Annotated in this window: 46 protein-coding genes and 1 tRNA gene (1 of these 47 running past the window's edge); 31 read left to right on the forward strand and 16 right to left on the reverse strand. The window is 64.7% G+C overall.

Translation table 11 applies throughout. The features are described 5' to 3' along the window. Positions 1 to 267 precede the first annotated feature (267 nt). The 5 genes from C1878_RS11400 to C1878_RS11420 all read left to right on the forward strand — a co-directional run bounded on the left by C1878_RS11400 (position 268) and on the right by C1878_RS11420 (position 4,258). The gene (locus C1878_RS11400) at positions 268 to 906 is read left to right on the forward strand and encodes an RNA polymerase sigma factor (RefSeq protein ID WP_241963715.1); all 639 of its coding nucleotides are present in this window, start codon (positions 268 to 270) and stop codon (positions 904 to 906) included. Then, positions 839 to 1,894 carry an anti-sigma factor gene (locus tag C1878_RS11405; RefSeq protein ID WP_147272936.1) on the forward strand — a complete coding sequence of 352 codons (1,056 nt, stop codon included), beginning with the start codon at positions 839 to 841 and terminating at the stop codon, positions 1,892 to 1,894. Before C1878_RS11400 ends, C1878_RS11405 begins: the two co-directional genes overlap by 68 nt. A 114-nt stretch (positions 1,895 to 2,008) precedes the next feature. Continuing rightward, positions 2,009 to 2,095 (forward strand) — tRNA-Leu (locus C1878_RS11410). A gap of 236 nt (positions 2,096 to 2,331) precedes the next feature. Beyond that, positions 2,332 to 2,679, forward strand: coding sequence for an Hpt domain-containing protein (locus C1878_RS11415; RefSeq protein WP_158539797.1), 348 nt, complete (start codon positions 2,332 to 2,334; stop codon positions 2,677 to 2,679). Between the two features lie 52 nt (positions 2,680 to 2,731). Then, positions 2,732 to 4,258, forward strand: a complete 1,527-nt coding sequence (locus tag C1878_RS11420; RefSeq protein WP_114601756.1) for an HD domain-containing phosphohydrolase — start codon at positions 2,732 to 2,734, stop codon at positions 4,256 to 4,258. Positions 4,259 to 4,367: 109 nt separating this feature from the next. Here C1878_RS11420 and C1878_RS11425 read toward each other — a convergent pair whose 3' ends face one another. Next, positions 4,368 to 4,763, reverse strand: coding sequence for a pyridoxamine 5'-phosphate oxidase family protein (locus tag C1878_RS11425; protein WP_114601757.1), 396 nt, complete (start codon positions 4,761 to 4,763; stop codon positions 4,368 to 4,370). A 318-nt stretch (positions 4,764 to 5,081) separates the two neighbouring features. Between C1878_RS11425 and C1878_RS11430 the strand changes: the two genes are divergently transcribed. After that, positions 5,082 to 6,359: a prealbumin-like fold domain-containing protein gene (locus tag C1878_RS11430; protein WP_114601758.1), complete on the forward strand. Its 1,278-nt coding sequence runs from the start codon at positions 5,082 to 5,084 to the stop codon at positions 6,357 to 6,359. 108 nt (positions 6,360 to 6,467) lie between these two features. Here C1878_RS11430 and C1878_RS11435 read toward each other — a convergent pair whose 3' ends face one another. Beyond that, entirely contained in the window at positions 6,468 to 6,698 is a 231-nt protein-coding gene (locus tag C1878_RS11435) for a LuxR C-terminal-related transcriptional regulator (protein WP_369833782.1), read from the reverse strand. Between the two features lie 669 nt (positions 6,699 to 7,367). Here C1878_RS11435 and C1878_RS11445 point away from each other — a divergent pair. Next, a complete protein-coding gene (locus C1878_RS11445; RefSeq protein ID WP_241963716.1) occupies positions 7,368 to 9,521 on the forward strand; it encodes a serine/threonine-protein kinase in 2,154 nt (717 codons plus the stop codon). 54 nt (positions 9,522 to 9,575) lie between these two features. Next, on the forward strand, positions 9,576 to 10,082 hold the full coding sequence (locus tag C1878_RS11450) for a GNAT family N-acetyltransferase (protein WP_114601759.1): 507 nt from the start codon (positions 9,576 to 9,578) through the stop codon (positions 10,080 to 10,082). A 65-nt stretch (positions 10,083 to 10,147) separates the two neighbouring features. Here the strand turns inward: C1878_RS11450 and C1878_RS11455 are convergent, their stop codons facing one another. Both C1878_RS11455 and C1878_RS11460 read right to left on the reverse strand, forming a co-directional pair. Continuing rightward, positions 10,148 to 11,023 (reverse strand): PfkB family carbohydrate kinase, encoded by an 876-nt coding sequence (locus C1878_RS11455; protein ID WP_114601760.1) that lies wholly within the window; start codon positions 11,021 to 11,023, stop codon positions 10,148 to 10,150. Positions 11,024 to 11,158: 135 nt separating this feature from the next. Beyond that, the gene (locus C1878_RS11460; protein WP_114601761.1) at positions 11,159 to 11,356 is read right to left on the reverse strand and encodes a DUF6724 family protein; all 198 of its coding nucleotides are present in this window, start codon (positions 11,354 to 11,356) and stop codon (positions 11,159 to 11,161) included. Between the two features lie 169 nt (positions 11,357 to 11,525). On the opposite strand from C1878_RS11460, the gene C1878_RS11465 reads away from it, so the two are divergent. From C1878_RS11465 to C1878_RS11540, 15 genes are all read left to right on the forward strand, one after another. Beyond that, complete coding sequence (locus C1878_RS11465) at positions 11,526 to 14,282, forward strand: ATP-binding protein (RefSeq protein ID WP_114601762.1); 2,757 nt, start codon at positions 11,526 to 11,528, stop codon at positions 14,280 to 14,282. Positions 14,283 to 14,520: 238 nt separating this feature from the next. Continuing rightward, positions 14,521 to 15,810 (forward strand): serine--tRNA ligase, encoded by a 1,290-nt coding sequence (gene serS / locus C1878_RS11470; RefSeq protein WP_114601763.1) that lies wholly within the window; start codon positions 14,521 to 14,523, stop codon positions 15,808 to 15,810. A gap of 538 nt (positions 15,811 to 16,348) precedes the next feature. Next, positions 16,349 to 17,095, forward strand: a complete 747-nt coding sequence (locus C1878_RS11475) for a hypothetical protein (RefSeq protein ID WP_147272937.1) — start codon at positions 16,349 to 16,351, stop codon at positions 17,093 to 17,095. Continuing rightward, the gene (locus C1878_RS11480) at positions 17,096 to 17,515 is read left to right on the forward strand and encodes a hypothetical protein (protein WP_114601765.1); all 420 of its coding nucleotides are present in this window, start codon (positions 17,096 to 17,098) and stop codon (positions 17,513 to 17,515) included. It abuts the gene before it with no gap. Beyond that, positions 17,512 to 18,777, forward strand: coding sequence for a PLP-dependent aminotransferase family protein (locus tag C1878_RS11485; protein WP_114601766.1), 1,266 nt, complete (start codon positions 17,512 to 17,514; stop codon positions 18,775 to 18,777). The genes C1878_RS11480 and C1878_RS11485 overlap by 4 nt, the downstream gene beginning before the upstream one ends. Positions 18,778 to 19,030: 253 nt before the next feature. Further along, the gene (locus C1878_RS11490) at positions 19,031 to 20,023 is read left to right on the forward strand and encodes a D-alanine--D-alanine ligase (protein WP_241963717.1); all 993 of its coding nucleotides are present in this window, start codon (positions 19,031 to 19,033) and stop codon (positions 20,021 to 20,023) included. A gap of 738 nt (positions 20,024 to 20,761) precedes the next feature. Next, positions 20,762 to 21,442 carry a PspA/IM30 family protein gene (locus C1878_RS11500; protein WP_114601768.1) on the forward strand — a complete coding sequence of 227 codons (681 nt, stop codon included), beginning with the start codon at positions 20,762 to 20,764 and terminating at the stop codon, positions 21,440 to 21,442. Between the two features lie 30 nt (positions 21,443 to 21,472). Continuing rightward, entirely contained in the window at positions 21,473 to 22,819 is a 1,347-nt protein-coding gene (locus tag C1878_RS11505; RefSeq protein ID WP_114601769.1) for a hypothetical protein, read from the forward strand. 64 nt (positions 22,820 to 22,883) lie between these two features. Beyond that, complete coding sequence (locus tag C1878_RS11510; RefSeq protein WP_114601770.1) at positions 22,884 to 23,564, forward strand: PspA/IM30 family protein; 681 nt, start codon at positions 22,884 to 22,886, stop codon at positions 23,562 to 23,564. A 151-nt stretch (positions 23,565 to 23,715) separates the two neighbouring features. Further along, complete coding sequence (locus tag C1878_RS11515; protein ID WP_114601771.1) at positions 23,716 to 24,366, forward strand: YtxH domain-containing protein; 651 nt, start codon at positions 23,716 to 23,718, stop codon at positions 24,364 to 24,366. Positions 24,367 to 24,525: 159 nt separating this feature from the next. Continuing rightward, the gene (locus C1878_RS11520) at positions 24,526 to 25,533 is read left to right on the forward strand and encodes a PRC-barrel domain-containing protein (protein WP_114601772.1); all 1,008 of its coding nucleotides are present in this window, start codon (positions 24,526 to 24,528) and stop codon (positions 25,531 to 25,533) included. 7 nt (positions 25,534 to 25,540) lie between these two features. Further along, positions 25,541 to 26,353, forward strand: coding sequence for a TVP38/TMEM64 family protein (locus C1878_RS11525; RefSeq protein ID WP_241963718.1), 813 nt, complete (start codon positions 25,541 to 25,543; stop codon positions 26,351 to 26,353). A gap of 191 nt (positions 26,354 to 26,544) precedes the next feature. After that, entirely contained in the window at positions 26,545 to 27,558 is a 1,014-nt protein-coding gene (locus tag C1878_RS11530; RefSeq protein ID WP_114601773.1) for a TM2 domain-containing protein, read from the forward strand. Between the two features lie 515 nt (positions 27,559 to 28,073). Then, complete coding sequence (locus C1878_RS11535) at positions 28,074 to 29,012, forward strand: aldolase (RefSeq protein ID WP_114601774.1); 939 nt, start codon at positions 28,074 to 28,076, stop codon at positions 29,010 to 29,012. Between the two features lie 354 nt (positions 29,013 to 29,366). Then, the gene (locus tag C1878_RS11540; protein ID WP_114601775.1) at positions 29,367 to 30,920 is read left to right on the forward strand and encodes a catalase; all 1,554 of its coding nucleotides are present in this window, start codon (positions 29,367 to 29,369) and stop codon (positions 30,918 to 30,920) included. 247 nt (positions 30,921 to 31,167) lie between these two features. On the opposite strand, the gene C1878_RS11545 is transcribed toward C1878_RS11540, so the two are convergent. After that, a complete protein-coding gene (locus C1878_RS11545; RefSeq protein ID WP_114601776.1) occupies positions 31,168 to 33,747 on the reverse strand; it encodes a peptidase M6 in 2,580 nt (859 codons plus the stop codon). A 342-nt stretch (positions 33,748 to 34,089) separates the two neighbouring features. Between C1878_RS11545 and C1878_RS11550 the strand changes: the two genes are divergently transcribed. The 3 genes from C1878_RS11550 (at position 34,090) to C1878_RS11565 (ending at position 38,731) form a co-directional block, all read left to right on the forward strand. Then, positions 34,090 to 36,861, forward strand: coding sequence for a hypothetical protein (locus C1878_RS11550; protein ID WP_114601777.1), 2,772 nt, complete (start codon positions 34,090 to 34,092; stop codon positions 36,859 to 36,861). A 291-nt stretch (positions 36,862 to 37,152) separates the two neighbouring features. Continuing rightward, positions 37,153 to 37,812: a DUF6323 family protein gene (locus C1878_RS11560; protein WP_147272938.1), complete on the forward strand. Its 660-nt coding sequence runs from the start codon at positions 37,153 to 37,155 to the stop codon at positions 37,810 to 37,812. Next, positions 37,805 to 38,731 (forward strand): DUF6179 domain-containing protein, encoded by a 927-nt coding sequence (locus C1878_RS11565; protein ID WP_114601779.1) that lies wholly within the window; start codon positions 37,805 to 37,807, stop codon positions 38,729 to 38,731. Before C1878_RS11560 ends, C1878_RS11565 begins: the two co-directional genes overlap by 8 nt. A 30-nt stretch (positions 38,732 to 38,761) precedes the next feature. Here C1878_RS11565 and C1878_RS11570 read toward each other — a convergent pair whose 3' ends face one another. The 4 genes from C1878_RS11570 to amaP all read right to left on the reverse strand — a co-directional run bounded on the left by C1878_RS11570 (position 38,762) and on the right by amaP (position 41,918). Then, on the reverse strand, positions 38,762 to 39,922 hold the full coding sequence (locus tag C1878_RS11570; protein WP_114601780.1) for an Mbeg1-like protein: 1,161 nt from the start codon (positions 39,920 to 39,922) through the stop codon (positions 38,762 to 38,764). 347 nt (positions 39,923 to 40,269) lie between these two features. Further along, positions 40,270 to 40,788: an Asp23/Gls24 family envelope stress response protein gene (locus C1878_RS11575; protein ID WP_114601781.1), complete on the reverse strand. Its 519-nt coding sequence runs from the start codon at positions 40,786 to 40,788 to the stop codon at positions 40,270 to 40,272. Between the two features lie 101 nt (positions 40,789 to 40,889). Next, entirely contained in the window at positions 40,890 to 41,282 is a 393-nt protein-coding gene (locus C1878_RS11580; protein ID WP_114601782.1) for a DUF2273 domain-containing protein, read from the reverse strand. A 12-nt stretch (positions 41,283 to 41,294) separates the two neighbouring features. Further along, positions 41,295 to 41,918, reverse strand: coding sequence for an alkaline shock response membrane anchor protein AmaP (gene amaP, locus C1878_RS11585; protein ID WP_114601783.1), 624 nt, complete (start codon positions 41,916 to 41,918; stop codon positions 41,295 to 41,297). A 331-nt stretch (positions 41,919 to 42,249) separates the two neighbouring features. Between amaP and C1878_RS11590 the strand changes: the two genes are divergently transcribed. Continuing rightward, positions 42,250 to 44,493 carry a lectin like domain-containing protein gene (locus C1878_RS11590; RefSeq protein ID WP_114601784.1) on the forward strand — a complete coding sequence of 748 codons (2,244 nt, stop codon included), beginning with the start codon at positions 42,250 to 42,252 and terminating at the stop codon, positions 44,491 to 44,493. 130 nt (positions 44,494 to 44,623) lie between these two features. Next, on the forward strand, positions 44,624 to 46,864 hold the full coding sequence (locus C1878_RS11595) for a lectin like domain-containing protein (RefSeq protein WP_114601785.1): 2,241 nt from the start codon (positions 44,624 to 44,626) through the stop codon (positions 46,862 to 46,864). A 40-nt stretch (positions 46,865 to 46,904) separates the two neighbouring features. Here the strand turns inward: C1878_RS11595 and C1878_RS11600 are convergent, their stop codons facing one another. From C1878_RS11600 to C1878_RS11620, 6 genes are all read right to left on the reverse strand, one after another. Continuing rightward, complete coding sequence (locus C1878_RS11600) at positions 46,905 to 47,846, reverse strand: hypothetical protein (RefSeq protein ID WP_114601786.1); 942 nt, start codon at positions 47,844 to 47,846, stop codon at positions 46,905 to 46,907. A gap of 340 nt (positions 47,847 to 48,186) precedes the next feature. Then, the gene (locus C1878_RS11605) at positions 48,187 to 49,017 is read right to left on the reverse strand and encodes a LytTR family transcriptional regulator DNA-binding domain-containing protein (protein WP_241963719.1); all 831 of its coding nucleotides are present in this window, start codon (positions 49,015 to 49,017) and stop codon (positions 48,187 to 48,189) included. A gap of 135 nt (positions 49,018 to 49,152) precedes the next feature. After that, positions 49,153 to 49,713: a molybdopterin-binding protein gene (locus tag C1878_RS16920; protein ID WP_241963720.1), complete on the reverse strand. Its 561-nt coding sequence runs from the start codon at positions 49,711 to 49,713 to the stop codon at positions 49,153 to 49,155. Beyond that, on the reverse strand, positions 49,596 to 50,378 hold the full coding sequence (locus C1878_RS16925) for a hypothetical protein (protein ID WP_241963721.1): 783 nt from the start codon (positions 50,376 to 50,378) through the stop codon (positions 49,596 to 49,598). Before C1878_RS16925 ends, C1878_RS16920 begins: the two co-directional genes overlap by 118 nt. A 328-nt stretch (positions 50,379 to 50,706) precedes the next feature. Continuing rightward, on the reverse strand, positions 50,707 to 51,102 hold the full coding sequence (locus C1878_RS11615; RefSeq protein ID WP_114601787.1) for a molybdenum cofactor biosynthesis protein MoaE: 396 nt from the start codon (positions 51,100 to 51,102) through the stop codon (positions 50,707 to 50,709). Positions 51,103 to 51,293: 191 nt separating this feature from the next. Then, positions 51,294 to 51,848, reverse strand: coding sequence for a TetR/AcrR family transcriptional regulator (locus C1878_RS11620; RefSeq protein WP_114601788.1), 555 nt, complete (start codon positions 51,846 to 51,848; stop codon positions 51,294 to 51,296). 290 nt (positions 51,849 to 52,138) lie between these two features. On the opposite strand from C1878_RS11620, the gene C1878_RS11625 reads away from it, so the two are divergent. Together C1878_RS11625 and C1878_RS11630 are read left to right on the forward strand one after the other, a co-directional pair. Next, a complete protein-coding gene (locus C1878_RS11625) occupies positions 52,139 to 54,226 on the forward strand; it encodes an RND family transporter (protein WP_114601789.1) in 2,088 nt (695 codons plus the stop codon). Positions 54,227 to 54,228: 2 nt separating this feature from the next. Further along, a complete protein-coding gene (locus tag C1878_RS11630) occupies positions 54,229 to 56,217 on the forward strand; it encodes a hypothetical protein (RefSeq protein ID WP_114601790.1) in 1,989 nt (662 codons plus the stop codon). Positions 56,218 to 56,429: 212 nt separating this feature from the next. Here C1878_RS11630 and C1878_RS16990 read toward each other — a convergent pair whose 3' ends face one another. Beyond that, on the reverse strand, positions 56,430 to 56,561 hold the full coding sequence (locus C1878_RS16990) for a hypothetical protein (protein WP_255417930.1): 132 nt from the start codon (positions 56,559 to 56,561) through the stop codon (positions 56,430 to 56,432). 307 nt (positions 56,562 to 56,868) lie between these two features. Here C1878_RS16990 and lysA point away from each other — a divergent pair, with 307 nt between their 5' ends. Continuing rightward, positions 56,869 to 57,671, forward strand: partial view of a diaminopimelate decarboxylase gene (lysA, locus tag C1878_RS11635; RefSeq protein ID WP_114601791.1) — the 5' portion only. The gene runs 553 nt beyond the window's last position; 803 of the gene's 1,356 nt are visible here — the first part of the coding sequence; its start codon is at positions 56,869 to 56,871; the stop codon falls past the right edge of the window.

Here is a 57,671-nt window from a genome sequence, read left to right on the forward strand (position 1 = left end):
CCCCGTCCTGAGAGTTGGCCGGCGCGCTCCGTCTCAATAGGCCCTATCGCAGGGCTCGCGTCAGCATGCCCTGCTTCTCTAGGAAAGCGTGAAAAGATGAGTTGACAAAACTATAGAAACACCCCCCCTGTCATCCTGAGCGAAGCGAACGCAGTGAGCGCAGCCGAAGGATCTCTGCCACCGGCAAGCGATGCCGCTCTTCAAGTTTCTGACATTCGCCGAGACATCCTCCTGCCCCGCAGCGTGTTAGGGGCAGGAGGTGAGAACGTGAGACGAAAAGAACGAAGCGCCGACAAGCGCCCAGAGACGCAACCGGGCGCACGCGCTGATGGACGCCCGGGCAAGAGCCTGCTGAGATCGGACGTCTTCATCCGGCAGGCCATGAACGCTTGGGGTGGGTCGGTCTGGCGGCTGTCTCTTGCGCAGACGGGTTCGAAGGAGGACGCCGAGGACGTCTATCAGGACGTGTTCGTGAGGCTCGCCCAAAGCACGGCGGCGTTTTCAAGCGACGAGCATCTGAAGGCCTGGCTGCTGCGGGTGGCCGTCAACCGGTGTCATGACGTGGCCCGCTTGCGCAGCCGCCGCCCGGCGGTGCCTCTCGACAGCATTCCCTTCGAGCCGTCCGATACGGGCCCGCTTGCGCCTGACGAAGTGCGCGCTCTTTGGGAGGCAGTGGAGGCTCTGCCCGAAAACGGGCGCGCCGTTATCCACCTTTATTATTACGAAGGCTATTCAGGAAAAGAGATCGCGGACTTGCTCGACCTTGAGCCGTCCACGGTGCGCACGCGCCTGCAACGGGCGCGCGTCCAGCTGAGAGCATCTTTGGGAGGTGTCGACCATGACCTATGTAAACCAGTACAAAGCGATGATGGACCAAGCGGAGCCGCCCGCTCATGTGCAGGATGATGTGATGGCGCGCCTCGACGCGTTGCGCGACCAGAGCGCGCCCGAGCCGCAGGCGTTTCAGGTTAAAAAGCGCCGCCGCGTGCCGTTGGCGGCGAAGATCGTGGCGGGCTCGCTGGCCGCGGTTTTGGTGGCGGGTGCCGTCATCGCCGTGCCCGCGTTGGTGCCCGGCGTGGGCACGGACCAGGGCGGATCGGAGGCGGATGCTCCAAAACTCTCGTTCGCCGACCAGTTCGGCCTCGCGCTCTACGCGGACGCGGACGAGGGCGGCCAGACGGTGAGCATTGCCACCACGGACGAGGGCATCGTACCGTTCGGCCAAGAGGGTGCGGCACCCCCGAGCGCGCTTTCCTATCAGCTGAATCTCGCGTGCGTGGGCGAGGGAATCGAGTCCGTTACCTATGCCATTGACGGCGAGGATGTGGCGTTCGAGCTTATCTCGATGAAAGACGCGGGTGACGGTTCGTTGATGCCCGACACTTATATGCCAGCGCAGGAGTTCACCCTCGATTACGACGATCAACAGCCGGAAGACCTCTACCGTCTGGTCAAAGTCGACTTGATGGACCCCGCATTGCGCGACCTGTACAATCGCATGGACGACGTTATGCGGAAAATGAGGGCTGCCGACGATCCTACCGAGCAAGAGGCTTTGAACGAAGAGCTCAGAGAACTGGATCGCCAGAAGAACGATCTTGTCGAAGCCGCATATGCGGAGCTCCCTTCGGACTTTGAAGCGCGAGTTGCCATTTTTGATGAATTTTACTTCAACGCCTCCTGCGAGGCCGCCCAGAAGATCGGCCAGGCCACACTCTCGGCCACCGCAACGTTCACCGACGGCACCACGCTTACCCGCCGCTACCGCATAGCGCCCGTCGAGAACTTCGAGCAGGTGTTCGCGGACCGCATGGCCGCCAACCGCGAGCAAGGCCGTCCCGACGACGACCCCCGCCTTACAGCGCCTCTCTTCGAGATAACCGAGGTGTCGTAGCGATGCTCCGTCGCTCGTTTTTTATTCGCGTCTAAAATCTTTCTTGCATCGGGAACGCAAGTCCTGTATCATTTTTCCTTGTCTCCGGCCGAGGTCGGGGATCGAAAAGCAAGTGCGGGTGTGGCGGAATTGGCAGACGCGTACGGTTCAGGTCCGTATGGGGGCAACCCCATGAAGGTTCAAGTCCTTTCACCCGCACCACTTGTTTATCTTTAAAACCCCGAGCCCCGGCTTGGGGTTTTCTGTTGTTTCATCCGGTTCGGGATTTGCGGGCTCCGGCTCGACGATTTTCGAGTCCGGCTCTCGACCCTTCGAAAAGAGGTTTGTTCGGGTGTTTCTAAACGAGTCCGTCTTTTGAAAGGGGACAAAAACAGCTACAATAAGATATGCGCAGGTGGGGATGCGTGTGAACAAGGCTGGAGGCATAGCATATGGGCATGTGCGAATTATACGATGCGATGGGGGTCGAATACGACGACGTGCTCGCGTTGTTGCGGAGGGAAGATCGCATCAAGCTGTATTTCACGCAGATGATGGAAGATCCGTCGTTTCGCGAACTTGATCGGGCGATGGCGGAACAGGAGTATTCCGCAGCCTTCAAGGCGGCCCATACGATCAAGGGCATGTGCGTGAACCTCATGATCGAGCCTCTTGCCAAGGCGTCTATCGCCCTGGTGGAGTGCCTTCGCTCCGAGCCGGTCGACGAGACCGAGGCCGCCTCGCTTTACGCACGGCTTCGCAACGAGCACGACCTGCTTCTATCTCGATGGAACGAGCTGGTATGAGGGGGATTTATCGAGTAGAGGGGTCGACGGCATTGATCGAAGGCGCGCAGTTATGGGCGTAGCCGCGCGACAGACCATCCTCGTCGCAGACGATACGAAGCTCAACCGCACGATGCTCTCCGATATCCTCTCGGACGACTACGATGTCATCGAAGCATGCGACGGCCGCGAGGCGGTGGAGCTGCTGCGCGACCGGGAGGGGACGATCTCGCTGCTCCTGCTCGACATCGTCATGCCGAACATGGACGGGTTCGAGGTTCTCGCCTACCTGCATCGCAGCCGATGGAACAACGACCTTCCGGTTATGATAATCTCCGCCGAAACGTCGCCGGCGTACATCCGCAAAGGGTTCGAACTCGGAGTGAGCGACTACATCAGCCGCCCGTTCGATCCCGAAGTCGTGCTGCAGCGCGTGCGCAACACCATCGCGCTGTACGCAAAGCAGAACAAGCTCAAGGACGTGATAGCCGAGCAGGTGATGGAGCGCGAGAAAACGAGCACGCTCATGGTGGACATCCTGAGCACCATCGTGGAATTCCGCAACGGCGAATCGGGTTTGCACGTCACGCGCATCCGCATCATCGCAGAGCTTCTGCTCGAGGCGATCAAGCGACGCTTTCCCGAATACGGGCTCACGGCTTCGAAGATCGCCCTCATATCGAATGCGGCGGCCCTGCACGACATTGGCAAAATCGCCGTGCCCGACGAGATACTCAACAAGCCGGGACGGCTCACGCCCGAGGAATTCGAGATCATGAAGACCCACGCGGCCGTGGGCGACGAAATGCTCGACGGTCTTCGCTTCGGCAAGGACGAAGAGCTCGTGAAGTACGCGCGCCAGATATGCCGCTGGCACCACGAACGCTGGGACGGCGGCGGATACCCCGACGGCCTCAAAGGAACGGAGATCCCCATCGCGGCGCAGGCGGTCTCGCTCGCCGACGTGTACGACGCCCTCGTGAGCGAGCGCGTGTACAAGGAGGCGTACTCGCACGAAACGGCCGTTTCCATGATCAAGAACGGCGAATGCGGCGCGTTCAACCCCGATCTTATGCAATGCTTCCTCGGCGAAGCCGACAGCCTGAAAGACCTCATCGCCATTCGGAGCGACCCGTCGAAGGTTCTTTTCGATGCGGGCAAGCTTTCTCGCGAGGTCCTCGAACGCAGCGAGCCGGGCCTGTCGGGCAGGACGGTCCTTCTGCTCGAACGTGAACGGGCCAAGTTCACGTTCGCCGCGTCGTTTTCCGACGGCTTGCTGTTCGATTACGACTCCGAAAGCGACACGGTCGCGTTTTCGGGGAAGGATCGGGAGCGCTTCGGCTACCCGAAGATCATCGCGGACAGCGCGGCATCGCTGATGGGCGAGGAGTCCCCCCAGGCGCTCGCCATATTGCAGCAGCGCATAGCGGGCACCTCACCCGGAGACCCTTTGACGAACGCCTGCGTGGAATTGACGTTGGCGGACGGAATACGTCGAACGTGCGAAGTGACGTGCTTGGTCGTTTGGGTCGAGGACGGGGAACAACCGAGAAGGCTCGGAGTTGTCGGCCGCGTGGCGGTGAGAGCGACGGAATCATGACGGATTCCGCAGCATCGACCGACTGATGCCGCTGGTTTCTGCACGTTTTGGTCTGTGCGCTGGCCGAGGGGCGCGCTGGCTGAGGAAGAGGGCTGACCGTCCGAGCGGATCAGAGCTGCAACACCTTCGGATCCTCCGAGAACGAATAGAAAGTCGCGGTGCCGTACCGGAACCGGAACACCGTCATGAGACCGTCGTCTTCCGAGTACACGTCGCCGAGGGCCACGGCGTTGTCGTTCATCATGGCGATCCTCGCCTCGCGCCGAGCGTCTTCTTCGACCTCGCCGCACACGCGCATCCACGTTCCCTTGTGCATTGCGCAGATTTCGACTTTGCCGTTCTTCTTCAGTTGCCGGTACACGTCTTTTTCGTTGCTGGTCACGAAGTAAAGTTTTCCCTCGAACCCGCACACGGCGCCGAACGGACGGACGTGGGGCTGACCGTCCTCGCTCGTCGCAAGGTAGAACATCCCGCAGGACTTCAGATAGAGCAAAACCTCGTCCATAATGAATATCTCCTTTCGCGCGGATCGCTCAACGTGTCAACAGGCGTCGCTCCGTCTCGCGCGGCTCGAAGGTCAAGCGCTGCAATCGGTTCCGACGGGTGCTTCAGTTGAATATAGTACCTGATTGATAGTCGATTCCATTGGCCAAAACATCCTCGGTCCCTGGAAACGTGCTTCATTCTGTTGGCAATGCGACACCTGAGCGTTAACGGGCCGTTACGAACGTCAAATCATTCTTTGATATACCTAGTCTGTACGTTCCCATGCACAGATCGAGGGAGCTGCCTGGAAGGGCTTCCAAGATCAGGAGGTTTTCAAATGCTACAGAAAACAACGCGTCAGCCGCTGGAGGCGCGCCCTGCACGCACGCTTTTGTTTGTTGCCGTGGCGCTTGCGTTCGCCTTTGTCTTGGCGGCAATGCCGAAAACGGCTTTCGCCGCACAGGAAACCCAGGACGGCGTAAAGCTCACCATCGACACCGAGAAAACCGAGTACGCTGCCGGCGATACCATCAAGGGCCGCGCGGTGGTCGAGAACACCAACGGCTTTCCCGTGCAGGACGTGAAGCTGACCGTCGATCTGCCGAACGATCCGTCGTTCACCATCGTTCCCCCCGAGGCTACCGCCGCGTTGCTCGGGCCGGGGGAGACGCTTGCCATCGACTTCGAGGCTGTTTTGCCCTTGGGCAACGGGGGCGGCGACAAGGGAACAGCCGGGCCTTCGACGCCCAAAAACGCCTCAGCGCTGGCGAACACGGGCGACGGGTTGCCCGGAGCCTTGGTCGCCGCAGGGGTGCTGGTCGCCGCAGGCGCCATCGCCGTGGCCGCGCACCGTCGCAAGGTCAAGTTGGGCGACGTGATGGTGCTCATGCTGGTGGCGGCTCTCGCGGCGCCGGTCGCGGTCGCCGGTATGCCGGGGGTGGGCGAGGCGCACGCCGATCCATCGTCGCTGCACGCAACCCACTCCATCAAGGCGATCGACGACCAAAAGGACCTCAAGGCCGCGGCGATCTACACCATTCCCGCGCCAGGTCCCACCACGCAGACGATTTCGTTCCCAAAGACGGATTCAAGCACCGGCCTTCCGCTTGCCGGTGCCGAGTTCGCGCTTTCCGATGGCGGCCTCACCCTTACGGCCGTGTCGAACGGGGAGGGCGTCGTAACCTTCTCCGACGTGCCCTTTGGAAGCTACAGCCTGGTCGAGAGCCAGGCCCCCGCAGGATATTTGGACGATCCGACGATCCATGCCGTGGAGGTCGACTCGAACGGCGCGATAATCGACGGGGCGCCCATGGGACAGTTCTCGGTTGCGAACACGCCGCGGCCTGTGGCGAAAACGCCTCCTCCGTGGATCGACGTGATCTACCAAGGTGACAATGCGGTTTACGGAAAAGGCCAGCCTGGCGCGAGTCTGGTGGTCGTTTGGCCGAATGGGGAGAGATCCCTGGAGACCACAGTGAGTGCGGGCGGCGATTGGATGATGCGTGTTCCTTTGACGGTCCGACTTATGCGATATGACATAGTCAAGGCCCAGCAGACACTTCCCGCCATGCTTCCCAGCGACTTTGCAGAGCAAGAAGTCATTGTGCTAATGTAGACGTGATAGTTTTTCTTGAACAGGGGGGCTCATCGATGAGCCCCCCTTTCGATGCATTCGCATCGAGGACGATCAAAGGGTCTTTTATGGCCCACTGCTCCTGCGCGCCTATGCCTCCATCTGGTCGATCAGAACCAGCAGTTCCTGTTTCTTGTGGATACCCAGCTTGGCGTAGATGCGCTTGTTGTGCGTGCGCATGGTGTTCTCGGATATGAACAGCATCTCGGCGATGGCGGGTCCCGAGTGGCCTCGGGCGATGAGCTCCATGACCTCGGTCTCGCGTCCCGACAGCCCGTACAGCTCGCTCAATTGCTGGCAGCGTTTCGAAAGACGGTCCACAATGGGCGCTTCGGCGCGGTCGCGCAAAAGCGCCTCGCCGGCACCGACCTGCGTTCTCCGGCTCCTCGCATCGCCGAGTCGTCCGGTTCTGCCGCGCGAAGCCGCTCCTTCGCTGTCGGATCCTTTTCTGAATGCAAACGGGAGGTCGCTTTTCGAGCAGAAATGACGGTAGTGTACGGATTCCGCGGCTCTAAGCCCAGCTCGGAGGAACAAGAGCGCTTTCTGAAGGCCCCTCGCATCCGTGGGCCTGATTGCCAAACAGCGTGACCAGGGAAAACGTTGCTGCCTAGTCCAAGTGCCAGAGCTTTGGCGTACCCTACCGTGATTTTTGTTCAGGAAACGGTGTTCGTTTTGCACGGAGCCGATTCTCGAGGCCGCGTTCCGCTTTATGGAGTGCCAAGTGAACCCAGTTGGCCCTTGGAGCAGGGCCTCTCGGGGCCAGGTCGGGGTCGCATCGCCGAACCGGCTTCAGCACGACCGCCGAACGGCTTGGCGCCGAGCATCGCCGATCGGGCGTATGCTTGCAACGACTTGATACCGGGGAGCGGAGGCGTTCGCTGGGCGTTGTGCGCTGAAGGCGGGGGCGAAATGCGCTATCATGATCGTCGCAGGCTCGAAACCCCGCCTGCCGCTTTCTGAAACGAACCTCAACGACTGCAGAGAAGGCGCATGGCACGCAACCGGCTCATATTGGATCGCTACCGACCCATCGGGGAGTCGCGTTCGGGCGGCTTCGGCACGGTGCGGGTGGCATGGGACACGCGCATCCAGCGCAAGGTGGCCATCAAATGCATCGAGCTCGACGAAGGCGACGCGGCGCGCGCGGCGCTGCCCGGAGCCAACGCCGTGCAACGACCTGTTTCGGATACGGGCGATTACGGCTATTCCGAGCAGGCGGACACGGCCGCCATGCCGAGCTTCGACGAAGTGGACTGGGACGACGCGCCGCCATGGGAGGACCCCTCCGGCAACGACGCGCTTCCGTGGAACGAGTCCAACATACCCCCTTGGGAAGATATGCCAGCCACTCCGCCGCCCGACTTCGAAAGCCCCTTTCGCAAAAGGGACCAGGCCGAGGCGCGCCGTGCTGCGGCCGGCAAGCGCGACGACCTCGCCGCCGCCCCGGCCTATCGTGATCCGGCCGACGAGTTTCCGCCGGTGCGCTCGCTTTCGCGCATTCCCGGGCTGGACGAGGCGCGCACAGCCGCCATGCTCACCGACCCGAACATCGTCACGGTGTACGACTTCGAGGTTCAGGGGCGCACGGCCTACCTTATCATGGAGTACATCGAGGGCATAACCCTCACCGAGCTTCTGCGCGACTACGCCAGCTACCTCACGCTCGATATGGTGGCGGCGGTGTTCGGCTCGATCGCCCACGCGCTGGAAGTGGCCCACGAGAACCAAGTGCTTCACCTGGACATCAAGCCCGACAACGTGCTCATCAACCGCCAGGGGCAGGTGAAGGTTACGGACTTCGGTTTGGCCACGTTGGCCGACGCCGGCGGCTTCGGCGCGGCGGGCGGCGGCACCATCGGGTACATGCCGCTCGAGCAGATGCGCGGCGAGAACCTGGATGCGCGCTGCGACGAGTGGGCGCTTGCCTCCGTCGCCTACGAGATGCTGGCGGGGGAGAACCCGTTCATCGCGTCCGATCTCAGCCGTGCGGAATCCGCCATCGAGGACGCGGAGTTGGTGCTGCCGTCGCTGTGTTGGGACGACCTCGACCCGGCGGCCGACGACGTGGTGTTCTACGCGCTCGACCCCGATCGCGAGCAGCGCTACGACAGCGTCACCGATTTCGCCGAGGAAATGGAGCGGTTCCTGGGCGAGCCGAAGCAAGGCCATCGCGAGCTGGCCGTTATCGTGGGTGATGCGCAGGGTGAAGGCGACGGCACGGAAGAGGCCGAGGCCGAACGCGCCCCCCGCGCCCCCCGCGTGCCGTTGCGCGAGCGCCTCACCTCGCGCCAGGCGACCGTCGCCGCCCATGTCGTGGGGGCGGCCGGAAGCGGGGCGGTGACCTTCGTCGCGTTGGCGAACCTGCCGCAGATCGGCGGTTTGAACGGCATCCTGGGCCTGGCCGGTCCGGCCGTGCTGCTGTTCTGGGGACTGCTGGCCCTCATCGCGCTGGCAGGCGCGCTCAAACCGCACCTGGGCGCGCTGCTGGCGTACTTCGCGCTGGCCGCCGCGCTCATCGCGCAGAACGCGCCCGCCATCGGCTGCGTGCTGTTGGCGGCGACGGCGGTGTGGTGGTACTTCGCGGGTCGTGCTGGCAACGCGGCGGCGAACGCGGCCCTTGCCGTGCCTCTCGCCGGGGCCGTGGGCGGCAACCAGCTGGCGCCCGCCGCGGCCGGGCTCTTCCTGCCGCCGCTGCGCGCGCTCGGCACGACGGCGTTCTCTCTGCTCGTGGCGGCGATTCTGGCGTCGTTCGGTGCCGGCAACCTGCTTGGCTGGGACGCGTTCGCCTATTGGGAGTTCGCCGGCACCGACGTGCAGGCGAACCTCGGTGCGCTGCTTTTGCAGCCCGCCACTTGGTGCGTGGCTGCAAGCTGGTTGGTCGCCGCCGGTGCGCTCGCCGTTTGCCGTCGCCGGCCGTCCCGCGTGCTTGAGGTTTTGGGCGTGGCCCTTGCCGGGGCCGCCCTTGCGGCCGGCATGTGCGCCGCCGCTTGGTTCGCTTCGGGACAGCACTCCTGGATGCCCTCGGTGCCCGCCGTCGTGTCCACGGTCGCGGCTGTGGCCTTCCTCGTTGCGGCCAGCTACCTTTCGCCGCCGTCCGATGAAGAGTGGGGCGAATGGCCGGATGAAGAGCTGTACGAAAACTAGCGGTTGCGGAAAGAACCGGCTCATCGTGCCGGACTCGTGCGAAGGAGCGGCGCCATGGAGTGCAGGTTGGCTACGGAAGACGACTTGCCGCAGATCAAAAGCATGTATCGAGCGATAATCGAGCGTATGGACGCCGACGGCATCCGCATATGGGACGACGTGTACCCCTGCGAGTTCTTTCAAGACGACATCGAGAACGCCCGCCTCTACGTTTTGACGGAGGACGGCGAGACAGCCGCCGCTTTCGCCGTCAGCGATTCGCATGCGGGCGAGGGTTCCGTTACGTGGAGCGACGACCAAGCCAAGGCATGCTACCTCGACCGTTTGGGCGTGAGCGTGCGGTTCACGAGAAGGGGCGTCGGCAGCGCCGCGCTGCGGAAAGCGCAGACCATAGCCCGCGAACGCGGTGCCAGCTATCTGCGCCTTTTCGTCGTGGACGCCAACGAGCCCGCGATCAGCCTGTATCGCAAGAACGGCTTCTCCCAAGCGGGCGGTATTCGGGTCGAGCGAATCGACGACACCCTCGCCTTGCGCGAATTCGGCTTCGAGATAGAAGCCTAAGCCTCCGCAAAATGAAGACCCCCGCGTTTCGCGGGTTGGCAAAAACAAGGCGAGTCGCTCGCGCCCTAAAGCAGCTCGCACACCTTGCCCAGCAGTGGCTCGAAGCTCACGCCACGGTCGCGGAATTCAGGCTGTTTGGCGCTTACGATCATGGCGTCGTGAACGAAGTCGCCGGCGAAGCGCACGGCTTCCTCCAGCGAGCGTCCCGCCATGACAGCGGCCAGCAGGCACGACGCGTACAGGTCGCCCGTTCCGTGCAGCATGTAGGGCAGGTACTCGTTGTGCACCTCCACCGTCTCCGCGTCCACGCCGCCCACGAAGTTGCGGATGCACGTCTCCCCCTCGCGCTGGATGCCCTTGAGCACCACGTGCTTCGCGCCTTTCGCCACCAAGGCGTCCACCAGGCGGTGCGCCTCCTCGTCGGAGATGTCGGTGCCGCCCCATTCGTCGCCGATGGGCTCGCCCAAGATGATGGCGGCTTCGGTCAGGTTCGGCGTGAGGATGTCGGCTCCGCAGGCCAGCTCGGCCATGGCGTCGCACAGCTGGGGCGTGTACGTGGGGTACACCTTGCCGTGGTCGGCCATGACCGGGTCCACCACGCGTAACGCGGCGGGGTACATGGCGTACAGGTCGCGGATGCGGTCGACCTGCTCGGGCGCGCCCAAAAAGCCCGAGTACACCGCGTCGATCTCCACGCCGATGTTCTTCCATGCCGCCAAGTAGTCGGCCAGCATGTCGGTGGTGTCATGCATGTACCAGCCGGGAAACGCCGTGTGCGACGAGAACAATCCGGTGGGCACGGGGCACACGTCGCATCCGGCGGCCGAAAGCACGGGGATGGCCACGCCCAGCGAGCACTTGCCGTAACCGCACAGATCGTGCACGGCGGCCACGCGAGGGATGTAGTCGCCTTCGCGATGATACAAGGTTTTTTCGCTCATGGTGCGCTCTTTCTCGAAGGGTTTATATGGTAACGATAGGGGTCGGAATCCGTGGGACGCAAATCGTTACCGAGTTGAAAGCGGGCGCCGTGGGCGCCCGCGGTGCTTCCTCTTTAAATGAGAAACGATAACGGCCTACTTCTCTTCGCTCTCGTCATCGTCGTCGAAGAACGACCAGTCGTCTTCGCCCGCCTCGCGATTTGCGAAGCGCTTGCGCGTGCGGCGTTCCATGATAATGCAGGCGATTATGCTTATGACCAGGCCGATGCCGACCAAGCAGCCGATGCCCGCGAACGTCTCGAACAGGAAATGATACACTTCACCGAAGTCCATGGCAGCCTCTTCGTCCTATCTATGCAAAGCCCGCCCGCAGGCAGCGCTCACCCGATTTCGTCATATGGGTAGAGTATACTATGCCCGTGCAAATACGGGAGACCTCCATGGCGAGAATCCTTTATATACGTGAACGTATCGATACGAATAATGCAAAGGTTGTGGGCGCATGTGCGCTGGAATCCGAGCGAAACGCCATGGGCGATTCGCCGTCTACATCGTTGCCGCCCTTGCCGCGGTGGTCGTCCTGGGAGCTTCGTTCGGGCTCATGGGCTACATCGACCACAAGCTCAAGCAGGGTGCCGAGCAGCAGGTGGTCACGTTCACGCAGCAGACCGCCGGCAACGTGTCGGATCGCATCTACGTTATCCAGAACACCATCGGGGCCTTCGAGGTGCAATCCGCCGATCCCGCCGCTGTCGTTCCGGCTCTCAAGAGCCTGCGCGACAGGTTCAACTTCGTAGAGGTTGCGTTCGCCGGCATGGACGGCAAAGGCTACTTGTCAGACGGCGAGCCCTTCTCCGTCGATGAGGTGGTGCAGCCTGAAACGGCGCTTTCGCAGGGCAAGGAGTCGTATTCTCCCACGTTCACGCTAGAGGACGGCCGTGGCGTGCGCATGGCCCAACGGCCCCTCTACCTCGATGGTCGGCAGGTGGGCGCGCTGTACGTGCAAATCCCCTTGAGCATGTTCTCCATGCCTCAAAAACTGGACATGTTCGACGGGCGCGGTTACTTCATACTGTTTCAGAAATCGACGGGGGAGATACTGGTGCCGCCCTCCGAAGAAACGAAAACGCCGATCCGCGAGGGCATGACCGTGTACTCGTTCCTCGACCAGGCGGCGGATTACGAACCGGTCGCAGGCGAGAGCAGCTTGGCCGACTCGGTTGCCAGGTCGCTCGACAACGACACGGAAAGCCTGTCGGCTCTGGCCGGCACCGTGGCGGCAGGCGAGACCGGCCTCGCCGTCGGGCTCGTTGACGGCAAGGACAGCTACGTGTGCGTCTCGCCGGTGGCGAAGGGCGGCTGGTACGTGTGCAACGTCATTCCCGTGGAGAACGTGCGCGCCGAGGCGTCCATCGTGCTCACGGCGTTCAAAGTGGTGTTCGCTCTGGTCGTGCTGTGCTTCGCCGCGGTCATCGCGCTCATGTTTTCCGCGTACCGCAAGCGCATGCTCGAGCGCAACGTGGCCATGAAGTCGCGCCTGTACAAGGCCCTGTCCGACAGCTTGGACATGGCGGTTAACCTGTACTGCCCCTCCGACGGCGTCGTTACGCCCATCGTGGCGAAGGCCGTGCACATCCTGGGCTTCACCATGCCCGAGATCATGGCGGACCGCCGCATCGCCGACCAGTTGGAGCTTTCGGACGAGGGGAGCAGCCTGCTCGACCGTCTGCGCGACGACGCGGTGGACGGCTTGCAGCAGGGCGAGTTCTCGTTCGTGCACGTGCAAACGGGCAAGGTCCGCTGGATAGCGTATTCCGCCAGCCCCCTCGACTACGAGGACAAGCGGCGCATCATGGTGGTGTTCCGCGACGTCACCGTCGAAAAGGAGCTGCAGCTGTCCATGAAGGACGCCATGACGGCCGCCGAAGCCGCCAACCAGGCGAAGTCCGAGTTCCTGTCCCGCATGAGCCACGAGATACGAACGCCCATGAACGCCATCATAGGCATGTTGCAGATCGCAAAGCTCCACGCCGACGAATCGGAGAGGACGGCCGAAAGCCTGGGCAAGATAGGCGCCGCGTCGGACCACCTGCTCAACCTCATCAACGACGTGCTGGACATCTCGAAGATCGAGAGCGGGAAGATGGTGCTCGCGAGCGAGCCGTTCCGCCTGTCGGTGCTGATGGACCGCGTGGCTGCCGTCATCAGGCCCCAGTGCGAGCAGAGGCGGCAAACGCTCGAGGTGGTGATGCCGGCCGACGACGAGGTGTTCGTGGGCGACGCCGTGCGCCTGCGCCAGATGCTCATCAACCTGCTGACGAACTCCGTGAAGTACACGCCCGAGAAAGGGCACGTGCGCCTGGAGGCCACGGTGGGCTCCGACTCGATCGTGGCGTACCGCTGCGTGGCGTTCGTGGTGGCCGATGACGGCATCGGCATGACGGAGGAGTTCCAGGAGCACCTCTTCGAACCGTTCGCCATGGAGAGCCGTTCGACTTCGCAGGGCACGGGCTTGGGCATGCCCATCGTGAAGAACATCGTCACCATGATGGGCGGCGACATCCATGTGCGCACGGCCGTCGACCAGGGAACCACGTTCACCGTGGCCGTGAGCCTGCGCGTTGCGTTCGAACCCGAGCGCCATGCCTTGGAGGAGGCCGAGCATGCGGGAACCGCTTGGGACGATGAGTTCGACGTTTCGGGACGTCCGCGGGAGCTTCCGTCGTCGAGCGCGCTCGATGTGGCCTACGACGGCCTGTACAACACGAAGTCCCGCGTTCCCGGCCCGGTTTCCCCGGACTCCGATCCCGAAGCGGCTGACGCTGCGGGGCCCGCGACGGCTCCTCTGCCTTCGGCGACCTGCCCGCCGGGCACCCGCGTGCTGCTGGTCGAGGACAACGATCTGAACGCCGAGATTGCCCGCGAGCTTCTGGGCGAGTCCGGCCTGGTGGTGGAGTGGGCCGAAAACGGCGAGGTGGCGTGCCGCATGTTCGACGAGTCCGAAGAGGGTTACTACGACGTGGTCCTCATGGACGTGCAGATGCCGGTGATGAACGGGTACGAGGCCACGCGCTGCATCCGCGCGCTCGATCGGGCCGACGTCGGCAACGTGCCCATCATCGCCATGTCCGCCAACGCGTTCGCGGAAGACGTGCGTGCCTCGCTGGAAAGCGGCATGGACGCCCATCTCTCCAAGCCCATCGACATGCATCGCGTGATGGAGGCTATCGCCCTGCACCTGCGCAAGCGTCGCGGCTAGCATGCGGCCGGGCACCGGCCGGGCGATTCGCCCGAAGCCGCCGCTCCGCCGCGCACTGTCGGCCCGAAAACACGCTTTGGCGCCAAATTCCGTGTTTTCGGGCCGATAGTGCGCGATTGCAGGGCTCGATTATGGGGTGGGATAGAGAACGTGCCGACGACATGGAGGAACCATAAGGCTCCGCGCGCGTGCGCTATACTGGGTGCCAACGTATTTCGAGCAAGAAGGAGCGCGTCCCATGCTAGACATCAAATTCGTCCGCGATAACCAGGAAGCCGTCGCCGAGGCGATGAAGAACCGCCACGCTTCGTGGGACGCCGCGCGTTTCTCCGAACTCGACGAGACGCGTCGCGCCGCCATCGCGAAGGAGGAGGCGCTGCAGGCCGAGCGCAACGCCGCGTCGAAATCCATCGGCGCCATGATGGCCGCCGGCCAGAAGGACGAGGCCGAGGCCGCCAAGGAGCGTGTGCGCGCCATCAACGACGAGATCTCCGCCATCGGCGCCGAGCGCGAAGCGGCCGACGCGGCCCTGCGCGAGCTCTTGCTGGGCACGCCGAACATGCCGGCCGACTCCACGCCCGTGGGCGACGACGAGGACGACAACCCCGAAGTGCGCCGCTGGGGCACGCCCCGCGACTTCGCCGCCGAGGGCATCGAGATGAAGCCTCACTGGGATTTGGGGCCCGAGCTGGGCATCATCGACTTCGAGCGTGCCGTGAAGCTGGCCGCCAGCCGCTTCATCCTGCTGGGCGGCCTGGGCGCTCGCCTGGAGCGCGCGCTCATCAACTTCATGGCCGACACGCACACCGCACGCGGCTACAAGGAGTGGTGGTGCCCCGCCATGGCCAACGCCGAAACGCTCACCGGCACCGGCCAGCTGCCGAAGTTCGAGGAAGACCTGTTCCACACCACGGAGGGCCTGTACCTCATCCCCACGGCGGAAGTGCAGCTCACGAACATCCATGCCGGCGAGGTGCTGGACGCCGACCAGCTGCCGCTGAAGTACTGCGCGTTCACGCCCTGCTTCCGCGAGGAGGCCGGCAGCGCCGGGCGCGACACGCGCGGCCTCATCCGCGTGCACCAGTTCGACAAGGTGGAGATGGTGAAGTACGCCAAGCCGGAGGAAAGCTACGACGATCTTGAGGCCATGGTGGCCGACGCCGAGAACATCCTGCAGCTGCTGGGCCTGCCGTACCGCGTGATCAGCCTGTGCACGGGCGACATCGGCTTCTCCGCCGCCAAGACCTACGACCTGGAGGTGTGGTTGCCGTCCTACGACAACTACAAGGAGATCTCGTCGTGCTCGAACTGCACGGATTTCCAGGCGCGCCGCGCGAACATCAAGTACCGCGACCCCGGCAATTTCAAAGGCTCGCGCTACGTGCACACGCTGAACGGCTCCGGTCTGGCGGTGGGTCGCACGATGGCCGCCGTCATCGAGAACTACCAGCAGGCCGACGGCACCGTGCGCGTACCCGACGTGCTGGTGCCCTACATGGGCGGCGTCGAAGTCATCGCGCCGGAATAAGCGCTTCGGGCAACTCGATCGGGTCTTAAGGGCACGCGTGGCGACAAAACGTAAGTCGGTAAAGAATGCGAAGAAAGTCACCGGTTCCACGGGGCCGGTGACCTCGCGCCCTGCCGCCGAAGCGGGAGGCGCGAAAGCGAAGCCCTCTGTTAATGGGCGGGCTAAGGCGAAGCCCTCTGCTGCCAAGGGGCAGGTCGAGGCGAAGCCGAAATCTTCAGCCTCCGATGATTCGGGTGTCGTGCAGGCGAAGCCGGCAACCGCCTCCGAAAGGTCGGACGGAGCGAAGGAGAAGCCCGCTCCCATTGAAAAGCCGGCCGTCGCGAAGGCGAAACCTTCAGTTGCCTCTGCGCGAAAGGTCGCCATCCCGCCCGCCGTGCCTTCCGCCGCCGCGACGCCGGCTGCCTCCTCGGAGTCGAAGAAGGCTGCGAGGAAGGGCAGGGGCATCGGGAAGCGGGCGACTGCGACCCCCGAACCCTCCGAAGCTCTTGAGGACTCGGACGAGGGTGCGTCGCGCGTCGAAAAACCGCGTAGGCACAAGGTGGCCAAGCGTCGCTGGATTCTGTACGCCGTGCTGGCTGTCGTCGCCGTGGCGCTCGTGGCGGTGGCTGCGTTCTCGTGGGACCGCTGGCTGCGTTACGACGACGCGCGCGAGCTGCAAGGGGAATGGCAGGTCGCCGACACGACGAGGGTGGTCGTGGTTAACGGCGAGTCCATCAAGCTGACCGACGACGTTGCCTACTCGTACACCATCGACCCCACGGCGAAGACCATCGAGTTCACGTTCGGGAACATGGCGGGCAAGGGGCGCTACCGCTTCTCCGCCGATCGGTCCCAGCTGGTCATCACCGAGGGCGAGTCCTACTCGACCGCCTCCACCCTGTTCGAGGACATAGCCTGGATGTGGGACGGTTTCGTGCGCTCCGTGCAGGGCCAGGAGCCCGTGCAGCCTAAGGCGGGCGACGGAACGACCGTGCTCATGCGCGTCTCGCACGATGCCGAAGCCCAGCCGCGCAACGCCCCCGAACTTGCTGCAGGCAGCGCTGCGGAGGATGCCGCCGCGATGGGCGACGATGGCGCGGCCGCCGACGAAAGTGCAAGCGAAGAGGCGCCGAAAACCGAGGAGCCGGAAGGCTCCCAAGGCAGCGCCGGAGGTTCTGGCGCGGCTGACGAGCCCGCCGATTCCGGCGACACGCCCGATGCCGCCGATTCCGAACCCTCCGACGGCGCAGGTTCGGGCACGTCCTCGCCCGGCGAGCTTTTCGACGTCAGCGACCTCGGAGCCTAAATGGACGCCCTGTCCATCGAGCGCATCGTGGTGGGCGACGGCCGCATCGGATGCGACGTGGCGCTGGCGGCCCACGCGCCGCGCACCACGTCCCCGGCCCTCGCCGCGCACGTGCGCGCGGCGTTTCCCGACCTGCCGAACCACGCCTGCGTGAACGGGGTGGGCGACACCTTCGGCGCCGTCATGGACGCGACGTCGCTTCCCCATGTGCTGGAGCATCTCGTCATCGACCTGCAAACGCGGGCCGCGCCGGCCGGTTCCCAACCCGACGTCGCCTACGTGGGCGTCACCAGGTGGACGGACGAATCGGCGGGGCGAGCGCACATAGAAGTGAGCTTCACCGACGATTTGGTAGCTTTGCGGGCTTTTCGCGACGCCGCGCGCTTTCTGAACGATGCGGTGGTAACCTGTTCGCCATGACTTCGGCTCACCTGACATTTGACCTGACGGGCGACAAGATCGCCGAACGCGTCGTGAAGATGCGGTCTTCGGCCGTGCGCGACCTGTTCGCCGCTGCGTCAAATCCCAACATCATCTCGCTGTCAGGCGGCATGCCCGACGTGTCGCTGCTTCCGCAGTCCGCCATCCGCGCGGCCACCCGCGCCGCGTGCGACGACGAGCGCGCCGTGGCGCTGCAGTACGGCTCCACCGACGGGCGCGTGGAAACGAAACAGGTGTTCTGCGAGCTCATGCGCGACATCGGCGTGCGCGCCAAGCCCGAGAACGTCATGATAACCACGGGCGCCCAAGAGGCGCTCGACCTCATAGCCAAAACGTTCATCAACCCCGGCGATATCATCTTGGCCGAGGGTCCCACGTACCTGGGGGCGTTGCAGGCGTTCAGCGCCTACGAGCCCGACATCCGCTGCATCCCGTTCGACGACGAGGGCATGCGCATGGACCTGCTCGAGGAAGAGCTCGAGCGCATCGGCAAGGACAACCCGCGGCTGAAGTTCCTCTACACCATTCCGAACTTCCAGAACCCCGGTGGCGTGACCATGGCGCCCGCCCGCCGCAAGCGCCTGCTGGAACTGGCCGACGAGTACGGATTCATGGTGGTGGAGGACGACCCGTACGGTCGCCTGCGCTACGACGGCGGCCACGTGCTCCCGCTGAAAGCGCTGTCGGACGACGTGGTGTACCTGGGAACGGTGTCGAAGGTGTTCGCCCCGGGCCTGCGTACCGGCTGGATCGTGGCGCCGAAGAGCGTGCTGTCGAAGATAAACCTGGTGAAGCAGGGCACCGATCTGTGCGGCAGCGCGTTCAACCAGGTGGTGGTGGAGCATTACTTCACCGACACGCCGTGGCAGAAGACGCTGCAGAAGTTCGTGAAAACCTACCGCACGCGCCGCGACGCCATGCTGGCCGCGCTGGACGAGTACTTCCCGGCCGAGGCCACGTGGACGCATCCCGAGGGCGGGTTCTTCGTATGGGTTACGCTGCCGCCGTACGTGGACACCGGCTCCATGCTGTCCGTGGCGCTGGAAAACGGCGTGACGTACACGCCGGGCGACGGCTTCTATCCCGGAGGGTCCGACGGCAAGAACAGCATGCGCATCGCGTTCTGCTTCGAGAGCCCCGAGAACCTCACCGAGGCCGTCAAGCGCCTGGCGGCGGTCATCAACGACCGTCTGGAACTGTACCGCGCGTTCATCGAAGCCGGGGCTATCAAGGCAGAATAAGGGCGCTGGTTCGTAAAGGGCGGACGACGGCCGCCATCCTGAGCGAGCGAAGCGAGTCGAAGTGCCGGTTTGAACAGGTGGCAGGAAAGCGGAATTTGTCATCCTGAGCGAGCGGAGCATTCGACAGTCCAGTGGACTGTCGAACTCCCGAGCACGCGGAGCGAGCGCAGGGAGGCCCCGCGAAGCGGGGACGAAGGATCCCGCGCGGCGACAGCATGACGCGCCGCCGGTTGAACAGGTGGAAGGAAACGACATGGGCATGAAAGTTGCAGTGTTGATGGGCGGCGCGTCGTTCGAACGCGAGTTCTCGCTGGCCAGCGGCAAGAACGTATGCGCGGCGCTCGAGGAGGCCGGGCACAAGGTGGTGCCGCTGGACACCACGAGCGACCTCGTTCCCACACTGCGCAGCGAGCGTCCCGACGTGTGCTACAGCGCCCTGCACGGCAAGCACGGCGAGGACGGCACCATCCAGAGCCTGCTCGAGTTCGTGGGCATCCCCTTCATCGGCTCTCCGTCGCACGTGTGCCATCGCACGTGGAACAAGGACTCCATGCACTACGAACTGGCCACGTACCGCGCCATCACCGGCGAGGCGCCTGTGGCTTCGTGGCCGCAGGGCCTCTACATCGCGCGCGACGCGTTCAAGGACATGGGCGCCGCAACGGCGCTCGACTTGGTGGAAGAGCGCGTGATAGGCGGCTACCCCGTGGCGGTGAAGCCCGCGCACGGTGGCTCGGCCCTGGGCGTGCACCGCGTGGACTCCGTCGACGACCTGGGCGAGGCCATCCTCGACGCGCTGTCGTTCGACGAGGCCGTGGTCATCGAGCAATGGGTGGAAGGCGTGGAGATGGCCGTGTCGGTGCTGGGCACCGGCTGGGACGCCTACGCGCTGCCGCCGGTGGAGATCGTGCCGAAGCAGGGCCTGTACGACACCGCCGCCCGCCTCGATCCCAACGCGGTCGACTACATCGCGCCGGTGCGTCCGTCCTCCCTCTCCGATGACGAGGGCGACGCGCAGGCCATCCGCGCCGAGATCGAGCGCGCCGCGCTGGAGGTCTACCGCGCCTACAACGCGCGCGACCTCGCCCGCATCGACCTCATCTGGGACGGCGCCCAAGCCCGTGTGTTCGAGGTGAACGTGTCGCCCGGCATGACGGAGAACTCGCTGTTCCCCGCCGCCTGCGCCGCCGCCGGCCTTTCCCTGTCCGGCGTTCTGAACGAACTGGTGAGCCAGTACGCGAAGTAAGGGCAGCGTGGGGTTATGTCCTTGCGTGCACGCACATACCGCGCACTCTTTCTGTCTGTGCTTGTCGCGCTCGGCTTGTCGCTGTGCGCGCTCGTTCCGTTTGCCGTTGCTGCGGAGCCCGCGTTGCCGGTTGCGCAGGCTGTCGAGAGCGGCTCGACCCGTCCGGGACGGCTTTCGCCGCCGATCAAGCGGAGCCTTCCCCTGCCGAAAGAGGCGATCCGGACGATCCGGTCTACCAATTCGCCTTCAACTTGGGGTATGCGCTAGCCTACGTCCTAGCCGCACTTTTCCTTGCGATCCCTCCTTTGGCAATAGCCGTAGCCGTCTACGCCTTGGTGAGCAAGAGGCGCATGGCGAAACGCGTACCCCCCGTCATGATGCCGCTGGCTGCGGCACCGCCCCAGGTCGGGCCTCCCTTGGCCGGGTCGTATGCGGGGGGCGTTCCCGTCGAGACGCCCCGCAAAGAGGTGCCGCCTCAAGCCCAGCTTGTGAAATTCAGCGACGAATACGTAGAACAGCTCGCGCGCAAATACGAGTCGGCCGACGCGGAACCGGGCGTTCCGCAATAAAGCCGTCGGTCGGGCGACGTGCCGAAAGCGCGTTCGCCTATGCGATCTCCGGTGTTGATTCACACCGCTATGCTACACTTTTGCCGAGAGTCGGGTACGGCGCGGTGCATGCGAAGGCGGTATTTCGCAGGAGGCGCCGACGGAGCGTCAGACAGGAGAGGGATAGACGATGGGCATTCTGGACCGTTTTTCCGACATCGCCAAGGCGAACGTCAACGACCTGCTCGACCAGTGCGAGGATCCCTCGAAGATGATCGACCAGTATCTGAGCGACCTCACGGAAGACCTGATAGAGGTGAAGCAGGGGACCGCCGGCGTCATGGCCGAGGAAACGCGCACGAAGCGCCTGGTGGACGAGAACGACGGCCAGATCGCGCGCTTCGCGGGGCTTGCCCGCAAGGCGCTGGAAGCCGGCAACGAGGACGACGCGCGCGTGTTCCTGACGAAGAAGCAGGAGCTGGAAGCGGAAGGCGCCGACTTGGCCGTCATCTACGGGGCGGCGCACGACAATGCGAGCAAGATGCGCCAGCTGCACGACAAGCTGGTGGACGACATCGAGAAGCTCAACGCGCGCCGCGAGCTGATCAAAGCCAAGGTGTCCGTGGCAAAAACGCAGGACTTGGTGAACGAGTACGCGCCCCGCACCGAGAAGGCGTCGGGCGCGCTGAACGCGTTCGACCGCATGGAGGATGCCGCCGATACGCTGCTCGATCGGGCGAACGCCGCCGCCGAGCTCGACCAAGGCCCGGCAGATGAGGCCGCGGCTCTCGAAGCGAAGTACGCCGGCATGCGCGGCAGCGCGGCGGTCGAGGACGAGTTGACCGCGCTCAAAGCGGAAATGGGCCTGTAGCGCCGACGGCGCGCGGAAAAGGGAGGCGCGATGGGTAGATCGGGAGGGGGAGGCTCGGGCGGCCGTTCCGGAGGAGGGCGTTCCGGCGGCGGCTTCTCGGGAGGCGGCCGTTCGTCGGGCGGGTTCTCCGGAGGGCGCTCGTCCGGAGGCTCGGGCGGAAGGTCGCTCTTCTCCGGCGGCAGCTCGGGAGGTTCGGGGTCTGGCGGCGGATCGCGGAATCGCGGCTCGGGCGGCTTCAACATAGGCCCCATCGTGCCGATCTTCATAAATCGGGGGCGGAAACGCGGCGGCGACGTTCCGCGCGGGGACGCTCCGGGCTACGGCTACCCGCCGAACGGTTATCCCCCCGCGGGTTCCGGGGCGCCTTACGACAACGCCCCGAACAACGCGCCGGGGTACGGCGCGCCTCCCAACGGCGGCGCTCCCGGCACGTACCCCTCTTCTCCCTATCCCGGCAACGCGCCTTCCTACGCTCCGCCCTCTGCCGGTGCGCCGAGCGCCGGAGCGGGCTCGTCGAAGAAGGGCTGCGGCTGCTCCACCGTCCTGCTGGTGCTGGGCGTGCTGATAGTGCTGTCTTCCGTGGTGAGCCTGGCGTTCTCGTGCGCGGGCACGAAGATCGACGGCACGCCCATCGTCGAGCGCGAGCCGCTGGCCGCATCGGCCGTCGTCGAGACCGGTTACTACACCGACGAGGACGGCGATTGGGTGCACAGCCCGGGCAAGCTCGAGAACGGCCTGCTCGATTTCTATCGGCAAACCGGCGTGCAACCCTACGTGTACATACTGCCGAACGGCACGACCACCTCGACGCAGGAGCTGGGCGCGCTCGCCGAGCAGCGTTACGACGAGCTGTTCTCGGACGAGGGCCATTTCCTGCTCGTGTTCTGCGACGATGGCGATGGAGGGTTCAACTGCGGCTACGCGATGGGCTCGCAGGCGCGCTCCGTCATGGACGGCGCGGCCGTCGACGTGCTGGCCGCCAACCTCGACAAGAACTACCGCAATTACTCGCTCGACGAAGAGGAGATATTCTCCAAGGCGTTCGCCGATACGGCGAAAACGATCATGGAGAAGGACGAAACCGTGTACAACGCCGTGGTGTCCCTGGTGGTGGTGCTCGTCATCGTGCTGGCGTACGTGGCGTACCGGGTGATGCGCACGAAGAGGCAAGAGAAGGAGCGAGCGCGCCAGCTCCAAGAGGAGCTGCTCAGAACCCCGCTGGAGAAGTTCGGGGACCAGGATGTGGAGGAGCTCTCGCGCAAGTACGAGCAAGCGCCACCCCAGGCGCCCGCCAACGCCGCGCCTGCCCAGCCGTCGGCGCAAGCGCAGGCACCTTCCGAGACCTCCGCGCCGCCACCCCAGCAGCCCGGCGCCTAACAGGGAACGACCCCGCCGAAGCGCGGGGATACCATACACGATGCAAGACAGGAGAGCGGTAACCATGGGAATACTCGATCGATTCACCGACATCATCAAGGCGAACATCAACGACCTGCTCGACAAGTGCGAGGACCCCGCGAAGATGATCGACCAGTACCTGCGCAACCTCACCGAGGACCTCGCCGAGGTGAAGCAGGAGACCGCCGGCGTCATGGCCGAGGAAAAGCGCACGAAGCGCCTGGTGGACGAGAACGCCGCCGAGGTGGCGAAGTACGACGACCTGGCACGCAAGGCGCTGGCGGCCGGCAACGAGGCCGACGCCCGCACGTTTCTGGCGAAGAAGCAGCAGCTCGACGCCCGCACGGCCAGCCTGCAGGAATCGTACGAGGCCGCCTGCGCGAACGCAGCCAAGATGCGCCAGATGTACGACAAGCTGGTGAGCGACATCGAGGAGCTCAACGGCCGCCGCGACGCGGTGAAGGCCAAAGTGGCCGTGGCCAAGACGCAGGACAAGGTGAACGACATCGCGTCGGGCGTGGACAAGAGCGCCGAGGCCATGGGCGCGTTCGCGCGCATGGAGGCAAAGGCCGACGGCATGCTCGACCGCTCCAACGCCATGAGCGAGCTCAACGCGAAGCCGGTGGACGACGCGGCCGCGCTCGAGGCGAAGTACGCCGCCGCCGGCAACGACGCGGCCGTGGAGGACGAGCTCGCCAAGCTGAAGGCGGAGATGGGGCTGTAAAAACAAAGGCCAGGCTGCGGGTCGTGTTGAGGCGCGGCAACGAAAAGGCAACTGAATCATAGAGCGCTCGTGTATTCCGTACCGCCGGAAGGTGGCTGCCCCTATAATGGGTAAATCGACAAACGTCCAGAACATCCTTTAGGAGGCAGATATGGGCAACAAATTCGGATCCTTTCTCGCCGGCGGTCTGATAGGCGCCGCCGTCGCGCTGCTGTACGCTCCCCGCGCGGGTCATGAGACGCGCGCCATGGTCACGGACAAGGTGAACGCCGCATGGGGCGAGGCCCAAGAGCTGGGCGCCCAGGCGAGCGCGAACGCGCAGCAGGCGTACCAGGGCGCCACGGCCAAGGGCCAGGAAGTCGCGCACGACGTGGCCGCCAAGGGCCAGCAGGCCGTGCAGACCGCGCAGGCCAAGGGCCAGGAGCTTTACGGCGCCGCCAGCGCGCGCGTGCAGGAGGCCGCCGACAACATCAAGCCGGTGTTCTCCGAGAAGAACGACGATCTGCGCGAGAAGATCGAAGCCGCCCGCCAGCGCATCGCTGCCCAGGTGGCCAAGAACGCCGAACAGGCCCATGACGCCGTGAGCGACAAGATTCCCGTGGCGGCCGACGCCGCGCACGAGACGGTGGACAACGTGGCCGACAAAGCGGAGGACGTGGCCGACAAGGCGAAGGACGCTTTCGAGACGGCCGCCGACAAGGTCGCCGGCGACGGCAAGGAGTCGAAGACCGAGCTTCCCGATTACGCCGTGCCGGGTCAGCCGGGCGGCTCCGACATCGCGGAAGGCAAGAAGGAATACTAGCAGCTTGCACAAACGAAGGCGGCGAAGCGTGAAGCCGAGCGGTGCACCAGTCGCTCGGCTTTCGCTCGCCGTTTTCGCGTCATCGGCGTGCTTTCGGCCGCTGCGGCGTGAGAGCGTCGCGACCGCTTCGCGCCGCACGCGTTTGGGGGAAGAGTAGACATGGCCAAGCAACTGATCACGACCGACGAGCTCATGGGCGTGCGCGTCGTCGGCGGGAAGAAGGGCACGAGGCGCATCGGCAAGGTGCGCCGCTTCGTGTTCCACCCGAAGGAGAAGCGCGTCGTCGGCTTCGTCGTGAAACGCCCCGACCTGCTGTGGATGTTCCACCGCAAGGACCTGTTCGTTTCCATCAACGGATTCGACGTGGAGGACGGGCGCATCGTGGTGCGCAACGAGCCGACGGCCACCAACCGGGCCGCCTGCAAAGAACTCGGCGTCGATTGGGACGCCTGCGTGCTGTGGGTGGGGCTGCCCGTCATGACCGAGGACGGAGAAACGCTCGGCGTGGTGGGCTCCGTGACGCTCAATCGCTCGACCGGGGTCATCGAAGGCATCACCACTGACAGCGGCGCCACGGCCAACGCGCTGCTGGGCAAACGAGAGATATCCGCCGATCTTGTCAAAGGCTTCAAACGCGGCATGGGCGCGGCGTTGGCGCGTACCGGCGAGGAAGGGCAGGAGGCCGACGACGTGGTGCTCGGCGCCATCCTCGTGGCCGACGAAGCGCGCGACATCGCGGTGGAGGGCGGCTTGGCCGAGAAGGCCGGCGAGGCCACGGCCGTGGTGGTTGACAAGGCCCACACCGCCGTCGACAAGGCAAAACCGGTGGCAAGCGCCGCCGCGAAGAAAACGGGCGAAGTGGTGAACAAGGGCGCCTACGCCACCGGCAAGCAGATCGCCGCCACCAAGGGCATGTTCTCCGGCTTCAAGGAAGAGTACGACAAGGCGCGCGGTCCGAAGCCCGCCAAGGAGACCGCCATCGAGAAGGCCGACGACGAAGCCGCATCGCCCGCGCCCGTCAAGAAGGCGGCCTCCGCGAAGCAGCCGACGGCCGCGAAGCCGGCGGCGTCGACGGCCAAGAAGAAGCCCGCCCAGAAACAGGCTTCCAAGAAGGGCATGTTCTCCGCGTTCAAAGAAGAGTACGACAAAGCGCGCCACGACGAATAGGCATACCTTGACGCAAAGATCCCCGCATACCTCGGAAACCGGCAAGCTGAAGCAGAAGGCTGTCGAACGCAAGCACGAGCTGCACGAGAAGGCGCAGCAGGAAACGACCGTCCACGGCCATAAGATGGAGAAGGGCGACATCTTCAAGTTCGTCGGCCTGATCGCGTTCTTCGCCATCATGGTTCTGATCTGCGTGCTCATCTGGCCGTACGTCGCCGATATATTCGAGCCGGGCGGGATCGATCGCGTCATCGCCGATGTGCGCGGCGCGGGTCCCGTGGGCTTCCTCATTCTGTTGGGGCTGCAGTTCTTGCAGGTCGTGGTCGCGTTCGTTCCCGGCGAGGTCGTGCAGATCGCTGCCGGCATGCTGTATGGGCCGTGGCTCGGCGCGCTCATCATCCTGTTGGGCTGCGTTATCTCCAGCGCGTTCATCTTCGCGCTCGTGCACAAGCTGGGCGCGCCCTTCGTGCAGAACATGGTGCCCACGAAGTACCTGGAGAAGTTCCGCGCCTTCGAGAAGACGGGCAAGCTGAACATAGTCGTGTTCATCCTGTTCCTGATTCCCGGTTTGCCGAAGGACGTGTTCACCTATCTGGTGCCGCTGACCGACATGCGCATGCGCACGTTCCTCATCCTATCGAACGTCGGCCGCGTCCCCGGTGTCATCGTGTCCACGTATGCGGCCGACGGACTCGTGGACGGGCGCATTCTGGAAAGCGCCATCATCTTCGCCGTGGCCGCGCTTATCGCGGTGCTGGGGATCGTGTTTCAGAAACGCATCATGAAGTTCTTGGAAAGGCACTCGCATCGCGACAAATAGGATCGCGCGATGTGGCCGAGATGCGCCTCTGAACAGCTGCCGGTAAGCGCGTTTTCGAAACATTCGGCAACGCAAACCTTAAAGATAGTATACAGATAGCAATATCAAGGTGACAGGTTATCGACAAAACCGGCGGTGCCGGATACCATGGCGCTAGATACCTCGAAACCTCACGATAGAGAGGCTACATCATGAACCTCAACGAGCAGAATACTCAGAACACCAACGTAAACGACGAGGTCGTCGCCGCAGAGGCCGAGCTTCGCGCCGCCCAGGAAACGCTCGAGGCCGCCCGCGCGCGCCTCGCCGAGCTGAAAGGGGAGCATCCCGCCGTACAGCCGGGCGCCGACTCCGCTTCGAGCGACGTGCTCGTGGACGAGCTGGAGGTCGCGGCCGTAATGGTCGACGAAACGGGCGAGGTCGAAGGCGTTGTGGTGGAGCATGTCGCCGTGCCCGTTGAAGACCTCGCTTCGCGCGTCGAAGCCAATTCCGCCCTCGACGAAGACGACGCCGATGAGCCTGTGGGCGAGGCGGATGCCGACGCGAAGGCCGCTTCTGCGACGGCGGCCGGCCCTGCCGAAGGGGAGGTTTCCGAAGGGTCTCCGACCGATTCCGCAGCCATGCCCTCAACTGGTGCGGCGGCCTCTTCCGCCCAATCCGAGCCGACGCCCGATTGGGTGCCCTACACGACGGCGCCTGTTCCGGGTCCGGCCTCCGGCTCTCAACCGGCGACCCCCTCGGGCGTGCCGTACACGCCGCCAGCGCCCTCTGCGGAGCCAGGCCCCGTGCCGCCCGCGTCCTCGCAGGGTTACTACCAGCAGCCTCAGCAGCCCTACGGCGGCTATGCGGCGCCCGGTTACGGGCAAACGCCGCACGCGGGCCCGGGCGCGGTTCCTCCCCAGCAACCGTACTACGGTTACCAGCAGCCGTACTACCAGCAACCCGTCATAGCGACGAAAGACCACGTGGCCGCAGGTTTGCTGGGTATCTTCCTGGGCGCGCTGGGTATCCACAAGTTCTATCTGGGATACAACACGGCCGGCTTCATCATGCTCGCCGTCACCATCCTGGGCAGCCTGTTCACGTTCGGCCTGGCAGGCGGCGTCATGTGGGTCATCGGCATCATCGAGGGCATTCTCTACCTGACGAAGTCCCAATCCGAGTTCGAGCAGATCTACGTCGTGAACAAGCGCGAATGGTTCTAAGGTTCCGGCGGCCTGGCGGGACACCCTAAGTGGAGCGGCCGGCTCTCTGTTGTCATCCTGAGCGGAGCGACCGCAGGGAGCGCAGTCGAAGGATCCCGTGCGGCGACAGCCGTGGCATTTGCAGCTACCGCCGCCCGGGATCCTTCGACTTCGGCCTGCGGCCTTCGCTCAGGATGACAGGGGCGAGGACCATCCTCGCTGACTTACTACGCCAACCTGCGCGGCCGTTATGCGGCCTCCGGCCGCATGGCAGGCGTCGCTGCGCTTGCCTGCCAGGGCGACCTGCGCGGTTGTTTTCGCGCTGCGCGCGAACGGGCGCTCTGGAGAGCGCCCCTACGGTCGACCTGGGCGTCTCTTCTCGCGCCTTGCGGCTCCCGTGCGGTAACCGCCCGCTCGCCTGATAGTTCCCCGGTTTTTCGGTGAATCGGCGCGGACGGTTCCCCCCATTGGCTAGAATAACGGCATCGATTAAGGCAGCGTTGCCTTTGCGACTGAGATCCTATAAGGAGGAAATCATGCCCCAAATTACTCGTGATCAGGTGAGGGTGCCGGCCGACGTCATGCCGGAGTCCCGTGACGAGTACATCGAGAACTACCTGAAGGCCACGCGCGGCACGGGTCGTCTCATGCTGTTCGCGTGCGACCAGAAGATCGAGCACCTCAACAAGGACTTCTACGGCGAGGGCATCGACATCGCCGACGCCGAGCCTCAGCACCTCTTCGAGATCGGCCGCCAGGGCGTGTGCGGCGTGCTCGCCGGCCAGCGCGGGCTCATCGCTCAGTACGCCGCCGACTATCCCGAGATCAACTACCTTGTGAAGATGAACTCCAAGACGAACCTCGTGGGCACGAAGCAGGACGATCCCTATTCGCCGCAGCTCTACGACTTGGACGCCGTGCTGGCCATGCGCGAGGCCGGCGTGAACGTGGTGGGCATCGGCTACACCATCTACCTGGGCAGCGAGTACGAGTCCACCATGATGGCCGAGGCCGGCGAGCTCATCGCCCAGGCTCACGCCAACGGCCTGCTGGTCGTGCTGTGGATCTACCCGCGCGGCAAGGCCGTCACGGCCGAGAAGGACCCGGCCCTCATCGCGGGTGCTGCGGGCGTGGCCCTGTGCCTTGGTGCCGACTTCGTGAAGGTGAACCCGCCGAAGCCCGAGGACGGCACGGCTTCGGCCGAGGCCCTCAAGGTGGCTACGATGGCGTCCGGCCGCACGGGCCTCGTGTGCGCCGGCGGCTCGACGGTGGACGCCGAGACGTTCCTCACGCAGCTCTACGACCAGATCCACACGGGCGGCGCCGTGGGCAACGCCACCGGCCGCAACATCCACCAGCGCTCGCTGGACGAGGCCGTCCGTCTGACGAAGGCCATCAGCGCCATCACGCTGGCCGACTACTCCGTGGCCGACGCTCTGGCCGTGTTCAAGGGCGAGAAGGACTTCTCGCTGTAAGTCGCACCGGTTCTCGCGTTTCCATCAGCGCCCCCTCCGCACATCGCGCAGGGGGCGCTTTTTCGCGGGGCGACGGTTGCCGCTGGCAAGTCTTCATACGTCCTTTACTGCAATTGTCAAAGCGTTTGAGAATTTTTCGTACATCTCCTAGTTTTCTCAAAACATTTGAGCGTTTCACGTGAAACATGAGATGGAAAATTCATTTTCATTTATGGAACTATGTACTTATTGAGAATGAATCTCAATAACTCTAGTATTTCTTACCCGTTCGCGTGTACGATGAACCCATCGAAAAGCAGAACGCCCAAAGTTCTGCCCAACGTTTTCACCCAACGATGAAAAGGGGACGAAACCATGACTGACCGTACCGATACCACGAAGCTCACCAACGAAGCGGGCAATCCCGTTGCCGACAACAACCATACGCTGACCGCGGGCGAGCGCGGCCCCATGATGCTCCAGGACAACTGGATGATCGAGAAGCTCGCGCACTTCGACCGCGAGGTCATCCCCGAGCGACGCATGCACGCGAAGGGCTCGGGCGCCTACGGCACGTTCAAGGTGACGGGCGACATCAGCAAGTACACGAAGGCCAAGGTGTTCCAGCCGGGCGCCGAGACCGAGGTGTTCGTGCGCTTCTCCACCGTGGCCGGCGAGCGCGGAGCGGCCGACGCCGAGCGCGACATCCGCGGCTTCGCCATGAAGTTCTACACGCCCGACGGCAACTGGGACCTCGTGGGCAACAACACGCCCGTGTTCTTCCTGCGCGACCCCAAGAAGTTCATCGACCTCAACCATGTGGTGAAGCGCGACCCGCGCACCAACATGCACTCCGCGCAGAGCAACTGGGACTTCTGGTCCAGCCTGCCCGAGGCGCTGCACCAGGTGACCATCGTCATGTCCGACCGCGGCATCCCGGCCAGCTACCGCCACATGCACGGCTTCGGCAGCCACACCTACTCGCTCATCGACGAGAACAACAAGCGCACGTGGGTGAAGTTCCACCTGAAGACCCAGCAGGGCATCAAGAACCTCACCGACGAAGAGGCGGCCGAGATCATCGCGGGCGACCGCGAGAGCCACCAGCGCGACCTGTTCAACGCCATCGAGCGCGGCGAGTTCCCCAAGTGGACGTTCTCCATCCAGGTGATGGACGAGGAGACGGCGAGGAACTACAAGGAGAACCCGTTCGACATCACCAAGACGTGGAGCCACAAGGAGTTCCCGCTCATCGAGGTGGGCACCCTCGAGTTGAACCGCAACCCCGAGAACTACTTCGCCGAGGTGGAGCAGGCCGCGTTCGCGCCGACGCACCTGGTGCCGGGCATCGGATTGTCGCCCGACAAGCTGCTGCAGGGCCGCCTGTTCGCGTACGGCGATGCGCAGCGTTACCGTTTGGGCGTGAACCACAACCACATTCCGGTCAACCGTCCGCGCTGCCCCTACGCGGAATTCCATCGCGACGGTCAGATGCGCACCGACGGCAACTTCGGCGGCACGATAGGCTACGAGCCCAACAGCTACGGGCAATGGCAGCAGCAGGCCGACGCGGCCGAGCCGCCGCTGGACCTGTTCGGCCCGATGGACGCCTGGGACCCCGCCGATGACCCCACCGACGACACGTTCTACCAGCCGGGCGACTTGTACCGCCTGATGGAAGAGCCGCAGCGTGCCGCGCTCATCGACAACACGGCGCGGAACATGGACGGCGTCACGGAGAACATCCGCCTGCGCCATGCGGCCCATTGCTACAAGGCCGACCCCGAGTACGGCGACCGCTTGGCCGAGGCGCTGGGCGTGGATGCTAACCGCGTGCACGAGCTCGCCGCGATGACGCACGAGGAGCGCATGGCCGCCACCGGCCAGCAGGTCCCCGCCCGCAAGAAGGGCGGCGAGGTGAAGGTGTAGCTCTCTATCCTCCTCCTTAAAATGTCCTAAATGGGGACTGTCTCCATTTAGGACACCCATTTAGGACATTTGCATCGGCCGCCTCTGCCCATTTCTTTCGGCAGGGGCGACTTGCTTTTCCTGCCGCCGAAATAGTCGCTTAATCCTTCGCCGAAGTATTAAGCGACGAGGCGAATTCCCCTTCATGGACAGCTTCGCTGACGGGCCCGCTCGCGGAAAGGATCGCGACGCGTAGAAGGCGCGCCCCTTATCTGCTGCGGCGGATGCGGACGCGCGAAGCCGTCAGCGCAACGGCGGCGGCGAGCGCCAGCCCTGCAATGACGGCGATGCGCTGGCCGTCGCCCGACTTGGGAAGCTCTTTGACGTTGGACCCGTCGTTGCCGGCGGAGGGCTGGGCGCCGCTCGAGCCGTCGTCGACGATCTCCGCTTTCTGTTCGAACACGGCAAAGGGCGAAAGTTCGTCTACGGTCATGCCCGCGCGGCCGTTCTGCACGACGGCCTTCGTCGTTTCGAGCGAGCCGTCGGTTTTCTGGTGGACCATCCATACGGTCTCGCCCTCGTGGCTGGCATCGACCGAGAACGACACGGAAAGCGCGCCGGTGTACGGGACGTCTTCTCCGGTCGTCGCATCGACGACCGACACGTTCGCGCCGGTAATGAGCTCGCCCAACTGGTCGGATGCCGTTGCGAGCTTTGCGATCTGCCCGTCAGCAAGGGCCGAGAGCGCGATGACGGCCTCGGCGTTCGCGGAGAACGCCCCCGAAACCTCGACGTGCGCGCCGGCAAGGTCGGCGGCCAGCGTGCGCTCCTCGTAGGAAGGCTCGTATTCTTCCGGCAGGTCCACCGTCACGCTCATGGTGTCGCCGGCGGCGTCGCCCACCGTTAGGGAGATGCCGGAGTCGACGCGCCCGGCGGGCGTTTCGCAGCCGTCGTAGAGCAGGAGTGGCAGGACGTCGTCGGCGAAGCCGAATTCCGTGCAGACGGCGGCGTTGTAGAACGGGCGATACTTCATCGGCAGGCCGTCGTGGTACGGCGTCCCTTCCAAGTAGACGGGCATGACGCCCGGTCGGTGGTCGACCGTGTTCACGGTGTTCCTTATGTCGGTGTTTTGGGCGAGCAAATCACGCTCGCTTACGACCCCTTGGTCGATGTGCCAAACGACGATGCCGCCCGTTTCATTGTAGTAATTCGGATTCCCCTTGTGCCCCGCTTGGCGGTAGTAACCCGTCAACCCTTTGTCGAAGCCCTCGTATTGGCGGTTCTCCACCAGGTAGTACTCGCCCTCGGAGCTCGCCGGGATGCGCAGGCACCGATACCCTTCGCTGCTCTGGTGCGCGGACACGTCGTACGTGCCGTCGGAGGTTACGTCCACGGGCTCGATGTACTCGAGCGCCGCCAGGCAGTACGGGTCGAGGCCGACCGGGGTGAACACGGTGACGCCGTTCTCGTCGTATCTGCCCCAGCTTCCGCTTGCCATCAGGCTGGTCGCATAGACGTCGTAGTCGATCCAAGGGTATTCATCGACGGTTCCGCCGCTGTTGGCGGAGTAGCGGACGTCGTACAGGTCGGGAAGCCCCAGGTAATGTCCCAGCTCGTGCGCCACCGTGCTAACAGGCGTTCGCTGTGCGGGATAAACGACCACCTCGTGCCCCTCCGAATCCAAATCCGAGATCTTGAAGGTTTCGCCCATGGTGATGTAGGAGTCGAGCGTGACCTCGCTGCCCGTTTGGGGGTTGGTGATCGTTTCGGGTTCGAAGTTGTCTTTGTCCATGCTGGACAAATCCCACGAGACGGCCCACGTTGCCGGCACGTTGTAGCCCGCCGAGGCCTCGTATCCCGCCACGACGAACAGCAGCCCCGCCTCGGTCTTCTCAAGCTTTCCGTCGTGGTTCGCGTCGTAGGCCGCGAAGTCGATGTACTTCGAAGCCTCGTTGAGGGCATCCACGTACATGGAGCGCTGGTCGGCGGCTTCGGGGCTTTTGAAGTCGGCGGCCTTCCAGTTGCCGTGGTTGCGGTCGAGCGTCACGTGGATGATGCCGTCGCCGGCTTTGTCGTGCACGTTGGTGTTGCCGTCTTTGCCATACTCGCTCGTTTCTTCTGCGGCGGGCGCCCAGGCGAACTTGCCGTTCGACATGGTGGCGTAGTAGTTGGTGATGCTGTTGTCGCTGCCGTAGAGCTGGTCGTGCCAATCGTAGTCGTCGCGGTAGCGCTGCTCGGCGGCGGGCCACTGCGCCTTGTTGCCCTTCGAGTCCGTGTATTCGATGGTGGCTTCGGGACCTTCGGGGCTCTCGAACCCGATGACGATGGTGATGAGCGGCAGCGAGGTCTTGGTTTGCGCTGCCGACAGCAGGTTGTTGGCGTTGGCGTCGGACGATCCCTGCACGGCCTCGATGTCGCTGAGCGTCACCACGTCGCCCGTCTCGTGCGACGCGCCGGTGTAGGTGCCTCCACCCAGCGCAGCGTAGGCTCTCTTGCCTGCGTCGTTCGCCAGCACCGAGGGCGTGAGCGCGTTCTCCGGCGCGGCGCCGTCGGCGCGCGGCCCGAACGCGAAGTCGGAGCCCGCGTCCTTCACGTAATACCACGTTTGGTCGGACGGACTCTTCTGCACGAGGAAGCCGTCGGTGGTGCGGACGTAGTGGAAGTACTCGTCGCCGCGCTGTCCGGCCTGGAAGGTGGTGCCGTCGGGTTGTACGTAGCGCTGCTCGACCTCCAACGCGGGTCCGGCGAAGGCTGTGGCGGGCGCAAGGCAAAGCGCAATCGCCAGAACAAGGAGGGAGAGGAAAACGCGGCCCTCGGGACGAGGTATCTCGCGAGTCTTTTGCTGCATGGCGTTCTCTTTTCGACCGGGCTCTATGCGTGGCAGCAGCCATTTTGCGATACATGAAACGAGAATATCATAGCGCAATCCGATTTGGCGGACGTGCGCAGGGCGGGGCGTTCGTGCCGTCTATCGCGCCGTTCGTGCAGCGCGCGTCGCTTGTTTCAGGAGCGGTTCTCGCGGGGCGCAACGTCGTTTATGTCGTATAAGTTACAGTTCGGGACAAATTCAAAGCCGGCGTTGCGTCAATACCTATTATCTCGCTGGTGGCATATAGGTGCGTGACTACGCGTATGCACATGCGGTGCGAACGAGCTTTCGCACGTAGGGAAGCGAAACGAGGGGAGCATTATGGGATGTTTGCGCAGCGGGTTGCGTGAAAAGGCGGCAAAAGCCGGCTCGGTCGCGCTGGCCGTCGCATTGGCGATGTCGTTGGGCGGCATGACGTTCGCGTTCGCCGACGATGCGAGCGAGGATTCTCCGGCCGACCATCCCGCTGCGACCGGCGATCAAACCGCGACCGCCGATCCGACGGCGACGGACGATCGGGCCGCGACGGACGACACGAGTGCATTGGATGATCCGCTTGCGACCGACGATGTGCCTGCGCCCCTACCCGAAGCCTTCGCCGCCAACGAGCAGGCGAGCACCCCGCTGGAAGCCGACGCGGGCACGCTGGCCCTGACCACGTTGTACGTGTCATCAACCGGCGACGACACCGCGGGCACCGGCGAGGTTGCGGCTCCGTTCGCGTCGCTCGCGAAGGCGGTCGCCGTGGCGACGTCGGGATCCACCGTCGTGGTCATGGACGACGTTGTCGCCACTGGGTGCGCCCGCATAACGGACAAGGACCTCACGATAACGAGCGCAACGTCCGCGCCGGTCACCGTCACGCGCGGAGACAGCTTCGACGCCATACGAGATACCGCCCGAAGGTGGTACAACCCGGCGATGATCGAGCTGACGGGCGACACGAACGTCACGCTTTCCAACATCGTTCTGGACGACGCGGGGAAGTACCAAGGAACGCAGTTCACCGCCCAGGACACCGCGGGCGGCAGCTCGGGTGCCGAGAACACCATGAACACCGAGCGCGTGCAGGACGCGATAGTCGCCCTGTACGCCGTCAACGCGGGTTCGCTGACGCTCGACAACGCGCAGCTCAAGAACTACGGCGGTTTGTCCGCCGTCCGCGCGACCAACCCGAGCGCCTACGTGAACATGACCAACGGAAGCCTGATAACCGTGGACCTGCCTTCCTACGCGAGCGGCAAAAGTAGAAAAGGCGGCGTGTGGCTTCAGGGCAACAGCGTGACCTTCGAGATGCAGAGCGGAACGTCGATAACCAACCTGTACAGCTACGCTATTTTCCCGGAAAAATCGACCGTGAAGATGAACGGAGAGCTTTCCCGCAACCATGCCACGGCCCTCGCGAGCAACGGCGGGAACGTCGTCATCGGGCCCGACGGCGTGGTCTCGAACAACTCCGGAGGCAACACCGGCGGCGGCGTGTACGCCAACACAGGCTCGACGCTGGTTGTCAAAGGCAAGATAGTCAACAACTCCGGCAGCGGTCGCGGTGGCGGCCTGTACGTTCAAGCCAACGGCACCCCCTCCACGGCGACGCTCGAGGAGGGCGGGGAGATATCGGGCAACACGAGCCTTTCCCCCGGAGCCGGCGTGAACATCGATCAGGCGTCGGATTTCATCATGAACGGCGGAACCATCACCGGCAACAGGGCGCTGATCGGCTCCGGCAGCGGCGTTTACCTCAGGCGCGGCGCGCAGTTCGTCATGAACGGCGGAAGCCTTGCCGGCAACGGCTCGGGCGCTGCGACGAAGGGCAAGGACATCGCCCTCCAAACGGGTTCCACCAGCACGGCCCGCATGGGATCCGTCACGCTGAACAGCGACGCCCCGACCACGGTGGGTCCCGACCAAGTGTACTACGAAGACGAGGCGAAGAGCGTCTATTACGCGGGCAGCAACGCGAAGCTGACGGTGGGCGACCCGAGCGCCGCAGGCAGGACGGCGATAAAAGCCGACGTTGCCGCCGCCGGCCTCACGTACCTCGAGTCCATGGTGGTCAGGCCGGAATACGAAACCACCGACCTGGAGATCACGAACCCTCCCGCAGCCAATGCGACGGATCCGTTCTACGCGGCCGTCGTGGAGACGGACGCCTTCGGCGTTCCCGTGGGAACCTACTCCTATCATATGGTGGACGTCGCGCCCTCGGGAAACCTTTCGGTGTCGATTCCCTCATCGACGTCTGCGGCCGGCCATGCGGTCGCCATCGCCCAAGCCCCCGGCCCCGTCATCACCAAGCAGCCCGAAGACGCGAGCGTGCTCTACAACGAGACCGCGGCCTTCGAGGTGGCGGCGGAGGCGTCGACCGGCGCGGTGAGCTACCAATGGCAGAAGTCGACCGACGACGGTGCGACGTGGACCGACGTGATCGGTGCGAATTCGGAGACGTACTCGACGCCGGCTTTGGTGGACGTGGACAACGGGAACCTGTACCGCTGCAAGGTGGCCAGCAGCGCCGTGAACATCACTCTGCACAGCGACCCCGCGTCGCTCACCGTCTCGCTTCCCATAGCCGTTTCGCCTGGCAGCACGTTCGAGCAGGGGAAGGCTCCCGACACCACGGTTACCGTGGGCTCCTCCTTGTCGGTGAAGGCCAGCCTCAACCTGGATCAAGTCGTGCTGGACGGAACCGTGCTGACGGAGGGCGCGGAGTACACGTCGGCCGATGGCTCCATCATCATCAACCTGCCCGCAAGCTACCTGAACACGCTCGCGGTGGGAACGCACTCGTTGGAGGTTACGACCAAGAGCGCCCCGTACGAGGGTCTGTCCGCGCGCACGGATCTCACGGTGACTCCGGCAATAATCGTACCGGGCGATGACATCTCCAAGCCCGGCAACGTCCCAGCCGATCCACCCTCCTCTCCGCCTACGGGGGGTGGAGCTTCTTCCGGGAAACCCGCTCCTTTGCCGATTCCCGCGACGGGGGACGACGCCGGCGCGCTTCCTTTGGCTGTCGCTGCACTGCTCTCCGGCTTGGGCGTCTGCGGAGCCGCTCTTTTGGCCCGGAAGGCGAGGCGGTCCGCCGAGTAAAGAGCGAACCAGCCTGCAATCGGGCAGGTCAAGGCGCAGCTCAACACGGCGGGCCTCACGTTCCTCGACCTCGACTGGGCTAACCGCAACGCCACCGTGCTCGTCTGCCAGCAGTGCGGGCACATCGAGTGGTTCCTCTAGCGGATCAGCGGTTTCCCGCTTGGACGCAAAAAGAGGAGAAACCGTAATTTCTCCTCTTTCAACAGGGCATATAATACCATAAATCCCACTGAAAGTCGAGTCGTGCATACGTGCGCGGTTCGCGGTATAACCCTGTGCGAGGTGATGCGCATGGGTTTCGATCTGTCGATTCCGCCGCAGCTGCAAGGAGCCGCTGTGCGGGAGGATCTGGCCGTCTGCAACGAGGCGACGGCGAAGTACGGGCTGCGGTTGACCGAGCAGCAGGCGCGGGGGCTTGCCGAGCGGCGCAGCGAGGCGCTGCGTGCCACGGGGCGCGTGGAGTTCGGGCGCGGCGTGGTGCGCGAGCTGGTGCTGGGGTTCTGCGACTCCCCCTATCTTTCGCAGGAGAATTACGAGGAAACGATCGCCGACGTGCAGGACGTGTTCTACCGTCGCAAGGAGGATTCCGAAGCGGCCGAGGCGATGGCCGACGACGACCTGGTGGCGGCGCTGCGCTACGCGTTCGACCACGAAGCGGCCGGATCGACCGACATGCTGGCTGATTTGCCTCTTGCAACGCTGCGCGCGCACGTCGCGCGCGTGCATGCCGGCGATTACGACGAGAAGACGCAGAACGAGGAGTTCGAGGAGGAGGCGGCCCGTGAAGGAGCCGAGGAGCACGTGCGCGACGAATTCAGCCGCGTCTTGGACGACGAGCGTTGGGAGCGGCCCGGCAACGACTACGCCGACAATTTCTACAACGCCTACGACGAGGTCTACCGCATCGGCTTCGGCGACAACGGCCGCATCGGCGGCTCGTCCCTTGGCTGACGCGGCGGACCCGTGCGAAACCGCACGGCGCGGCGCCGACAAGGAGCTTGCCTCGTTCTCGGACGGCGAGGCGGACTTCCAAGCGGGCCTCTGGCGGGTGCTGGCCAAGCAGGTGTCGCTCTACACGCTGGGCGAGAGCAGCTCGCTTCCCGAATACGACGCCCATCGGTTGCTTGCATCGGCATGCTTCGTTCTGGGCGTCGACCCCGACGACCCGGATCCCGTCCTCATGCGGGCCATCGTTGCGGAAGGCGCGGAGGAGGCGTTCGAGCGAGAGGTGCGCCTTGTCGAGCGCGAGGCGGAGCGCACGGACGATCTGTGGCGGGAGGTTGCCTTTACCACGCCGCTGCTGGAGAGCGTCGCGTTGAAAGACACGCTGGAGAGCCTGCGCGGCTTCCGGTCGCGTTACGCGCCGCGGTTCTTCGCGCACGAGATACCGGCCGACATCGACTACCCGCTGGCGGCGCCCGTGCCGGAAACGGTGCAGGGCGTGCGCTACGTGAACACGTACCTTGGGCGGCTTCTGTTGGAGAACCGCTTCCTGCAGCGGTTTGAGCTCGAACGCTGCAAGGGCGTGCTGCGCGCCGTGCATCCCGGCTATGGCGAGCTCATCCTGAACCTGTTCGAGCCGGTGGCGACGAACGCCGTTGGCTGCGCGCTTGCCGGGTGCGACGTTCGGGGGCTGCGGGTGGACGATGCGGGTTATGAGCGCATCGCGGCCTCGTTGCGCGGGAAGTCGGCGCGGCAGGTGCGCGTTGCGTTGGAAAACGCCGCGGCGCGTGCGTGCGACGAGGCCGGTTTGCGTCCGTCCGACGACGAGCCGGTGCGCGGTTACGTGGAAAGGCTCGCGTCCGGCTTGACGCCGCAGGTGCGCAACGCCCTCGCGCACGACGCGCTCACCGGCGTGTTCGTGCGCTGACTGCGCGTGTGGCGCGATCGAGCCCGACGGTTAGGATCGAGAGCCGGGCAATCGGCTCGCCACGCCTTGGGTGAGGTGCCGCGCGGTGATCTCGGTGAGGGGTTTGAGGGCCGCGAGCAGCGTGGCGCGCGTGGCGGGGTTCGCGCGCTTGGCGGCCTCCGCCACGCGCGAGATGGCCTTCGCGCCGCCGCTCAACAGGTCGGAGGCGTCTTGCGCGCCCGAGGCTTCCACGGCTTCGAAGAACGCGTCCACCACCACGGCCGCCTCCTCGTCGCTGAACCCGGACAGCCACTCGGTGAGCACGGCGTCGGTGAACTGCGCGCCGTCGGTCAAGGAGTCCAGGTAGACGAAATCGTCGCCGGCCACCTCCCAGGTGAACACGCTGTGCTGGTCGATGCCCTTGGCGGTGCTCTTCACCACGCGCGGCGTCGCGTGCGATTCCATGAGCATGCCGATGAGCGAGTCCTGCGGAACGGTGCGGTGGATGCGGCCCTCGAGCGCCGTCCAATCGCCGGGTTGGAAGGTGCCGGCCTTGAACCCGGGGCCGTCGTGGCTGTACACGCGCTCTATGCGGTCCTGCACGGAGGAGGCGGACTTGAGCGCGGCGTACACGGCCAGGTTCCCGCCCTTCGAATGGCCGCCCACCAATAGGCGCTTCGTCGCTCGCGACGCGACGGCCTGCAGGTAGCGCGCGGCCTGCTCCTGCGCGGGCACGGGGGAGGTGTAGGCCATGTTGAAGTTCTCGCGCCAGCCGGTGAGCGACGTGTCCGTGCCGCGGAAGCCCACGTAGGCGAATTCCTTGCGATAGACGAACGTCATGGCGGCGAACTGGGTCTGCCGCTCGGTGTCGAACAGGCTCAGGTAGTCGCGCACGCGCACATCGCGGAAACGCGGGCTGGCCGCCAGCGCCAGCAGGTTCTTCTTCACCCGCTCGGGCGCAAGGCCGGTGAACATGGCGGGGTACAGCTCGGCGCGCAGCGCGTCGACGAAGCGCACGGCACCCCGTGCGGGCGACAGCAGGTTCTCCACCACGGTGCCCAGGTCGAGGAACGATTTGCGTTCGCGCAACGCCGGCACCACGCCCTCGGCGCGCACCATGCAGAACTGGGAGAGCACGGCCGAATCCACCGGGTTGAACGGCTTCTCGTCGAACGAGGCGAACTCGGTGGCCAGATAGTCGAGCAGGTTCATGCAAGCGTCCTCTCGCACGGATAGCGGTTTCCCTTCCATTGTACCCGTTGCGGCTTGCAGCTTGCGGGTGCAGGCCCGGTTCGCGAATATGCCGCTTTGCTGATACTGTCGGGCGAAAAACACGGTTTCGGCGGCAAAACCGTGTTTTTCGCCCGACAATGCGCGCCGAACGGAGGGGGAGAGGGGCTTGAGCGTGCAGCCCCCACCCTGAGGCGCTCGTGCACATGCGCTCGGCGACGAGGGCGCTTCCGCGCAAGACAGCACAAGGCCCGCCTTCCCCGGAGGGAAAGCGGGCCTTCGCCGCACGCGGACGGGACGCGCGCGGCTCACGCGACGCGCGGGAGTCCCTACTGGTTGTTCGAGGACCCGCTCTGCCCGTCGTCGTTGTCGGAGCCGTTCTTGTCGGCGTACTCGTCGGGGGTCATGACGTCGACCACGTTGACGGTCATCTCGATGACGTTCAGGCCCGTCATGTCCTTGATGTCCTTGCCGATAACGTCTTTGATCTGGTCGAATACGTCCACGGCGGACTTGCCGTATTCCAGGATGATGTCGAGGTCGACCTTGGCGTTCTGCTCGTCAACCACGTCGGCGTCGACGCCCTTCGTCTTGTCGGCGCCGCCCAGGCCCTCCTGCACGCGGGAGAGCAGGTTGCCCTTCATGTCGATGATGCCGTCGATCTTCTGGGCGGACTTGGAGGAGATCTTCTCCACTACGTTCTCGTCGATGACGAGCTTGTACTGGGGCTCGGCGGGAGCGCTGGACTCGCTGGAAACGGAGTCGGTGGTGCCCATCGACGCGTACGGATCGTAAGAACTCGTGCTGGAGGAGGCGGTAACGGGCTTTTCCATAGTTGCTTGGGTCATGATCGTGTCCTTTCTTCGGGGTTTCTCTTGCGGAGGGGTGCGTGACGTGCGGCCTCGCCTCGCTCCCGCTTGCGGGCGCGAGGCTCGGTCGAACGGGGTCGCTAGTTTACGCGGTCGAGGAAGTGCCGCATGCGCTCGCGCGTGGCGCGGTCGCCGTCGCGGTACTTGCCCACTACGACGCCGACGGCGGCGAACACGGCCAGCAGCACCGTGGGCCAGAAGCCCGCGATGAGGATGAGCGCCGCCGCGACGAAGCCGATGATGCCGTACAGCACCGCATGGCTGTGGTTCTCCACATAGGGGGCCATGGCGCGCTTCATACTGGCGTACACGCCGCGGTCGCCCTTCGTCTGGGACGCGGCGTTCGCAATGACGTCGGACGGCGTGTCGGCGGGACGGGGGGCGTCGGCCTTTCGGTCGTGCGATTTCGATGCGTTCGCCGATCGCGAGGCGCCGGATGATCCCATGTTCATCTTCATAGCCGATTGTGTCATGCCTGCACCTCCTTACTTGCCAACGGCGTGGGCCGGCACCGGCTGGGTCTGGTGCTGGCGGCTCGTGTCGTTCGTGTACTTGGTTGCTTGCTGGGTGAACGCGGGCGTGACCACGTCGGCGTCGCCGGCGAACGTGATGCGCACGGAGTCGACCGGATATCCGGTGAACGCCTCGAGCGTCGCGGCGATCTCGTCCTGCAGCTTCGCGCCCAGCTCGCCCAACTCGGCGTTGCGGCCGGGGTCGATCTTCGCGTGGATGGACATGCGCGGGTCGTGCTTGTGCGTGATGTCCACCTTCACGTTGTTGACCGAGAGGCCGTGGTGCGCCTCCACCACGTGCTTCACCGTGGACTGGATGGCGTTCTGCGTGATGGCGATGCTGCCGTTGTCGCGCTCCAGCTCAAGCTGGGAGTTGCGACCCGGTGCGGTGAGAGCTCGGATGAGCACCACCAAAAGGCCCACTGCCGTGATGCCCAGCAATACGGCCTCGACGACGAAGAACCAGGGCATGGACACGAGCCATGCGATGGCGGGGAACAGCGGTTCCCACGCGAACCATAAAGCTGCGAGCACGCCGATGCCCAGCACGGCAGCTATGACGAACACGATCATGCAGAAGCGTTTGAACTTTCCCATGTATGCCGCCTTTCTTTCTCGTGCGCGCTTCGCGTTCTCGCGGCGCGCTGTCGGATGGAGTGCGACTACTCTAGGAGAAAGAGGCGGCGGAGGTAAGCGGTTGTACGGACTTGCGGCCGGGCGATTGCCGGGCCGTAGGGTTTGCGCGCTCTCCAAAGAGGGCGTCTTTTCGACCTGAAAAGGGACAGCCCCCTTTCAGGACGTTTTCGATGCCGACGCGTTCGTTTCGCATGAGACGGTGTTCGTACCGCTTGGGACGAACTTTGCGCAAGGGCGGCGGCGCGCCTTCGTACAATTGGATCTTAGCGAAGATTCGAGGAAGGGGTCTGCCGTGGAACGGACGTTGTTGAAAACGCGCGCTGCCGGGCGCATGCTCTTGGCGCTGCTGCTGGCGGCGTCGCTGGCGTCATGGGCGCCGGGGCGTGCTTGGGCGGCCGAGTCGAACGGGGCGGCCGAGCTCGCCGGGAGCCTGGTCGATAGCAGCGATGGAATCGAGGCCGTCGTGCGGCAGGCCGTCGCCGAAGGGATCGATCCGGTCGATGCCCTGAACGGGTATCTGCGGCAGGCGTACAACCGCGACGAGGGCGGCATCGCTCCGCTGGCGAACGAGGTGCTGCCGTCGCAGTACTACTTGACGAACCTAGGGCAGGTCACCAGCGTGAAGCTCCAGCACCCCTGGGGCACGTGCTGGGCGTTCGGCGCCGTGTCGGCCCTCGAGTCGGCGTGGTTGAAGGCTCAGGGGGCCGGCGGGAGCGACAGCGTGTTCTGGAACGAAGCCGAAGTGCAGCCGCAGCTGTCCAACCTGACGAACGCGATCGATTTGTCCGAGCATACCGTGGCATGGTTCGCCCACCAGCCGCAGACGCAGGAGAGCGGCGGCTCGCAAGCGGGCGAGGGTACCGGCAGGCCCGTCGCGGCCGACGGCACGATGACGAACGGCACGCAGCTCGGAGGCGGTTTCACCGAGCTCGCCGAGGCGCAGTTCACGGCATGGCAGGGAGCGGCTTGGGAGGCCGACGCTCCCTACACGTACCGCACCGAAGACGGCTTCTACCACCCCGATGCGACGAAGGGCGACACGCCGTGGTGGCACTTCGACCGCAACAACAGCGAGGAGCCCGATCCCTCGGATGCGACCGACGCGCGCAACAAAGACTGGTCGCTCGACGACAGCGTGCGCATGGGCGACGTCGTGAAGGTGCAGGGCGTGCGCAGCCTTCCCGTGCCGGCAAAGACGACGCTGGGCGACGCAGGTCCCTCCATCTACGACGGTTACGACGAGAGCGCGACGGAGGCCATCAAGCAGGCGCTCGTGGAGGTGGGGGCGGTCGACATAGCCTACTTTTCTCCAGGATCGCACCCGTCCGACATCAATCCCGACGGCACGTATCCTCCCGTCGGCGAGTACTTCAACTACGAGGAATGGTGCCAGTACGACGACCGCACGGCTGTGAGCTCCAACCACGAAGTGACCGTCGTCGGCTGGAACGACGATTACCCGGCGGCGAACTTCAAGGGCACGAAGCAGACGGCCCTGCCTCCGGGAAACGGAGCCTGGCTCGTTAAGAACAGCTGGGGGTCGAACGACTTCTTCACCGCTGCGGGATACTCCCAGGACGACTTGAAGTGGGGTCTAGAAGACGAGAACGGCAACCACACCGGGTTCTTCTGGCTGTCGTACTACGACCACACCATCACGTCCGCCACCGCCTACGAGGTGGCCAAGGCCGACGAGGACTTCGCCCGCAACTACCAGTACGACTACGTGGCGACGAGACAACAGCTCCCCGCGTTGCTCAAGGCGACGTCGCCCGAAACGGAGGTGGCGAACGTGTTCACCGCGCAGGGCGACGAGCTGCTGCGCGCCGTGTCGGCCCGCACGTTCGCGAAGAACGCCACGGTGAACATCAAGGTGTACGTGCTGGGCGAAGGCGATGTTTGGCCGGGAGGCGGCACGCTGGTGGCGGAACAGGAAGAGGTGTTCCCCTTCGGCGGATATCACACCGTCCACCTTTCCGAGCCGGTGAAGCTCGCCCAGGGGCAGCGGTTCGTCGTGACGGAGAACGAGCCGACGACCTATGCCGATCCGGTAACCGGCGAGTTGAAGGCAGGCGCCTACCTCCCCATCGAGACGACGCTCGACGATTCGCTGCTCGGCTCGGGCCACGGTTCGACGAAGGTGGTGGCCAACGATGGAGAGACGTACATCACCAGCGACGGCAAGCACTGGTTCACGCCGGCCGAGCTCGAGAAGGCAACAACCGAGGCGCTGGGCGGCGAGGCGTTGTACCACTACGGCAACGCCATGATCAAGGCGTTCACCGACGACGATCCGAACCCCGCGCCGAAACCGGTCGACCCCGTCGTCCCCGTGGATCCTTCGCCGGGCGACGGTCCGCAGCAGCCAGGGGGATTCGAGCCTGAGCGCGTGGACTTCGGGAACGCGCAGGCGAAGCCGCTTTCCAGGACGGGCGATGCCGCGGTGCCGGCCGCAGGCGCGGCCGCGGCGCTGGCGCTGGGGGCGCTGGCCTCCGTCGCGCTCGCGGCCTTTGCGATGCGCCGCCGACGGGCGTGAGGGATTTTCGGCGATGCCCGCACGGCAACTTGACGGCTTATGCGAATCGTAACCGGACTGTTTTCTTGCCGATGGTTTCAGCCTTCTACAATGGAAAGGAAGTATCTTTTCCTTTGACAACGGAGGCCGCATGGCTGCAACGAAACCAAAGGGGCCGGCGTTTCTGCGCGCCGCGCTTTCGCTTCTGCTGGTGTGGTCGCTCGCGTCGATTCCGGGCGCGAAGCCCGCTTGGGCGGACGATCGGGACGATGCGGGCTTGAAGTCAGCGGCCCAAGCGGCGGCCGATGCGAACGAGGACGTCGTCGCCGTTCTGAGGACGGCAGCGGCGACGGGAGAAGATCCCAATCTGGCGTTGGCTCGCTATGCGCAGCAGCTCGCCGACGGCAACGCGGTCCATCCCGCCCCGCTCGCGAACGCTCTGGTGCCGACGCGCTATTATCTGACGAACCTCGGGCAGGTCACCAGCGTGAAATTCCAGAACCCCTGGGGCTCGTGCTGGGCTTTCGCCGCCATTTCGGCGCTGGAGTCGTCGGCGTTGAAGACGCAAGCCCCCAGCGCCGACGGCAGCGTGTTCTGGAGCGATCCCGGAAGCGTGGAACCCCGGATAAGCGGCCTGACGGATGCGGTCGACTACTCCGAGCGCGCGCTTGCCTGGTTCGCGCACGAGCGCCAGATCGAGGCGCTTGCCGGCGTCCAGGCGGGCGAGGGCATGATCCGCCAGAAGACGACGCTCGGCACGCAGATGGCGGGCGCCGCACCGTGGAACGCGGAGACGGAGTTCACCTCCGGCTTGTCCGTGGCCGCCGAAAGCGACGTTCCCTACACATATCTCACGGCAAGCGGCGCGCCTTACGTTCCCGACCCGCAAAACGGCGACCTGCCCTGGTGGAACATGGTGGCGAACCCCGACGGCAGCGTGCCCGAAGAGCCTATTGCCGGCTCCGCCGACGCGCGCCTGCAGGACTGGTCGGTCGACGCTTCGCTGCGCGCGCTGGCCGAGGTCAAGGTCAGCGGCTCGATGGCTCTTCCCAGCCCGGCCAAAACGTCCACCACCGTGGTGGACGGCGTCTCGAAGACCGAGTACCTGGGCTACGACGAGAACGCGACCGAGGCCATCAAGCAGGTCCTCATGGACGTGGGCGGCGTGTCCATCACCTACATGGCCGACCAGTCCAAGCCGGGAAGCGGCTCCATCGTGCAAGGCGGCAGCGGAGAGCACTTCTCCTACGACAACTGGTGCCAGTACAACGGCGTCGATCTGAAGTCCGACCACGGGGTGACCATCGTGGGCTGGGACGACGACTATCCGGCTGCGAACTTCACCGGCACGGTGAGCGGCCAGCCCGAAGGCGACGGCGCGTGGCTCGTGAAGAACAGCTGGGGGTCGGACGCGTTCTTCGACGCCAGAGGCTATCCGGGCGACAAGAAGCACTGGGGCCTTGAAGACGCAGACGGCAACCACACCGGGTTCTTCTGGCTGTCGTACTACGACCGCAGCATCTCGTCCCCCTACGCTTACGAGGTCTCACCGATCACCGACTACCAGCATCGCTACCAATACGATTACCTGGGGATAGCCGGCGCACCCACGCAAGATGCGGTGGAAGGCGACGCCGTGCTTTTCGCCAACGTGTTCACCGCGCAGGGCGACGAGGTGCTGCGCGCGGTGTCGGCGCGCACGTTCGCCCGAGGCGAGACGGCGGACGTGTCGGTGTACCTGCTGGACGCCGACGACGAGCATCCCACCGACGGCAAGCTGGCGGCACCTATGCAAAGCGCCGCGTTCGACCATGCCGGCTATCATGAGATAGCGTTGGACCAGCCGGTTCAGCTTGCGGAGGGCCAGCGCTTCGCCGTGGTGGAGAGCGTTCGGACCATTACGGCCGACGGCGCGCCGGGCGGATACTTGAACCTCGAGCGCTGCTTGGACGGCGAGCTTATCGCCCAGATAAGCTCCGAAGCCATGGTGGGCCGGGCCGTGGCGAACGCCGGCGAGACGTACCTCACCACCGACGGCGAGGAATGGTTCACGCCGGCCGAGTACGAGGACGCCGTGACCGAGGCGCAGGGCGGCAGCGCGCTCGTGCACTACGGCAACGCCATGATCAAGGCGTTCACCGACGACGATCCGAACCCGGCGCCGAAGCCGATCGGTCCCGGGCCCGTCGATCCTTCGCCGGGCGATGATCCTCAGCGGCCCGGGGGATTCGAACCCGAGCGCGTGGACTTCGGGAACGCGCAGGCGAAGCCGCTTTCCAGAACGGGCGATGACGCGATGCCGGTCGCAGGCGCGGTTGCGGTGCTGGCGTTGGGGGCGCTGGCCTCCGTCGCGGCTGCGGCTTTTGCGGCGCGCCGCCGACGGGAGGGGTAGCGCAGCTCGGGCGGGCGCGGCGCCCGAGCTGCAAGAGCTGCTATTGTGCGTCGAGGGCGGGCCGATTGCGCATGATGTCGTAGGAAAGCCAGGTGCATGCTCCGATGATCAGCAGTTCCACCAGGTCGCTCGAACCGGTGGAGGCGAAGGTTCCTTGCGCGATGCTCCAACCAACGCTGGCGACGTCGAGCACCAGGCCGATGATGCACAGCACGAAAAACGGCTTGATCTTCTGCGGGTTGGAAGCCCCGCGCAGTCCGAAGATGCCCACGACAAGGTCGACGACCGCGCTGACTACGAGCACGATGGCGAACGAGATCATGAGCACGATACCCGATACGGGCTGACCGTTCAGGTCGACCGTGGTGTCGATGCCGTTGGCCAGGGAGAACACCGACAGCGCCAGCATCGCGGCGCTCGCAAGCAAGGTGGCGACGGCGAACACGATAAGCACGATGACGATGACGCGCAGAGCCTTCTGGCTGCCCGAGCGTTCGCCCTCCGGCTTGGCCTCGCCCACGATGCCCAGGTCGCGCTCCTTTTTCACCTGGTCGGCCAACGTCGTGCAGAAAACCAGGTAGATGATGTCTCCTATGAGCAGGAAGGGATCGCTGAAGACGGTTCCGTGGTTGGCCCAGGTGTAAACGAACATCGCGAGGAGCACGATGGAGATGGTCCAGCTGAGCGCCCGGTAGGGCCCGATCTTGCTCGCGTCTTTGGCCCCGCGCAGCCCGAGCACGGCCACGACGATTTCGACGAGGCCCAGCACAAGGACGATGGATCCCACGACGATGGTGACGAGGCCCGCCGTGGTGTCGGTGCCGCCCACGTTCAGCGATTCGTCGATGCCGAGCGAGCCGGCCGACGCGCCGGCCGCGATGATGAGAGCGGCCGAGATCATCAAGAGAACTCCGAAAACGATCATGACGATGGAGGTGATGCGCAGCGCTTTCTGCGTTCCGGTGCGTGGGAGGTTGGCCATGGCGCGTCCTTTCTCGAAGGGCGCCGCCGAAGTCGCAGCCCGGCGAAACCTGCTGCGCGTACGTGGAGTCCGCGAGACGGGCTTTGCCGGCACGCACTTCGCGTGCGGCGCGATGTGGGTATTCTGCTGCGCAGTATACGACGGTGACGCGCTCGACAGATGCGATGGAGCACCTGATGAGGGACGGGGCGAAACGAACGCCTTCTTTTGCGGTACGAAGGAGGCGCGCCCTCGGGCAACGGGGGCGGACGGCCTGCGGTCGGTGCGGCATGCGGAATGTCCTAAAAGGTGCCGGTCCCCTTTCAGGACATTCCGACCGATCGCGTCGCGGGGCGGGGTGTTAGGCGGACGCTTCGACGAACAGCTTCACGTCGCGGTAGCGCTTCTCGGCCACGGGGCAGGTCGTGCCGTCGTCGAGCGTCAATTGGAACCGCGCGACTTCTCTGGCTCGGCTCATGTTCGCCAGGCAGCTGCGATGCGTGCGCAGAAAGCCGCGATCGGCGAACTTCTGCTCGAGCTCGGCCATGGACGTGCGCATGAGGAAGTCTCCCTGGGAGTGCACGACCCGACAGCGCGGGCCCTCCGCCATCACGCAGCAGATCTCGTCGGGATGGAGGAAGTGCATCTTCCCTTCGATGTCGCGGAAATCAAGCTTGCTTTCGGAGGCGCTCAGCGTCTCGAAGTGGTCGAGCAGGTAGTTGAGGGCGTTCTCGTCCTCGCCCAGCTGCGGGAACGCCTCGTTGGCGTCCGTCGTGTTCGACACGTGCAGGTGAACGATGCGCGGCCCCGCAGGCGTGGGCGCCCACACGTAGGTGGCGTGCTGCGTGAACGGCAGGTTGCGCTTGCCGTCGTGCGATTTGACCAGCACGGTGTAGACCGCGCTCGCGATCCATACGCCGCCGCGGTGCTTGGCGCTCCACTGCTCGTCTGCGAGGGCCAGCCTCGTGTCGTACTCGACGCGGAGGATTTCCTTCATGTCCTCGAGGTTCGACGCCGTTTGGAGGGAGAACGGGCCGAGCCATACGACGTCGTCGGCCATGTGGACCATGGCCGCGTCCATGTCGCGCTCGACGAAGTGCTTGTAGGCCGATTGGCGCGACAGCTCGATGACGATGCGCTCCCGCAGGCGAGCATCGTCGGATTTCGACGGTTGGGTCGTTTCCTTGTGCACGAACGTCCTTTCGCGTACCTTGTTGCCGTGACGGCTTGCTTTTGCGGCACGACTAGGATAACGCCGCAGCGGGCAAAGCGGAATAGAAGTCGTTGTACGGCGTAAAGAGGGCGGAGGGGGACGGCTCTCCGCCGCTCAGTCGACGAGCTCCTCCCCGCGCAGCAGGTCCACGTCCACGAGGGCGCCGGCCTCGAAGCCGCGCTCGCCGATAGGGGAGACGCGCTGGGCGTTGCTGGCCATGCAGGCGGCCATGTCTCCCGCCTTGAAGTTGAGGAAATCCGCCGTGTAGCCGGTGGGGCTGTCCTCGTCGCGCACCAGGTTCACGCGGGCGATGTTCGCCATCTGCGGTGGGCCTCCCACCTCGGCCGCCGCGCGAGCCTTCACCGTGGGAATGGCGCGTACGGGCACGCCCAGGAAGCGCGCGACCACGGCCTGCAGGCACCATTGCGTGCCGTAGTAGGCGGCCAGCGTGGGGCCGGGCAGGTCGACGACGGGCTTGCCGTCGGCCACGGCCAGCATGAGCGGGCGTCCCGGCACGGCGGCGATGTAATGGTGGACCACCTTGCCGCGTCGCTCTATCATGCGCACGTTGAAGTCTTCCTCGCCCACGGCCGATCCGCCGTTGACGACCACCGCGTCCGCCACGGCCAGCGCTTCGGCGAACGCCTGCTCGAGCGCGGCCTCGTCGTCGTGCACGATGGGGAAGACGATGGGCTCGGCACCGACTCCAGCAGCATATGCTTCACCATGAGGCTGTTCGTGTCGACGTTCTGCCCGCGGCGAGGTTTGATGCCGGCGGGAACCAGCTCGCTGCCGGTGGGGATGAACGCCACGCGCGGCTTGCGCCGCACGGGCACCAACGTCGCGCCGCCCATGGCGAGAGCGGCCAGGTCGGTGGGACGGATGGGCAGGCCCGCTTTCATGAGCGGCGTGCCTTCCTTGATGGTGCTGCCGGCGGGGCGCACGTTCGTGCCGGGGGCCACCTGCACGTCGTCGTCGAGCACGACCGAGCCGTCCGGCTGTAGGGCGGCCTTCTCGATCATGACGACGGCGTCGTAGTCGTCGGGGAAGTCGTCGCCGGTGTCCGCGCGCACGTAGTCCTCGCCGAGACGCCAGGTGCCCGTGTCCGGCAGCCCGTTCGCGAACGCCGCCGACTTCACGGCGATGCCGTCGCACGACGAGGCGCGCACCACCGGAAGCGTGTTCTCCGACACGAGATCGCGCGCCGTCACGCGTCCCACTGCCTCGTCCAAGCTCACGAGCTCCGTGGCGGTTGCCGTCGGAGAAGGCTCCCATGCGGCGAAGAAGTCCGCAAGCGCCTCCTCTCGCGACGGAAACCCGTGCATGATCTTCTCTCCCATGTTCCATCTCCCTGGTTGAACGGCTGCGTTGGACATTATTATAGTATGGAAGAAATATTTAAATACCAGGATATTTTGCCGCCACTCCAATAATGGGGGATAAAAAAACGACTTACGGAAACGGGATCGATTCGCGATCGCGCGCACGAAAAAATGCGCCTAAGCGCATCTTTTCGCATATGTTTCACGTGAAATATCCGTTCGTTATTCGATTGGCGAACCCGATTCGGCCGGCGACCCGGTGCGGCCGACGAGCTTGGAATCGCCGGCGGAACGTCCGGCAAGCTCTGGCAGCCGGCGAACCCGATGCGGTCGGCTGATTCGCCGCTTACGCGTAGATCTCCTTCTCCACCACCAGGTCGTTCTTGATCTTGCCCACGAGCTTCTGCAGCGCGTCGATGCAGTTCGGGCGGATGTCCGCGCCGATGAGCACGTACATGATGGAATCGCCCACGCCCAGGACGCCCTCGTTCAGCCACGTGCGCACGTAGTACACGCCGGGCCACGTGAGCGCTTCCTTCTCCGCCGCCGCAACGCCCTCGGCGTCGTAGGAGAACTCGACCTGCGCCACTTCGCCCAGGCCCTCCACGCCTTCGCGCACCTGCTTCTTCGGCGTGATGCGCACGATGCCGTTGTGGGCGAGGAACATGCCGCATTGGGCGGCCTGCGGATCCTGCTTGGCCTCTTTGAGCCACTGGTCGATGGACGGTTCTTGCTGTGCCATGGTGCCCCTCTCTTCGTTTTTCCGATTGACCCATTATACGGCATGAGAATCGATCAAACTATAGCAATCCTATAGGAATAAGGGGATGGGCCGATGCGGTTGAGGCCAGGGCGCGGCTGCGGAGACGGGGGCCAGGTGTTTTCCGGTTGACGCACGAGGCGTGGACGGCCGTTTGCGGCCGCGCGAAAGAGCTACAGCGCGGCCAGACCGCTGTCGGTCATCTTCTCGATGAAGCGGGCGATGTCCTCGGGGCTGTCGGCCATGTCGCTTCGCACCCACGAGCGCACCACCGCGAGGCAGCCGTTCGCCATGAACGTGTAGAGTCGGTCGAGTTCGGCCTCCGATAGCTCGGGTCGCTGCTGGCGCCACAGGGCGACGCTGCTCTCGCGCAGCGTTTCCACCACGCGCAGCGGGAACTCGGGATCGCCGTGCTCGCCGAAGATGGCTTGGCACGACCGCTCGTTGTCCACGATGATACGGCATATCTCGTTGCTGAACGCGCTGAGCGACTTGCCGGGCAGCGTAGTGCTCAGCGAGCGCATGATGGTGTGCGCCAGGTCGCGCTCTATCTCCTCGTGCAGGTCGAAGATGTCTCGGTAGTGGGCGTAGAACGTGGCGCGGTTGACGTCGGCCTTCTCGCACAGCTCCTTCACGGTGATCTTCGACACGGGCTTCTCCAAGAGCAGGTCGAGAAAGCCTTCGCGCAGCAGCAGCTTCGTCAGCCGCACCCGATGGTCTTGCTTCATGGTCGCCCGCCTTTCGCCTGCCTGTCGCGCGCTTTCACTCGCTTTGTGCGCGCAATTTTCGTCAACGTCCGACACCGACGATGAAAATGTCGGTTTGCCGACATATCGGGGAAGATCATCGGTTGAAGATTCAGCATAATGCAATATAACAGTATTAGCGAAAGATAATCAACACGGTGTTGCCGCCTCGCACCATACCGGCCTCGCGCTCTTTTCTCAGGGAGCGCATCGGCCGCCTTCGAAGGACGATTCGAGCGCACCGCGTTGCAACCGCGACAGAAAGGCGTTCCGTGGAACGGTTCAGCGCGTTCGTGACGAAGCATCGCGCGCCCATCGTGGGAGCGGCGCTGGCGCTTGCCCTGCTGTCCGGCGTCGCGGCGTTGTTCGTTCCCATCAACTACGATCTGACCTCCTACCTGCCCGAGTCCACGGAGTCCACGCGGGCGCTCGACGAGATGGGCGCCGAATTCGACGCCTCGGTGCCCAACGCGCGCGTTATGGTGAACGACGTGGACGTGGAGCAGGCGCTGGCGTACAAGCAGCGGCTTGCGAACGCGTCGGGCGTCGAGGGCGTTCTGTGGCTCGACGACATGGTCGACCTGGGAACGCCGCTCGAGATGCTCGATGCCTCCACGGTGGAACAGTACTACCGCGACGGTCACGCGCTGTTCGACGTGACGGTGGCCGAAGGCGAGGAGACCGAGGCGCTCCAAGCCATCTACGACATCGTGGGCGACGGCGGCAGCGCCACCGGTCAGGCCGTGAACACGGCCGAGTCGGAGGCCATGGCCGGCGGCGAGGTGGCCAACGCGTTCGCCATTCTGGTGCCGCTTATCCTGCTCATCCTCATCCTGTCCACCACCTCGTGGATCGAGCCCGTGTTCTTCCTGCTGGCCATCGGCGTGTCGGTGCTGCTGAACATGGGCACGAACATCTTCATGGGCGAGGTGTCCTACATCGCGTTCACCATCGCGCCCATCCTGCAGCTGGCCGTGTCGCTGGACTACGCCATCTTCCTGCTGCACGCGTTCCAGCGGGCGCGCGAGGACGAGCCCGACGCCGTGCGGGCCATGCGCAACGCCATGAAGCAGAGCTTCTCGGCCATCGCCGCCTCGGCCGCCACCACCATGTTCGGCTTCGCGGCGCTCGGGTTCATGCAGTTCCGCATCGGCGCCGATCTGGGCATCACGCTGTGCAAGGGCATCGTGTTCTCGTTCTTGTGCGTGGTGGTGTTCCTTCCGGCGTTCACGCTGGTGGCCTACAAGCTCATCGATAAGACGAAGCACCGCCGTTTCCTGCCTGCGTTCAAAGGCGTGGGCAAGGTTTTGGCGCCGCTGCGCATTCCCGTGTTCGCGCTGGTGCTGCTGCTGATCGTGCCGTGCTTTCTGGCGCAGGCGAACACCTCGTTCACCTACGGCATGGGCTCCACCGAAGGCAGCCAGACGCGCGTGGCGCGCGACACCGAGGCCATCAACGACGCGTTCGGCCAGTCCACGCCGGCCGTGGTGCTGGTGCCGAAGGGCGACATGGGCCGCGAGCTGGAGCTGGCCGAACGGCTGGAGCAGATCCCGCACGTCACGTCCGTGCTGTCGTATCCCACGGCCGTGGGGTCGCAGGTGCCCACCGGCTTTCTGGACCCCGCCGTGGCAGAGCAGTTCTACTCGGAGAACGACGCGCGCATCGTGGTGTACGCCGACACGGAGTCGGAGGGCCAAGCGGCCTTCGCCGTGGTGGAGCAGGTGCGCGACGCGGTGCACGACCTGTACGGCGACGAGGGCCTCACCGCCGGCATGGCGGCCAGCCTCTACGACATGCGCGGCGTGGTGACCGAGGACAACCAGACCACGAACCTCATAGCCATCGCTGCCATCCTGCTGGTGCTGGTGCTGACGTTCAAGTCGGCCACGCTGCCCGTCATCCTCATCGCCACCATCGAGTCGGCCATCTTCATCAACCTGGCCGTGCCGTATTTCACGGGAGACTCGCTGAACTACCTGGGATTCCTGGTTATCAACACCGTGCAGCTGGGCGCCACGGTGGACTACGCCATCCTGTTCACCGACACGTACCGCAAGCATCGCCGCACCATGCCCGCGCGCCCGGCGCTGGCGCGCACGCTGGGCACCTCGTTCCAGAGCATCCTGGTGTCGGCGAGCATCCTCACCTCGGCGGGCATCGTGCTGTGGCTCACGTCCACCAACAACATCGTGTCGCTGCTCGGCGTGTTGCTGGCGCGCGGCACGCTGCTCTCGTTCTTCCTCGTGGTCACGTTCTTGCCGGCCGCGCTGCTCCTGTTCGACAAACTCATCGCGAAGACCACGTGGCGCGCGGGCTTCCTCATGGAGGACCGGCATGTCGATACGGAAAAGGAGGCTTGAAAATGAGGCTTCTGGAAAAGATGAAAACGACGGTGCGCGGAGGGCTTGGCGGCGGGGCCGCCGGTCCGGCGCGAGGTGCGTGCGATTGGGATAACGCCTGCGGGTGCGGATCTTCGCAGGTAGGCGAGGAAGCGCGCACACCGCGCTCGGCGCGCTGCGCGCGGACGGCGCATGCGCGCCTGGGCGCGGCGTTCTCGCTCGTTCTGGCGGGGACGTTGACCCTCTATCTGTGCGGCGGGTCGTTCGCGTCGGTGCCTGCGCTGGCGGCCGAGGGCTCCGGCTCGCAGGGTGCGGGCGGGGCGGCCTCCGGCGCGGCATCGGGGGCGACGGTGAACGCGACGCCGAAGGAAGAGGTGGTGTACGCGCGGCTCTCCGCAGGGGGCGCCGTCGACAACGTGTACGTGGTGAACGTGCTCAAACCGACCGCGGCGGGGTCGGTGACGGACTTCGGCTCGTACAGCGCCGTGCAGAACCTCACGGACGCGAGCGGCATCCAGCAGAACGGCGATGCCGTGACGGTGGACGTGTCCGGCGACTCGCTGAGCTACCAGGGCGACCTGGGCGCGGCGGCGCTTCCGTGGGACGTGTCGATCGTCTACGAGCTGGACGGCAAGCGCGTCGACGCGGCCGACTTGAGCGGCAAGAGCGGCACGTTGGGCATCGCCATCACCACGAAGAAGAACGCGTCGGTCGATCCGGCGTTCTTCGACAACTACCTGCTGCAGATCACCGTGCCGTTCGCGTCCGACCAAGCCAAGGACGTGGCCACCGAGGACGGGCAGATCGCCCTGGCCGGCTCGAACACGCAGGTCACGTTCACCGGCATGCCGGGCAAGGACGGCACGTTCAAGGTTGAGGCGCAGGTGAGCGACTTCTCGTTCGCGGGCGTCAGCTTCGCGGCCGTGCCGTTCTCCATGGGCATCGAGACGCCCGACACGACAGAGCTTGTGTCCGGGTTCCGCCAGCTGGGCGACGGCGTGGGCCAGCTCAAGACGGGTGCCGACGGCGTTGCCAGCGGTGCCGGCAGCCTGGCCTCGGGCGTGGGGCAGGTGGCCAGCGGCGTGAACGGCCTGGCCTCGGGTGCCGGCGAGCTGGCGAGCGGAGCGGGCGGCGTCGCTTCGGGCGCGCAGGGAGTGGCGTCGGGTGCGAGCGGGCTTGCGAACGGATTGACGATATACCAAAACGAACTTTCCGCGCAGGCTGCCGAGATGATCGGGAAGGTTGACCAAGATGCCGCGGATGCGGCGCAAAACGCCTACGCGAGCGCTTCCATGCGGTACACGTTGGCGTTTATCGGGGCCTACACGCCGGTTTACACGGACGAGTATGAAAAGAATATTCAAACGATGGATCGCGAGAGCGCAATACAGGCAGCCATGTCCGTTGCATCGCTTGCCGCGATGGGTGACGCTTCGGTTATAGCGGCTCAGGCGAATCTTGAAACGGCGCTTACGAACCTTGTCGCCATCAATGCGACAAATGCGGGATACGGAGCATCTTCCCAGTCGCTTGCGGGTGCGGCTTCGGGCGTCGGCTCGACCGACAACGCCGAAAGCCTCCTTGGCGGCGCGACCGCCCTCGCTTCCGGTGCTTCCGAACTTGCCGGCGGTGCCGGTTCCCTCGCCTCCGGCACGTCCGCTTTCGCTTCCGGTGCCAACCAGGCGGCCTCGGGCGCGGGCCAGCTCGCCTCGGGCGCGACCGAGCTATCCTCCGGTGCTCAGCAGCTGGCCAGCGGCACGGGCGCGCTCTACCAGGAAGTGCAGGGCATGCCTGACAAGGTGCAGCAGGAGATCGACGCCATGATGGCTAGCTACGACAAGAGCGACTTCAAGCCGGTCAGCTTCGCCAGCTCGAAGAACACCGGCGTGACGCTCGTGCAGTTCGTTATGTCCACCGACCCCATCGAGGCACCGACGCAGGAAGAACCGGTCGTCGAGGAGCCCGAACAGGGTATCTGGGACCGCCTGCTGGCGCTGTTCGGGCTTTCGTAGAGACGTGCGCGGAAGGCCCGCGTCTACGGAGCTTTGGCGAGACTCGGGAATGGAAGAACCTACGGGAACGACGTCCCCCGACAAGCGTGTGGAGGGCGGCTGGAGAGCGTTGAAAGCGGCCTTCCGGGGATGGTATACTGTGTGCCAGCAAAGCCCGTCCTGCTCACGGGCGGCGCGGTTTATGTTGCAGGGTCAGTCGGCTAGGGCTGGCCCTACTTCTTTTTGTCCACGCCATCCTTTCGCTTATAGTCCTTGCATGTTCTCCGCGCTTCGAGTGCGAACTCGGCAACCGTGCAAACGGCTGCGGTGGCATACAGGATTTCAAGGGCCGTTTCAAGGCTCATAGGCATCCGCTCCTTCCGAAGCGCCGCCCGCGTCCGGACCATGCCGACACGACTTCGATTGTACGCTTTGAAAAGAGTTTTGAAAATACCGTATTTTACCTGATCAGATGGCGAAAATTAGTTTGAAATATGCAAGATTTTTGCAAGGTTCGTGCAGGGTTTCGCCGGTTCTTGCGACGGGGTTCCGCGAGGCTGCATCCGTGCTGTTCGCCGTGTAATATTCCTCTTTTTAACCTGCCTGAAAACCGCCCCTTGCGCGGCAATGCTAGACTGGGCAAAACCCAAGGTGGACACGAAAGGATGCCGCATGTCCCTTCCTGCAGCAGACACGAGCAAGCAACCCGACAACCGCACGACCATGGACCTGGGCGCGGTGCTGCCCATGACGGCCGAGGTGAAGGACGACCACCTGTACGTGGGCGGCGTCGATATGGTGGAGTTGGCGCACGAGATGGGCACGGCCCTCTACGTCATGGACGAGGCCGACCTGCGCCATCGCATGGCAACCTACCGTGAGGCGTTCCGCAGCCGCTACCCCAACTCCGACATCGCGTTCGCCAGCAAGGCGTTTCTCAACAAGGAGATGGCGCGCATCGTGAACGAAGAGGGCCTTTGCCTGGACGTGTCGGGCGGCGGCGAGCTGGCCGTGGCGCAGGCGGCGGGCTTTCCCATGGATCGCGTGGTGGTGCACGGCAACAACAAGACGCCGCTGGAATTGCGCGAGGCCATAAGCGCGGGCGTGGGCCGCATCGTCATCGACAGTCGCATCGAGTTGGCGCGCATCTCCGAAATCGCCGGCGAGCTGGGGATTGAACAGGCCATCTACATGCGCATCACGCCGGGCGTGGAGGCCGACACGCACGAGTACATCCGCACCGGCTGCGAGGACAGCAAGTTCGGTTTCAACATGCGCGACGACTGGGCGTTCAACTGCGTGAAGGACGTGCTCGCGGCGCCGAACGTGCGGCTGGCGGGCCTGCATTGCCACATAGGTTCGCAGATATTCGCGCTGCACTCCTACCCCGAGGCCGTGGAGATCATGGTGGAGCTCATGGCCCGTATCAAGGAAGCCTACGGCTGGGAGATCGAGGAGTTCGACGTGGGCGGCGG

Source organism: Gordonibacter sp. 28C (assembly GCF_003339845.1).
Classification (GTDB): Bacteria; Actinomycetota; Coriobacteriia; order Coriobacteriales; family Eggerthellaceae; genus Gordonibacter.

Bases quoted from the DNA above. Each gene is read 5' to 3' on its own strand.
- C1878_RS11405 (WP_147272936.1), top strand. From the start codon at position 839: ATGACCTATGTAAACCAGTACAAAGCGATGATGGACCAAGCGGAGCCG.
- C1878_RS11415 (WP_158539797.1), top strand. From the start codon at position 2,332: ATGTGCGAATTATACGATGCGATGGGGGTCGAATACGACGACGTGCTC.
- C1878_RS11420 (WP_114601756.1), top strand. From the start codon at position 2,732: ATGGGCGTAGCCGCGCGACAGACCATCCTCGTCGCAGACGATACGAAG.
- C1878_RS11425 (WP_114601757.1), bottom strand. From the start codon at position 4,763: ATGGACGAGGTTTTGCTCTATCTGAAGTCCTGCGGGATGTTCTACCTT.
- C1878_RS11430 (WP_114601758.1), top strand. From the start codon at position 5,082: ATGCTACAGAAAACAACGCGTCAGCCGCTGGAGGCGCGCCCTGCACGC.
- C1878_RS11445 (WP_241963716.1), top strand. From the start codon at position 7,368: ATGGCACGCAACCGGCTCATATTGGATCGCTACCGACCCATCGGGGAG.
- C1878_RS11450 (WP_114601759.1), top strand. From the start codon at position 9,576: ATGGAGTGCAGGTTGGCTACGGAAGACGACTTGCCGCAGATCAAAAGC.
- C1878_RS11455 (WP_114601760.1), bottom strand. From the start codon at position 11,023: ATGAGCGAAAAAACCTTGTATCATCGCGAAGGCGACTACATCCCTCGC.
- C1878_RS11460 (WP_114601761.1), bottom strand. From the start codon at position 11,356: ATGGACTTCGGTGAAGTGTATCATTTCCTGTTCGAGACGTTCGCGGGC.
- C1878_RS11465 (WP_114601762.1), top strand. From the start codon at position 11,526: ATGTGCGCTGGAATCCGAGCGAAACGCCATGGGCGATTCGCCGTCTAC.
- serS (WP_114601763.1), top strand. From the start codon at position 14,521: ATGCTAGACATCAAATTCGTCCGCGATAACCAGGAAGCCGTCGCCGAG.
- C1878_RS11480 (WP_114601765.1), top strand. From the start codon at position 17,096: ATGGACGCCCTGTCCATCGAGCGCATCGTGGTGGGCGACGGCCGCATC.
- C1878_RS11485 (WP_114601766.1), top strand. From the start codon at position 17,512: ATGACTTCGGCTCACCTGACATTTGACCTGACGGGCGACAAGATCGCC.
- C1878_RS11490 (WP_241963717.1), top strand. From the start codon at position 19,031: ATGGGCATGAAAGTTGCAGTGTTGATGGGCGGCGCGTCGTTCGAACGC.
- C1878_RS11500 (WP_114601768.1), top strand. From the start codon at position 20,762: ATGGGCATTCTGGACCGTTTTTCCGACATCGCCAAGGCGAACGTCAAC.
- C1878_RS11505 (WP_114601769.1), top strand. From the start codon at position 21,473: ATGGGTAGATCGGGAGGGGGAGGCTCGGGCGGCCGTTCCGGAGGAGGG.
- C1878_RS11510 (WP_114601770.1), top strand. From the start codon at position 22,884: ATGGGAATACTCGATCGATTCACCGACATCATCAAGGCGAACATCAAC.
- C1878_RS11515 (WP_114601771.1), top strand. From the start codon at position 23,716: ATGGGCAACAAATTCGGATCCTTTCTCGCCGGCGGTCTGATAGGCGCC.
- C1878_RS11520 (WP_114601772.1), top strand. From the start codon at position 24,526: ATGGCCAAGCAACTGATCACGACCGACGAGCTCATGGGCGTGCGCGTC.
- C1878_RS11530 (WP_114601773.1), top strand. From the start codon at position 26,545: ATGAACCTCAACGAGCAGAATACTCAGAACACCAACGTAAACGACGAG.
- C1878_RS11535 (WP_114601774.1), top strand. From the start codon at position 28,074: ATGCCCCAAATTACTCGTGATCAGGTGAGGGTGCCGGCCGACGTCATG.
- C1878_RS11540 (WP_114601775.1), top strand. From the start codon at position 29,367: ATGACTGACCGTACCGATACCACGAAGCTCACCAACGAAGCGGGCAAT.
- C1878_RS11545 (WP_114601776.1), bottom strand. From the start codon at position 33,747: ATGCAGCAAAAGACTCGCGAGATACCTCGTCCCGAGGGCCGCGTTTTC.
- C1878_RS11550 (WP_114601777.1), top strand. From the start codon at position 34,090: ATGGGATGTTTGCGCAGCGGGTTGCGTGAAAAGGCGGCAAAAGCCGGC.
- C1878_RS11560 (WP_147272938.1), top strand. From the start codon at position 37,153: ATGGGTTTCGATCTGTCGATTCCGCCGCAGCTGCAAGGAGCCGCTGTG.
- C1878_RS11570 (WP_114601780.1), bottom strand. From the start codon at position 39,922: ATGAACCTGCTCGACTATCTGGCCACCGAGTTCGCCTCGTTCGACGAG.
- C1878_RS11575 (WP_114601781.1), bottom strand. From the start codon at position 40,788: ATGACCCAAGCAACTATGGAAAAGCCCGTTACCGCCTCCTCCAGCACG.
- C1878_RS11580 (WP_114601782.1), bottom strand. From the start codon at position 41,282: ATGACACAATCGGCTATGAAGATGAACATGGGATCATCCGGCGCCTCG.
- amaP (WP_114601783.1), bottom strand. From the start codon at position 41,918: ATGGGAAAGTTCAAACGCTTCTGCATGATCGTGTTCGTCATAGCTGCC.
- C1878_RS11595 (WP_114601785.1), top strand. From the start codon at position 44,624: ATGGCTGCAACGAAACCAAAGGGGCCGGCGTTTCTGCGCGCCGCGCTT.
- C1878_RS11600 (WP_114601786.1), bottom strand. From the start codon at position 47,846: ATGGCCAACCTCCCACGCACCGGAACGCAGAAAGCGCTGCGCATCACC.
- C1878_RS16925 (WP_241963721.1), bottom strand. From the start codon at position 50,378: ATGGGAGAGAAGATCATGCACGGGTTTCCGTCGCGAGAGGAGGCGCTT.
- C1878_RS11615 (WP_114601787.1), bottom strand. From the start codon at position 51,102: ATGGCACAGCAAGAACCGTCCATCGACCAGTGGCTCAAAGAGGCCAAG.
- C1878_RS11620 (WP_114601788.1), bottom strand. From the start codon at position 51,848: ATGAAGCAAGACCATCGGGTGCGGCTGACGAAGCTGCTGCTGCGCGAA.
- C1878_RS11630 (WP_114601790.1), top strand. From the start codon at position 54,229: ATGAGGCTTCTGGAAAAGATGAAAACGACGGTGCGCGGAGGGCTTGGC.
- C1878_RS16990 (WP_255417930.1), bottom strand. From the start codon at position 56,561: ATGAGCCTTGAAACGGCCCTTGAAATCCTGTATGCCACCGCAGCCGTT.